The 54832-nt window shown below is 61.4% G+C and carries 56 protein-coding genes, 1 tRNA gene and 1 pseudogene (2 of these 58 running past the window's edge); 33 read left to right on the plus strand and 25 right to left on the minus strand.

The annotated features are described in order from the left end of the window. On the minus strand, nt 1-421 hold the 5' end (the start) of the coding sequence (locus IE095_RS07960) for a YcjX family GTP-binding protein (RefSeq protein ID WP_189411098.1). Its footprint begins 980 nt before the window's first position; 421 of the gene's 1401 nt are visible here — the first part of the coding sequence; the start codon lies at nt 419-421; the stop codon falls past the left edge of the window. 76 nt (nt 422-497) lie between these two features. Between IE095_RS07960 and truA the strand changes: the two genes are divergently transcribed. Together truA and IE095_RS07970 are read left to right on the plus strand one after the other, a co-directional pair. Then, entirely contained in the window at nt 498-1271 is a 774-nt protein-coding gene (gene truA / locus IE095_RS07965) for a tRNA pseudouridine(38-40) synthase TruA (RefSeq protein WP_189411099.1), read from the plus strand. Between the two features lie 127 nt (nt 1272-1398). Then, on the plus strand, nt 1399-1686 hold the full coding sequence (locus IE095_RS07970; RefSeq protein ID WP_189411100.1) for a hypothetical protein: 288 nt from the start codon (nt 1399-1401) through the stop codon (nt 1684-1686). A gap of 73 nt (nt 1687-1759) precedes the next feature. Here IE095_RS07970 and fsa read toward each other — a convergent pair whose 3' ends face one another. Then, nucleotides 1760-2413, minus strand: coding sequence for a fructose-6-phosphate aldolase (fsa, locus tag IE095_RS07975; protein WP_189411101.1), 654 nt, complete (start codon nt 2411-2413; stop codon nt 1760-1762). Nucleotides 2414-2494: 81 nt separating this feature from the next. On the opposite strand from fsa, the gene IE095_RS07980 reads away from it, so the two are divergent. Further along, nucleotides 2495-4696 carry a primosomal protein N' gene (locus tag IE095_RS07980; protein WP_373295404.1) on the plus strand — a complete coding sequence of 734 codons (2202 nt, stop codon included), beginning with the start codon at nt 2495-2497 and terminating at the stop codon, nt 4694-4696. Nucleotides 4697-4712: 16 nt separating this feature from the next. Here the strand turns inward: IE095_RS07980 and IE095_RS07985 are convergent, their stop codons facing one another. Further along, nucleotides 4713-5198, minus strand: coding sequence for an ABZJ_00895 family protein (locus tag IE095_RS07985; RefSeq protein WP_189411102.1), 486 nt, complete (start codon nt 5196-5198; stop codon nt 4713-4715). A 137-nt stretch (nt 5199-5335) separates the two neighbouring features. On the opposite strand from IE095_RS07985, the gene IE095_RS07990 reads away from it, so the two are divergent. Further along, complete coding sequence (locus IE095_RS07990) at nt 5336-6208, plus strand: 50S ribosomal protein L11 methyltransferase (RefSeq protein ID WP_189411103.1); 873 nt, start codon at nt 5336-5338, stop codon at nt 6206-6208. Nucleotides 6209-6283: 75 nt separating this feature from the next. Continuing rightward, entirely contained in the window at nt 6284-6613 is a 330-nt protein-coding gene (locus IE095_RS07995; protein WP_189411104.1) for a hypothetical protein, read from the plus strand. Between the two features lie 144 nt (nt 6614-6757). On the opposite strand, the gene IE095_RS08000 is transcribed toward IE095_RS07995, so the two are convergent. Then, nucleotides 6758-6970, minus strand: coding sequence for a DUF1127 domain-containing protein (locus tag IE095_RS08000; protein WP_189411105.1), 213 nt, complete (start codon nt 6968-6970; stop codon nt 6758-6760). 280 nt (nt 6971-7250) lie between these two features. Between IE095_RS08000 and ruvC the strand changes: the two genes are divergently transcribed. From ruvC to IE095_RS08035, 7 genes are all read left to right on the plus strand, one after another. Then, nucleotides 7251-7763: a crossover junction endodeoxyribonuclease RuvC gene (ruvC, locus tag IE095_RS08005; protein ID WP_189411106.1), complete on the plus strand. Its 513-nt coding sequence runs from the start codon at nt 7251-7253 to the stop codon at nt 7761-7763. Continuing rightward, on the plus strand, nt 7760-8422 hold the full coding sequence (ruvA, locus tag IE095_RS08010; RefSeq protein ID WP_189411107.1) for a Holliday junction branch migration protein RuvA: 663 nt from the start codon (nt 7760-7762) through the stop codon (nt 8420-8422). Before ruvC ends, ruvA begins: the two co-directional genes overlap by 4 nt. Before the next feature lies 1 nt (nt 8423). Then, entirely contained in the window at nt 8424-9440 is a 1017-nt protein-coding gene (gene ruvB / locus IE095_RS08015) for a Holliday junction branch migration DNA helicase RuvB (RefSeq protein ID WP_189411108.1), read from the plus strand. 49 nt (nt 9441-9489) lie between these two features. Next, nucleotides 9490-10185, plus strand: a complete 696-nt coding sequence (gene trmB / locus IE095_RS08020) for a tRNA (guanine(46)-N(7))-methyltransferase TrmB (RefSeq protein ID WP_189411109.1) — start codon at nt 9490-9492, stop codon at nt 10183-10185. Between the two features lie 67 nt (nt 10186-10252). Next, nucleotides 10253-11593 carry a 3-phosphoshikimate 1-carboxyvinyltransferase gene (aroA, locus tag IE095_RS08025; protein WP_189411110.1) on the plus strand — a complete coding sequence of 447 codons (1341 nt, stop codon included), beginning with the start codon at nt 10253-10255 and terminating at the stop codon, nt 11591-11593. Further along, nucleotides 11593-12495 (plus strand): ATP-grasp fold amidoligase family protein, encoded by a 903-nt coding sequence (locus IE095_RS08030; protein ID WP_189411111.1) that lies wholly within the window; start codon nt 11593-11595, stop codon nt 12493-12495. The genes aroA and IE095_RS08030 overlap by 1 nt, the downstream gene beginning before the upstream one ends. Nucleotides 12496-12571: 76 nt before the next feature. Further along, nucleotides 12572-13507 carry an ATP-grasp fold amidoligase family protein gene (locus IE095_RS08035; RefSeq protein ID WP_189411112.1) on the plus strand — a complete coding sequence of 312 codons (936 nt, stop codon included), beginning with the start codon at nt 12572-12574 and terminating at the stop codon, nt 13505-13507. On the opposite strand, the gene bchE is transcribed toward IE095_RS08035, so the two are convergent. Continuing rightward, nucleotides 13488-14990 carry a magnesium-protoporphyrin IX monomethyl ester anaerobic oxidative cyclase gene (gene bchE / locus IE095_RS08040; RefSeq protein WP_189411113.1) on the minus strand — a complete coding sequence of 501 codons (1503 nt, stop codon included), beginning with the start codon at nt 14988-14990 and terminating at the stop codon, nt 13488-13490. The two genes, IE095_RS08035 and bchE, sit on opposite strands and share 20 nt — an antisense overlap. Before the next feature lie 106 nt (nt 14991-15096). On the opposite strand from bchE, the gene IE095_RS08045 reads away from it, so the two are divergent. Both IE095_RS08045 and IE095_RS08050 read left to right on the plus strand, forming a co-directional pair. Further along, nucleotides 15097-15684, plus strand: a complete 588-nt coding sequence (locus IE095_RS08045; protein WP_189411114.1) for a (d)CMP kinase — start codon at nt 15097-15099, stop codon at nt 15682-15684. Beyond that, nucleotides 15681-16472, plus strand: coding sequence for an SDR family NAD(P)-dependent oxidoreductase (locus tag IE095_RS08050; RefSeq protein WP_189411115.1), 792 nt, complete (start codon nt 15681-15683; stop codon nt 16470-16472). Before IE095_RS08045 ends, IE095_RS08050 begins: the two co-directional genes overlap by 4 nt. Before the next feature lie 183 nt (nt 16473-16655). Here the strand turns inward: IE095_RS08050 and IE095_RS08055 are convergent, their stop codons facing one another. Further along, nucleotides 16656-17030: a winged helix-turn-helix transcriptional regulator gene (locus IE095_RS08055; RefSeq protein WP_229804632.1), complete on the minus strand. Its 375-nt coding sequence runs from the start codon at nt 17028-17030 to the stop codon at nt 16656-16658. A gap of 141 nt (nt 17031-17171) precedes the next feature. On the opposite strand from IE095_RS08055, the gene IE095_RS08060 reads away from it, so the two are divergent. Continuing rightward, a complete protein-coding gene (locus IE095_RS08060; RefSeq protein ID WP_189411117.1) occupies nt 17172-17804 on the plus strand; it encodes an NAD(P)H-dependent oxidoreductase in 633 nt (210 codons plus the stop codon). A gap of 38 nt (nt 17805-17842) precedes the next feature. On the opposite strand, the gene IE095_RS08065 is transcribed toward IE095_RS08060, so the two are convergent. Genes IE095_RS08065 through IE095_RS08075 form a run of 3 tightly spaced genes read right to left on the minus strand, consistent with a single transcriptional unit; the run spans nt 17843 to nt 19773 of the window. After that, complete coding sequence (locus IE095_RS08065; protein ID WP_189411118.1) at nt 17843-18313, minus strand: DUF2948 family protein; 471 nt, start codon at nt 18311-18313, stop codon at nt 17843-17845. Further along, nucleotides 18310-19581: a UDP-N-acetylglucosamine 1-carboxyvinyltransferase gene (gene murA / locus IE095_RS08070; RefSeq protein ID WP_189411119.1), complete on the minus strand. Its 1272-nt coding sequence runs from the start codon at nt 19579-19581 to the stop codon at nt 18310-18312. The genes IE095_RS08065 and murA overlap by 4 nt, the downstream gene beginning before the upstream one ends. A gap of 9 nt (nt 19582-19590) precedes the next feature. Then, nucleotides 19591-19773, minus strand: coding sequence for a hypothetical protein (locus IE095_RS08075; protein WP_189411264.1), 183 nt, complete (start codon nt 19771-19773; stop codon nt 19591-19593). A gap of 132 nt (nt 19774-19905) precedes the next feature. Here IE095_RS08075 and IE095_RS08080 point away from each other — a divergent pair. Then, nucleotides 19906-19980 (plus strand) — tRNA-Thr (locus IE095_RS08080). A gap of 844 nt (nt 19981-20824) precedes the next feature. Here the strand turns inward: IE095_RS08080 and IE095_RS08085 are convergent. From IE095_RS08085 to IE095_RS08100, 4 genes are all read right to left on the minus strand, one after another. Further along, entirely contained in the window at nt 20825-21367 is a 543-nt protein-coding gene (locus IE095_RS08085) for a hypothetical protein (RefSeq protein WP_189411120.1), read from the minus strand. Nucleotides 21368-21606: 239 nt separating this feature from the next. Beyond that, the gene (locus IE095_RS08090) at nt 21607-21948 is read right to left on the minus strand and encodes a hypothetical protein (RefSeq protein ID WP_189411121.1); all 342 of its coding nucleotides are present in this window, start codon (nt 21946-21948) and stop codon (nt 21607-21609) included. A 65-nt stretch (nt 21949-22013) separates the two neighbouring features. Next, nucleotides 22014-23144 (minus strand): SH3 domain-containing protein, encoded by a 1131-nt coding sequence (locus IE095_RS08095; RefSeq protein WP_189411122.1) that lies wholly within the window; start codon nt 23142-23144, stop codon nt 22014-22016. A gap of 68 nt (nt 23145-23212) precedes the next feature. Next, a complete protein-coding gene (locus IE095_RS08100; protein WP_189411123.1) occupies nt 23213-25501 on the minus strand; it encodes a calcium-binding protein in 2289 nt (762 codons plus the stop codon). A gap of 439 nt (nt 25502-25940) precedes the next feature. Between IE095_RS08100 and IE095_RS08105 the strand changes: the two genes are divergently transcribed. Further along, nucleotides 25941-26891 (plus strand): LysR family transcriptional regulator, encoded by a 951-nt coding sequence (locus IE095_RS08105; protein ID WP_268247715.1) that lies wholly within the window; start codon nt 25941-25943, stop codon nt 26889-26891. 554 nt (nt 26892-27445) lie between these two features. Here IE095_RS08105 and IE095_RS08110 read toward each other — a convergent pair. Beyond that, a pseudogene (locus tag IE095_RS08110) lies at nt 27446-27667 on the minus strand (integrase core domain-containing protein); the annotation flags it as partial. 90 nt (nt 27668-27757) lie between these two features. Here IE095_RS08110 and IE095_RS08115 point away from each other — a divergent pair. From IE095_RS08115 to IE095_RS08130, 4 genes are all read left to right on the plus strand, one after another. Next, entirely contained in the window at nt 27758-27904 is a 147-nt protein-coding gene (locus IE095_RS08115) for a hypothetical protein (protein WP_229804633.1), read from the plus strand. Nucleotides 27905-28192: 288 nt separating this feature from the next. Then, entirely contained in the window at nt 28193-31060 is a 2868-nt protein-coding gene (locus IE095_RS18590) for an SNF2-related protein (RefSeq protein WP_189411126.1), read from the plus strand. Between the two features lie 16 nt (nt 31061-31076). Continuing rightward, complete coding sequence (locus tag IE095_RS08125) at nt 31077-32750, plus strand: site-specific DNA-methyltransferase (protein WP_189411127.1); 1674 nt, start codon at nt 31077-31079, stop codon at nt 32748-32750. A 2-nt stretch (nt 32751-32752) separates the two neighbouring features. After that, the gene (locus tag IE095_RS08130) at nt 32753-35566 is read left to right on the plus strand and encodes a DEAD/DEAH box helicase family protein (RefSeq protein WP_189411128.1); all 2814 of its coding nucleotides are present in this window, start codon (nt 32753-32755) and stop codon (nt 35564-35566) included. A 359-nt stretch (nt 35567-35925) separates the two neighbouring features. Here the strand turns inward: IE095_RS08130 and IE095_RS08135 are convergent, their stop codons facing one another. From IE095_RS08135 to IE095_RS08145, 3 genes are read right to left on the minus strand one after another with little or no spacing between them, the layout of a single operon-like run. Then, nucleotides 35926-36723 carry a FadR/GntR family transcriptional regulator gene (locus IE095_RS08135; protein WP_189411129.1) on the minus strand — a complete coding sequence of 266 codons (798 nt, stop codon included), beginning with the start codon at nt 36721-36723 and terminating at the stop codon, nt 35926-35928. An 18-nt stretch (nt 36724-36741) separates the two neighbouring features. After that, a complete protein-coding gene (locus tag IE095_RS08140) occupies nt 36742-37758 on the minus strand; it encodes an ABC transporter permease (protein ID WP_189411130.1) in 1017 nt (338 codons plus the stop codon). Then, nucleotides 37751-38563: an ATP-binding cassette domain-containing protein gene (locus IE095_RS08145; protein ID WP_229804639.1), complete on the minus strand. Its 813-nt coding sequence runs from the start codon at nt 38561-38563 to the stop codon at nt 37751-37753. Before IE095_RS08145 ends, IE095_RS08140 begins: the two co-directional genes overlap by 8 nt. Nucleotides 38564-38649: 86 nt before the next feature. Here IE095_RS08145 and IE095_RS08150 point away from each other — a divergent pair, with 86 nt between their 5' ends. The 6 genes from IE095_RS08150 (at nt 38650) to trpA (ending at nt 45191) form a co-directional block, all read left to right on the plus strand. Beyond that, entirely contained in the window at nt 38650-39627 is a 978-nt protein-coding gene (locus tag IE095_RS08150; RefSeq protein WP_189411131.1) for an NAD-dependent epimerase/dehydratase family protein, read from the plus strand. Between the two features lie 50 nt (nt 39628-39677). Next, nucleotides 39678-40667, plus strand: coding sequence for a substrate-binding domain-containing protein (locus IE095_RS08155; RefSeq protein WP_189411132.1), 990 nt, complete (start codon nt 39678-39680; stop codon nt 40665-40667). Nucleotides 40668-40789: 122 nt separating this feature from the next. After that, nucleotides 40790-41740: a sugar-binding protein gene (locus tag IE095_RS08160; RefSeq protein WP_189411133.1), complete on the plus strand. Its 951-nt coding sequence runs from the start codon at nt 40790-40792 to the stop codon at nt 41738-41740. 66 nt (nt 41741-41806) lie between these two features. Continuing rightward, nucleotides 41807-43336, plus strand: a complete 1530-nt coding sequence (locus IE095_RS08165) for a sugar ABC transporter ATP-binding protein (RefSeq protein ID WP_189411134.1) — start codon at nt 41807-41809, stop codon at nt 43334-43336. Then, the gene (locus tag IE095_RS08170) at nt 43333-44283 is read left to right on the plus strand and encodes an ABC transporter permease (RefSeq protein WP_189411135.1); all 951 of its coding nucleotides are present in this window, start codon (nt 43333-43335) and stop codon (nt 44281-44283) included. The genes IE095_RS08165 and IE095_RS08170 overlap by 4 nt, the downstream gene beginning before the upstream one ends. Before the next feature lie 104 nt (nt 44284-44387). Beyond that, complete coding sequence (trpA, locus tag IE095_RS08175; protein WP_189411136.1) at nt 44388-45191, plus strand: tryptophan synthase subunit alpha; 804 nt, start codon at nt 44388-44390, stop codon at nt 45189-45191. A gap of 20 nt (nt 45192-45211) precedes the next feature. On the opposite strand, the gene IE095_RS08180 is transcribed toward trpA, so the two are convergent. From IE095_RS08180 to hisD, 5 genes are all read right to left on the minus strand, one after another. Then, nucleotides 45212-45670 carry an arsenate-mycothiol transferase ArsC gene (locus IE095_RS08180; RefSeq protein ID WP_189411137.1) on the minus strand — a complete coding sequence of 153 codons (459 nt, stop codon included), beginning with the start codon at nt 45668-45670 and terminating at the stop codon, nt 45212-45214. Next, complete coding sequence (locus IE095_RS08185; protein ID WP_189411255.1) at nt 45670-46134, minus strand: UPF0262 family protein; 465 nt, start codon at nt 46132-46134, stop codon at nt 45670-45672. The genes IE095_RS08180 and IE095_RS08185 overlap by 1 nt, the downstream gene beginning before the upstream one ends. Before the next feature lie 98 nt (nt 46135-46232). Then, nucleotides 46233-47303 (minus strand): Abi family protein, encoded by a 1071-nt coding sequence (locus IE095_RS08190; RefSeq protein ID WP_189411138.1) that lies wholly within the window; start codon nt 47301-47303, stop codon nt 46233-46235. A gap of 183 nt (nt 47304-47486) precedes the next feature. Further along, entirely contained in the window at nt 47487-47903 is a 417-nt protein-coding gene (locus tag IE095_RS08195; RefSeq protein ID WP_189411139.1) for a bleomycin resistance protein, read from the minus strand. Between the two features lie 228 nt (nt 47904-48131). Next, nucleotides 48132-49433, minus strand: a complete 1302-nt coding sequence (gene hisD / locus IE095_RS08200; protein WP_189411140.1) for a histidinol dehydrogenase — start codon at nt 49431-49433, stop codon at nt 48132-48134. Between the two features lie 224 nt (nt 49434-49657). Here hisD and rpsA point away from each other — a divergent pair, with 224 nt between their 5' ends. The 6 genes from rpsA (at nt 49658) to IE095_RS08230 (ending at nt 53887) form a co-directional block, all read left to right on the plus strand. After that, complete coding sequence (gene rpsA / locus IE095_RS08205) at nt 49658-51337, plus strand: 30S ribosomal protein S1 (protein WP_189411141.1); 1680 nt, start codon at nt 49658-49660, stop codon at nt 51335-51337. Nucleotides 51338-51535: 198 nt separating this feature from the next. Next, a complete protein-coding gene (gene ihfB, locus IE095_RS08210) occupies nt 51536-51817 on the plus strand; it encodes an integration host factor subunit beta (protein ID WP_189411142.1) in 282 nt (93 codons plus the stop codon). A gap of 45 nt (nt 51818-51862) precedes the next feature. Next, nucleotides 51863-52222: a lipopolysaccharide assembly protein LapA domain-containing protein gene (locus IE095_RS08215; protein WP_189411143.1), complete on the plus strand. Its 360-nt coding sequence runs from the start codon at nt 51863-51865 to the stop codon at nt 52220-52222. 3 nt (nt 52223-52225) lie between these two features. Then, complete coding sequence (locus IE095_RS08220) at nt 52226-52864, plus strand: phosphoribosylanthranilate isomerase (protein WP_189411144.1); 639 nt, start codon at nt 52226-52228, stop codon at nt 52862-52864. Beyond that, nucleotides 52864-53229, plus strand: coding sequence for a hypothetical protein (locus IE095_RS08225; RefSeq protein WP_189411145.1), 366 nt, complete (start codon nt 52864-52866; stop codon nt 53227-53229). Before IE095_RS08220 ends, IE095_RS08225 begins: the two co-directional genes overlap by 1 nt. Further along, a complete protein-coding gene (locus tag IE095_RS08230; protein WP_189411146.1) occupies nt 53222-53887 on the plus strand; it encodes a DedA family protein in 666 nt (221 codons plus the stop codon). Before IE095_RS08225 ends, IE095_RS08230 begins: the two co-directional genes overlap by 8 nt. Here the strand turns inward: IE095_RS08230 and IE095_RS08235 are convergent. The 3 genes in view from IE095_RS08235 to IE095_RS08245 are tightly spaced (at most 50 nt apart) and all read right to left on the minus strand, a layout consistent with a single transcriptional unit that may run on beyond the window. Continuing rightward, complete coding sequence (locus tag IE095_RS08235; RefSeq protein WP_189411147.1) at nt 53822-54208, minus strand: type II toxin-antitoxin system VapC family toxin; 387 nt, start codon at nt 54206-54208, stop codon at nt 53822-53824. The two genes, IE095_RS08230 and IE095_RS08235, sit on opposite strands and share 66 nt — an antisense overlap. Then, nucleotides 54205-54435 carry a type II toxin-antitoxin system Phd/YefM family antitoxin gene (locus IE095_RS08240; RefSeq protein ID WP_189411148.1) on the minus strand — a complete coding sequence of 77 codons (231 nt, stop codon included), beginning with the start codon at nt 54433-54435 and terminating at the stop codon, nt 54205-54207. The genes IE095_RS08235 and IE095_RS08240 overlap by 4 nt, the downstream gene beginning before the upstream one ends. Before the next feature lie 50 nt (nt 54436-54485). Further along, nucleotides 54486-54832: the 3' portion of a MarR family winged helix-turn-helix transcriptional regulator gene (locus IE095_RS08245; protein ID WP_189411149.1), read on the minus strand. 127 nt of this gene lie beyond the right edge of the window; 347 of the gene's 474 nt are visible here — the last part of the coding sequence; its start codon lies off the right edge, out of view; it ends in the stop codon at nt 54486-54488.

Consider the following 54832-nt stretch of genomic DNA (forward strand, 5'->3'; position numbering starts at 1 on the left):
GCAGCCATTCACCGGGATAGTCCACAATATCCAGATGCAGTTCCCCCGGCCCGCGCCAGCCCGCGAACCAGCCGCCCGGCTGCACCCGGAAGGACAGGCGCAATTCCGACACCGCCCGCGTCGAATCCGGCCAATGCGGGTTGTCGCCGGTCAGGGCCGCCAGATGCGTTTCATAGTCGAAACGTGGCAGGGTCAGGTCGGGCTGGGGTTGCAGGAAAACCGCGTCGATCCGGCCTTCGGCCTGCGCACGCAGTTGTGGCATTCGACCGCGTTCCAGCAGGTTGTTCACCAGCGAGGTGATGAACACGGTCTTGCCTGCCCGCGACAGGCCCGTGACGCCCAGACGCAGGGTGTTGTCCCCAAAGGGATTGGTCAGGGCCTCTGCCATGTCGCCGATGCTTTGGATGAAGCCGCCTGCCATTCGCCCCTCTTTTCCCAAGACATAGGATGCCAAGCGCCCGATTGAAAGCGGGGCGATGATCGGCTAACCGGCAAGGATGCCCAGATACGCCCTGATGATCGAATATGACGGAACGCCTTTCAACGGCTGGCAGTTCCAGAGCGAAGGCCAACCCTCGGTTCAGGCGGCCATCGAACGGGCTTTGGCGCGGCTGGAACCCGGCGTGCCGCGCATTGCGGCGGCGGGGCGGACGGATGCGGGGGTGCATGCGACGGGTCAGGTGGCGCATTGTGATCTGGTGAAGGATTGGGATGCGTTCCGGCTGATGGAGGCTTTGAACTGGCATCTGAAACCCGAACCTGTGGCGGTGGTCGCCTGCGCGCGGGTTTCTGAAGATTTCCATGCAAGGTTCAGTGCGATGGAACGGCGTTATCTGTTTCGCCTTGTCATGCGTCGTGCGCCGGTGACGCACGACCGGGGGCGGGTCTGGCAGGTGGGGCATGGGCTGGACGTGGCGGCGATGCGCGAGGGGGCGGGGCATCTGGTGGGCTTGCACGATTTCACCACGTTCCGGTCGGTGCATTGCCAGTCGAAAAGCCCGGTGAAGACGCTGGATGAAATTCGGATCGAGGAAGTGGCCTATCCGAACGGGCGCGAAGTGGTGTTCCGGCTGCGGGCGCGGTCGTTCCTGCACAATCAGGTGCGGTCGATCGTGGGCACGTTGGAGCGGGTGGGGGCCGGGGGCTGGACTCCGGGTGATGTGAAGGCGGCACTGGAGGCGAAGGATCGCCGGGCCTGCGGGCCGGTCTGCCCGCCGCAGGGGTTGTATCTGACCGGGGTGCGCTATCCGGATGATCCGTTCCGCGGGTGATGTTGCGCCCCCCCTCCCCATCCCTCCCCCACAGGGGGGAGGGGGCCGCGGTGAATGACCGTGGCGGGGCTTTCAGCACTTGACCTGTGGCGTGTTTCCGGGGCCAATCGTGGCAGGAGGAACGCGCATGACCACAGCCGAATTGATCACCCTGCAACTGTCTGACCTGTTTCGCATCGGTCTGATCGTGGCCCTGTTCGCCACGATGCTGCGGACGCGGGCGCAGACGGGAACCTGGATTCCCTTGGCGGCGGGGGTGATCTTTGTGGCGGTGATGCTGCCGATGACGATGCCGCAGACTTTGGGCGAACCGATGCTGCGGCAGGTTCTGGTGGGGCTGGTGTCGAACGGGATCATCCTGGGCTTGGTGCTGGGGGCCTGGACGGTTTACCGGCGGCTTTCGGTGGGAAAATAGTTTTGTGCTTTGGCGCATGAAAAAGGCCCCGGATGGGATCCGGGGCCTTTTGATTTTTGTGCCGTAAGGCGCGTTAGAGGATTTTCTGACCGGTTTTGGCCCAGTCTTTCATGAACTGATCCAGACCCTTGTCGGTCAGCACATGGCTGGCCAAGCCCTTGATCACCGACGGCGGTGCCGTCACCACATCGGCGCCGATCAGGGCGCAATCCTTGACATGGTTCGCCGAACGCACCGAGGCGGCAAGGATCTGGGTTTCAAAGTCATAGTTGTCATAGATCGTGCGGATGTCGCCGATCAGATCCAGCCCGTCGAGGTTGATGTCGTCCAGACGGCCGATGAAGGGCGAGATGAAGGTAGCACCTGCCTTGGCGGCCAGCAGAGCCTGGTTCGCGCTGAAGCAGAGGGTGACGTTGACCATGAAGCCCTCGCCCGACAGAACCTTGCAGGTTTTCAGCCCGTCCCAGGTCAGCGGAACCTTGACGGCGATGTTCGAGGCGATTTCGGCCAGTTTGCGGCCTTCGGCGATCATGTCGTCGGCCTTGAGTGCCACAACCTCGGCGGAAACCGGGCCCGAGACGATGCCACAGATTTCCTTGGTGACTTCCAGAATGTCGCGGCCCGATTTCAGGATCAGCGAGGGGTTGGTGGTCACGCCATCAACCATCCCCAGATCGTTCAATTCGGCAATGGCTTCGACATCGGCGGTATCGACAAAGAACTTCATGGGCGTCATCCTTGGAAAAGCGGTTCACGTTCGGGCCGGGTTTAGCGCAATCAGGGCGCAGTTGAAAGGCAAAGACGGGCTGTGCAAAGCGCTTTGGAGGCAGGTTTTTTCGCGGAAGGGGCGCGGATCGGGGTTCTGACGGTGGAACCCTTGGGGCGGGTGCTGGACTATAAGGCCCCGGAAGGGGGCTGCGCGCTGGGCGCGTTTCTGGAGGTGCCCTTGGGACCGCGCAAGGTTTTGGGCGTGGTCTGGGGGCCGGGGGAGGGGACGTTTGACGCGGCCAAGCTGCGGGCGGCGTTTCGGGTGCTGGAGGCGGCACCGATGCGGGATGAGCTGCGGGCTTTTCTGGCGCGGGCGGCGGATTACACGCTGACGCCCTTGCCCGCCATGCTGCGGCTGGCGACGCGGGCACCGGGTCTGGGCGAGCCGCCCGCCACGCGGCGGATTTATCGGCTGGGGCCGGTTTCAGGGCGGATGACGGAACAGCGGCAGCGGGTTGTCGATGTGCTGGAGTCGTTCGGCGGGGCGGCGGTCACGCTGGTGGAATTGGCGGCGGAGGCCGGGGTTTCGACTGGGGTGATCAAGGGGCTGGTCAAGGCGGGGGTGGTGCTGGAAGGCGATGCGCCGCGGGATCTGCCCTTTCCGCGGCTGAACCCGGCCGGGGCGGCGCGGCTGGCGGGCGATCAGGTGGCAGCGGGGGATGCTTTGGTGGCGATGGTGGCCCAAGGCGGCTATGCGACGACGCTGCTGAAAGGCGTGACGGGGTCGGGGAAGACGGAAGTTTATCTGGAGGCGGTGGCGGAATGTCTGCGGGCGGGGCGGCAGGCTTTGGTGCTATTGCCGGAAATCGCGCTGACATCGGAATTTCTGGCGCGGGTGGAGGCGCGGTTTGGGGCGCGGCCGGCGGAATGGCATTCGGGTGTGACGATGACGGAACGCCGAAGGGTCTGGCGGATGGTGGCCGAGGGGCAGGCGGATATGGTGGTGGGGGCGCGTTCGGCGCTGTTCCTGCCGTTTCGTGATCTGGGACTGGTCGTGGTGGATGAGGAGCATGACCCTTCCTACAAGCAAGAGGATGGGGTTCTGTATAACGCCCGCGACATGGCCGTTTTGCGGGCATCTTTGGTGGGTTGCCCGGTGGTTCTGGCCAGCGCGACTCCGTCTTTGGAAACCTGGGCCAATGCCGATGCGGGGAAGTATGGGCGGCTGGATCTGGGGGCGCGCTATGGCGCGGCAGAGCTGCCGGAAATGCGGGCGGTGGATATGCGGGCCGAGAGGCTGGCCGCGAACCGCTGGATTTCAGAGCCTTTGGCGGGGGCGGTGCGGGCGCGGATGGCTTTGGGCGAACAGTCGCTGCTGTTCTTGAACCGGCGGGGGTTTGCGCCGGTGACGATCTGTCGGGCCTGTGGGCATCAAGTGGGTTGTGACGACTGCGATGCGCGGATGGTGGAGCATCGGTTTCTGAAGCGGCTGGTCTGTCACCAATGCGGGGCGACGAAGCCCGTGCCAGTGGTCTGCCCCGCCTGTCAGGTGGAGGGGCGGATGGCCCCGGTGGGGCCGGGGGTGGAGCGGCTGGCCGAGGAGGTGGCGGAGCGGTTTCCCGAGGCGCGGGTGGCGATTTTGTCGTCGGACCAGTTCGGGTCGGCGCGGGCCTTGAAGGAGCAGATCGAGAAAATCGCGGCGGGTGAGGCGGATGTGGTGATCGGCACGCAGATCGTCGCAAAGGGCCACAATTTTCCGCTGCTGACGCTGGTGGGGGTGATTGATGCCGACCTCGGTTTGCAAGGGTCCGACCTGCGGGCGGCGGAACGGACCTTTCAATTGATCCGGCAGGTTTCGGGGCGGGCTGGGCGGACGGCGGAGCGGCGGGGGCTGGCGCTGATCCAGACGCATCAGCCGGAGCATGGGGTGATCCGGGCAATTCTGGGAGGGGATGAAGAGGCGTTCTGGCGGGCCGAGGCCGAGGAACGCCGGATGGCGGGGGCACCGCCCTATGGGCGGATGGCGGGGGTGATCCTGTCTTCGCCTGATGTGCAGCAGGTGTTTGATTTTGCAGGCGAATTGGCGCGGCGGGATGAGCCTTTGCGCCGTATTGGGGCGCAGGTCTGGGGGCCAGCGCCTGCGCCGATTGCGCGGATACGCGGGCGGCATCGGGTGCGGCTTTTGGTGAAAGCCCCGAAAGGCGTGGCGCTGCAAGGCGCTTTGGCGGAATGGGCAGCCCAACTGAAGCTGCCCAGCCCTCTTCGTCTGGCGATCGACATCGACCCGCAGAGTTTCTACTGATCGACGTTTCGATGGGTCAGCCGGCCATTTTGGCCTGCTGTTTCACGGTCTGCTTGGCCCCCATGCCGAGGAAGAAATAGCCCAAAAGCAGGTTAAGAACCGCGACAATACCCAGGACGATGGGCAGGATTTCCATCACGTCCTGCGCCTGATTCATATTGCCCCCTGCCAGCGCAAAAGCGATCATGTCCTTGTTGAAGGGCAAGCCATACCATTGAAACATCGCCCACAGCGCGACATAGGCCAGCACAAGGCTGCAAATCGTGGCCAGAAAGCCGAACTTGAACTTTTCGCCCCGGCTGGGCAGCCGCTTTGTATGTGCCGCAAAAACATTGCCCGCGGCCAGCGAGGCGGCCATGATGATGATCAGCCCCATCGCTGGATTATCAAAGTCGAAATAATAGGTGATCACGAAGACGAGCACCTGCGTGAAAACAAAGACCCCACAATAGGCCAGCAGGGCCCGTGCCAGCCCGTTTTTATGTTCTGCCAATTCTGTCATGATTTCCTCAAGTTAGCCGACCCCACACGCGGCGGCCCCGCAATGCCCAACTTTTGGGCATGACGCAAGCCCCGCTTTCCCGTTGACCGCGCCGCGCCCCGCGCTTAGGCGAAACCATCGAAAACCGGAGCCGCGCCATGACCACCTATTCCGCCCTGACCACCCTTCCCGGCGAGGATGAGGCCGAAGCCTTGGGCGCAGCGCTGGAAAAGATGAACCCCGCCCCCGTGGGCGTTGGCGTGTTCGAGATCGAGGATGACAGCGGCTTGTGGGAAGTGGGCGCTTATTTCATCGAGGCCCCCGATGCCGTCCTGCTGGATGTTCTGGCGCTGGCCTTTGGCGCGCAGCCCTTTGCCCTGTCAGAGCTGCCCGACATCGACTGGGTCGCCAAGGTCCGCCGCGAACTCGCCCCGGTCGAGGCCGGGCGCTTCTTTGTCTATGGCTCGCACGACGCCGATAAAGTGCCTGCCGACCGCGTCGCCTTGCAAATTGAGGCGACCGTGGCTTTCGGCACCGGTCACCACGGCACGACCCTTGGTTGTCTGCGCGCCTTTGACCGGCTGCTGGATCAAGGCATCCGCCCCGCCAATGTCGCCGACATTGGCTGCGGCACCGCTGTTCTGGCCCTGGCCGCCGCAGCGACCCTGCCCGATGCCGCCATCATCGCCAGCGATATTGACCGCGTGGCGGTGGACGTGGCCGAGGCGAATGTCGCCATCAACGCCCTGCAAGGCCGCCTGAAATGTGTCGAGGCGGCGGGCTTTGCCCACCCTGATCTGGCCGCCCGCGCGCCCTATGATCTGGTCTTTGCCAATATCTTGAAAGGCCCGTTGGTCGAGCTTTCCCCCGATATGGCGCGGAATACGGCAAAAGGCGGGCGGGTGATTTTGTCCGGTCTTTTGGTGGTGCAGGCCGAAAGCATCATCGCGGCCTATGTGGCGCAAGGCTTTTCGCTTGAGGCGCGCGAAGACCTTGGCGAATGGTCCGCATTGGTGATGCAACGGAATTGACACATTTCCCTTGATCGCGCCACATTTTGGCCATATGCAGAAGAGGCTGCTGCTTGTGGAATCAGGGGATTTCCAATGACCGATCCGAACATGGTGGATTTCTATTCGCGCGTTGCCCGTATTCAGCGTGATCACGCGCGCAGCTTTGGTGCAGAAGCGGTGGCTTCTGGGCAAGGCACGAGTGTCAAGTCGCGGATTCCGGTTCTGGCCCCTGTGCTTTTGGCGCTGATTTGCGGGTTTGCGATGAAAGCCATGCTTTTGGCCCGTATCGGCGACGAAACCTATGCGGCGCGCATTGACGATCTGCGCAGTGGCGAAGGTTTTGAGCGGATCGGGGCCACGCTGATGGCGGCCGATCCGATCACCGTGGCCTTGGCTGGGCAGTTTGAAAAGCTGGGCTTCTGATTTCGCCCGGAACTCTTTGGGATAAGCCGCGCTTTGCGCGGCTTTTTCATGCGCGCTGTCAGCCCGCACAAGCAACCCCCAGAAACGCCAAAAGCCGCATCGTTTGATGCGGCTTTCTACATCCGACCTACATGTCTGCGGCGTTCAGCGCGTGCGCTGTGCGATATCTTCGATATCGGCGCGGCAAAGCCCGATATCATCCAGCTCGCGATCCGACAGACGGGTCAGCGCGGCGCGGGTCACGCGGGCGTCGTTCCAGTCGCCGATCACGGCGAAAATATTGCTCACGCCTTGAATGGCGCGGTAGGTCGTGATGGCACCGAACGGCGCCGGACGGCTCGTTTCGATCGTGGCCATGACGGATTTCCTTTTCATAAACAGCATACATCTTAGGCATCATTGCCTATGCCCAGCCAAATAGATCCGCGCCGCGCAAACAACAAGCGGGGTTCCGGCATGGCCGACATGCGTTTGCTGCATGGCAGAATTCGCGAAATCTTTACGTTTCCACGGCGCAAAGCGCCGCGAACCCCACGGTTAGTGGCCTTCGATGCTGCAAACGCAAAAGGATGGAAAGCCAGTGGCGGATGTTCCCTTTTCGTGCTAGTTCTGCACCAAGAACAAAAGGATGGGCAGGATGCGCGTATTGGGGATCGACCCCGGGCTTCGGAACCTCGGCTGGGGCGTGATCGAGGTTGAGGGGTCCAAATTGCGGCACATCGCCAACGGCATCTGCCATTCCTCGGGCGGTGACGGCGATTTGGCCCAGCGCCTCGTCAGCCTTTACACCCAACTCTCCGCCGTGGTCCGCGATCATGCGCCCGACACCGCCGCCGTGGAACACACCTTTGTCAACAAGGATGCCGTCGCCACCCTGAAACTGGGTCAGGCGCGCGGCATTGCGCTGCTGGTTCCGGCCCAGGCCGGGCTGACGGTTGGGGAATATGCGCCGAATGCTGTGAAAAAGACCGTGGTGGGGGTGGGTCACGCGGCCAAGCAACAGGTGGACCACATGATCCGGCTGCATTTTCCGGGGGCCGTGATTGCCGGGCCGGATGCGGCGGATGCCTTGGCGATTGCGATCTGCCATGCCTACAATTGCCAATCGGCAGGCAAGTTGGAAGCCGCCTTGCAAAGGGCCAGCGCATGATCGGCAAAATCTCGGGGCGGGTGGATTATCGCGGGTCCGACCATGTTCTGCTGGATGTGCGGGGCGTGGGCTACATCGTGCATGTCAGCGACCGGACCATGGCCAGCCTGCCGCCGGTGGGCGAAGCGGCGGCGCTGTATACAGAACTGATCGTGCGCGAGGATCTGCTGCAACTGATCGGCTTTCCAACGCTTTACGAAAAGGAATGGCACCGTCTGCTGATGTCGGTGCAGGGCGTGGGGGCCAAGGCCGCCCTGTCGATTCTGGGTGCGCTGGGGGCCGAAGGCACGGCGCGGGCGATTGCCCTGGGCGATGCGCGGGCCATTCAGGCGGCGCAGGGGATCGGGCCAAAGATCGCGCAAAGGGTGGTGCTGGAACTGAAATCCAAAGCCCCCGCCGCCATCGCCATGGGCGGCGTGATGGAATCCGCCCCCGAACTGGATTCGGTGGTCGAGGTCGAAACCCCCAAACCCCGCCCCACACCCAAAGCCCCCTCCACCGCCGCGCTTTCGGCCGATGTGCTGTCGGCGCTGATCAACCTGGGCTACGGCCACAGCGACGCGGCCGAAGCGGTGGCCGTGGTGTCGGGCGAAAACCCGGGGGCGGATACCGGAACGCTGATCCGACTGGCGCTGAAGCGTCTGGCGCCGAAGGTGTAAGATGAACGACCCCCTCCTCCGCCCAGAACCCCTGCCCGAAGACGCTGACCGCGCCCTTCGTCCCCAGACTTTGGAAGAATTCGTAGGCCAGGCCGAAGCCCGCGCCAATCTGCGCATCTTTATCGAAAGCGCCAAAAAGCGCGGGCAGGCGATGGACCATACCCTGTTCCACGGCCCCCCCGGTCTGGGCAAAACCACCCTTGCTCAGATCATGGCCCGCGAACTGGGCGTCGGCTTCCGCATGACCTCTGGCCCCGTCCTTGCCCGTCCCGGCGATCTGGCGGCGATCCTGACCAATCTGGAACCGCGCGACGTGCTGTTCATCGACGAAATCCATCGCCTATCGCCTGTCGTCGAAGAGGTGCTTTATCCAGCCTTGGAAGACTTCGCCCTCGATCTAGTGATCGGCGAAGGCCCCGCGGCGCGGACCGTCCGCATCGACCTGCCCCAGTTCACTTTGGTCGGGGCCACCACCCGCATGGGCTTGCTCACCACACCCCTGCGCGACCGTTTTGGCATTCCAACGCGGCTCAACTTCTACACCGAATCCGAACTTGACCTCATCGTCACGCGCGGGGCGCGGATGATGGGCATCGCTTCCGACCCCGAAGGCACCCGCGAAATCGCCCGCCGTGCGCGCGGAACCCCCCGCGTCGCGGGCCGGCTTTTGCGCCGGGTCGTCGATTTCGTGCTGGTCGAAGGCGACGGCCGCCTGACCCGTGCCATTGCCGACATGGCCCTGACAAGGCTTGGCGTCGATCATCTGGGGCTGGATGCCGGCGACCGGCGCTATCTGCGGCTTTTGGCGGAAAACTACGGCGGCGGTCCGGTGGGCGTCGAAACCATCAGCGCGGCCCTGTCCGAGGCGCGGGATTCGATTGAAGAGGTGACGGAACCCTATCTGCTGCAACAGGGCCTGATCCAGCGCACCCCGCGCGGTCGGATGCTGGCGCAAAAGGCCTGGACGCATCTGGGGCTGGACGCGCCCCGGGGGCAGGCCGATCTGTTCGGGGCTTGATCCGCAAGCCCCACAGGCCTATGGGGCAGGCCGTCAAAGGATCGGGGCCATGGAAGACAAAACACAGTTTCGCAACTTCTATGGCCGCGTCCGGGGCAAAACCCTGCGCAACTCGCAAAAAACCTATTTGGCGGATGATCTGGGTGCCGTGCAATTGCGCGGCGTCTCGCGCGACGAAAACCCCGAAAGGGCCAAGATCGACCCCAAGGCGATCTTTGGCACGGGCAAGCCGCTTTGGCTTGAGGTCGGATTTGGCGGCGGCGAACATCTGGTGCATATGGCCGCCCGCTATCCGCAGATCGACATCATCGGCTGCGAGCCTTTCGTAAACGGCGTCGCCATGCTTTTGGGCAAGCTGCGCGCGGCCGGGGTGGAAAACCTTCGGCTTTATCCGGGTGACGTGCGCGATGTGTTTGATGTGCTGCCCGATCAAGTCTTTGCCAAAGCCTTCCTGAACTACCCCGACCCCTGGCCCAAAGCCCGCCACCACAAGCGCCGCTTTGTGAACCAAGGCTATCTGACCGAACTGGCCCGCACCATGCAGCCGGGGGCCGAATTCCGCATCGCCAGCGACATCCCCGACTATATCCGCCAATCGCGCGAAGAGGTGCCGCAGGCCGGATTTGACCGGATCAACGATAGCCCGACGGCCTGGGACGACTGGTTTTCGACCCGCTATGAGCAAAAGGCCCTGCGTGAGGGGCGCGTGCCGCATTACCTGACCTATCGCCGGGCCGCCGCCTAGCCAAAGGGGGAGTGGAAAAGCCGCCGTGGTTCCGCTATCAGGCGTGCGACCATCAAGGAGTGCCACCATGTCCGCCCATACCGAAGCCCAACCGATGCAGGCCAGCAAGTCTGGTCCCTTGAAGGGCGTGGCCGAAGTGCCGGGCGACAAGTCGATTTCCCACCGCGCGCTGATCTTTGGCGCGATGGCGGTGGGCGAGACGAAAATCACCGGATTGCTGGAAGGGCAGGACGTGCTGGACACGGCCCGCGCGATGCAGGCCTTTGGGGCCGAAGTGACGCAGCATGGGCCGGGGGCATGGTCTGTGCATGGCGTGGGCGTGGGCGGTTTCCGCGAGCCTGTGGATATGATTGATTGTGGCAATTCGGGAACCGGCGTCCGGCTGATCATGGGGACGATGGCCACGACAGCGATCACGGCGACGTTCACGGGCGATGCCTCTTTGCGCAAGCGGCCGATGGGGCGGGTGACGGAGCCCTTGGCGCTGTTCGGGGCGCGGGCCTATGGCCGTCAGGGTGGGCGTTTGCCGATGACTTTGGTGGGGGCCGCGAACCCGGTGCCGGTGCGTTATGCCCTGCCGGTGGCGAGCGCGCAGGTGAAATCGGCGGTTCTGCTGGCGGGGCTGAACGCGCCGGGGGAAACGATGGTCATCGAAAAGGAACCGACGCGGGACCATTCAGAACGGATGCTGCTGGGCTTTGGCGCGAAGCTTAATGTAGAGCGCACGGGCGAGGGCCATGTGATTACCTTGACCGGTCGGCCAGAGTTGCGGCCGCAAACCGTGGCCGTGCCGCGTGATCCGTCGAGCGCGGCGTTTCCGGTGTCTGCTGCGCTTTTGGTGGATGGGTCGGACATCACCGTGCCGGGTGTCAGCCAGAACCTGACGCGGAATGGGTTGTATCTGACGCTGGTCGAAATGGGCGCGTCGATTGAATTCATGAACCCGCGCGAAGAGGGTGGCGAGCCTGTGGCCGATCTGCGGGTGCGCTTCACAGGCGACCTGAAGGGGATCGAGGTGCCGCCAGAGCGTGCGCCGTCGATGATTGACGAATATCCGATCCTGTCGGTGATTGCGGCGAATGCGACGGGCAAGACGGTGATGCGGGGCGTCAAAGAATTGCGGGTCAAGGAAAGCGACCGGATCGACGCGATGGCGCGGGGGTTGGAAGCCTGCGGTGTGGTGATCGAGGAAGATGAGGACACGCTGATCGTGCATGGTCTGGGTGCGGGGAACGTGCCGGGGGGGGCGACAGCAAAGACCCATCTGGACCACCGGATTGCGATGTCTTTCCTGATCTTGGGGATGTGTGCGAAAAAGCCGGTGGCGGTGGATGATGCCTCGCCAATCGTGACGTCCTTCCCGATTTTCGTGCCCTTGATGAAGCGGCTGGGGGCGACGCTGGGGTGATGGGAAACCGGCTGCGCCAGCGAAAACTGCGGTTTTTGCGGCGGCTGGGGACGCTTTGGTGGAATCTTTCGCAGCGGGTGCGGGGGCATCCGGTGCTGCGGGCGAAATTCCTGCGGGGCAATGGGTATGCGCTGGATCTGCGCGATCCGAAGACCTTTAACGAAAAGATCCATTGGCGGAAATTGCATGACCGGAACGCGCTGTTTCCGGTCATTTCGGACAAGTTCGCGGTGCGGGCCTATGTGCAGGAACGGCTGGGGGATGAGGTTCCGCTGCCGGAGCTGGTGGGGGTGACGGGCAAGCCGACGGTCGCTTGGGTGCGGCGGATGGCGGTGGGGGGCGTGGCGCTGAAGGCGACGAATGCCTCGGGCCGGAATGTGTTTTTGCGGGCGGATGCAAAATTTGATGCCGGGAAGGTGGCGCGAAAGTGCCAGCGCTGGCTGGAAGAACCCTTTGGGGTCAGGCAGCAGGAATGGGCCTATCAGCCCATCAAGCCGCGGATTGTCGCGGAGCGGCTGTTGATCGGGGCGGATGGGCGGCTGGCGGATGACATCAAGTTTTTCATGTTCGGCGCGCGTTGCGGGATGATTGATCTGGAATGGGATCGCTTTGGGCAACATGGGCAGGTGTTTCTGGACGAGGATTGGAATCGGCTCGACTTGAGGATGAAACAAGACATCTGGGTCGAGACACCGCCACGCCCGGTGCAATTTGAACGGATGTTGCAGGTGGCAAGGCAGTTGGGGGCGGGGTTTGACCATCTGCGGGTGGATTTCCTTTACACGGGCGAAAGTTTCGCGCTGAACGAACTGACGCTTTACAACGGCAGCGGCACCAACCCGTTTCATCCTGCGGAATGGGACAGGCGGTTAGGGGATCTGTGGATTTTGCCGAAATTCTGACAGAAAGACTTTCTTGATCTGCGCGGACAGTCTAGATTTTGCGCGGTGGGGCGGTTTGGGACGAAAAGGGGTCTGCATGCCCAGTGCTGCGCGTTTGAAATGGCAAAGGCGGCGGGAGAAGGTTCTGGCGCGGTTGGACCGGATGCTGGGGTCGCCTTGGCTGCGTTGGCATTTTCGGCAGAAGGTGGGTTATTGGCCGCATTTGCGGCATCCGCGGAGCCATAACGAAAAGATTCAGGCGCGAAAGCTGTATGACCGGAACCCGCTGTTCCCGATGCTTTCGGACAAGATCGCGGTGCGGGATCATGTGCGGAATGTTCTTGGGGAGGAACGGGCGGAACAGGTGCTGCTGCCGTTGTTGGGGCAGACGGGGCGGCCGACCGAGGCTTGGCTGCGGGCTTTGGGGCGGGGGGTGGTGGTCAAGGCGAACCACGGCAGCGGCTGGAATGAATTGATCCGTGATGATGGCAGTGCGGTGAATTATTGGCTTTTGGCGCGCAAATTGCAGGGCTGGTGCCAACGCCGCTATGGGCAAAGGAATCAGGAATGGGCCTATTGGTCGATTAGGCCGCGGATTTTGGCGGAACCGATGCTGTGCTATCCGAATGGTCGGGCGGCGGATGATTTCAAGTTTAGCGTGAATGGCGGCCGGGCGACGACAGTGCAGGTGCAGCGCGACCGTTTTGGCAACCACGAACAGGCCTATTTCGACCGCGACTGGAACCGCCTGCCGATGCAGATGGAAAAGCTGCCCGCCATGCCCGACACGCCGCCCGCGCCCGCGCAACTGGCCGAGATGATCGTGGTGGCCGAGGCGGTGGCGGCGATGCTGGATTATGCGCGGGTGGATTTTCTGGTGACCGATACGCGCTTTGTGCTGAACGAGATCACGCTGTATCGGTCGAGCGGCTTTAACGCTTTTATACCCGAGGAATGGGATTTCATCTGGGGGGCGCAATGGCCGATGCAGATGGTGCGGCCTAAGGGCTGGTTCAGGCGTTGGTGGTCTTAGGCGGCAAGCGGGCCAGCAATTTTTCCGGCAGTTGATCCGTGCCCCACATCTGCGCCACCGTCTGCCCCGGCTTGGCCCTGTGTCGCCAAGCATCGCGGAATTCGTGGATCCAGACGCGGCGGCCCATGCGGGTGTACCAGCGCATGGCATGGCGGATTTCGGGGTCGGGGTGGAACCATGTGCGCCACAGCGCCTTGGGGCGCAGTTGCAGGCAAGCCTCGATCAGTTTGACCCAAAGAAAGACGCGCCAAGCGGGGACATGCGGGGTTTCCAGCACCTGATGTTTGTAATCCCAGAGCCTCAGGTCGGTCTGGATCACCCGCCGCCCGGCGGATTGGCCGTGAAAGGGTGTCCAGCGGTGGGGCGTGGCAAAGACCGACATGATCTGATCCGGGTCATAGGCCAGAAGATGGCGCAAAAGCCGGGCATAGTCGCGGTCGCGTTCTTCTTCAAAGCCCACGGCAAAGGTGCAAAGGCCGATCATGCCGTGTTGGCGCAGGAGTTGGATCGCCTGCCGATCCTTGGCGCGGCTGCCGCCCTTCTTGACGGTGGTCAGGGTGGCCTCATCCGTGCCCTCCAGCCCCAAAAGGAAACGCAGACAGCCTGCCTTTTTATAGAGAGGCAGGATGTCGGCATCGCGGACGATATCATCGGCGCGGGTGGATCCGATGATGGTCACCGGCACGTTTTCAGCGATCATGGCGTGCAGAAACGCTTCCCATGCCTTGGGTGACGATGTTGGGTTTTCATCGGCCAGATTGATCAGCGTGACGCCCTCCTCGCGGTAAAGCCGGGCGATTTCGGCGGCAAAGCGGGCGGGGTCGCGGTGTCGCCATTGCGTCCAGAAACCGCGCTGGCCGCAATAGGTGCAAAGATGCGGGCAGCCGCGTGAAAATTGCAGGATGACCGCCCGCCTGCCGCCCCAATAGCTGTAGTCGGCATGGCGGATCAGTTCCCAGCCGATGCGATGTTGATCCAGATCGCGGATCATCGGGGCGGGCGGCGTGGCATGGGGCTGGCCATCGCGGCGATAGGCGATGCCGGGAACCTTGGCCAGATCGCCCGTTTCCAGCGCCCGGATCAGGAGGGGTGTGGTCGCCTCACCCTCTCCGCGCACGATCACGTCAATCTCGGGATGGTCGCGCAGAATGTCGGCCCAGTGATAGCTGGGAAAGACCCCACCATAGAGGATCGTCACATCGGGCCGCAGCGCCTTTATCTGGCGGGCCAGATGGCAGGCGGTGGGATGGACCGAGGTGGAGCCGGAATGGCCAATCAGCACGGCCTGTGGATCGGATTGCAACACGCGGCGCAGGATCAGCCAATCGGGCATGGGGCCGATATCGGCGTTGATCAGTTGCACGGCATGGCCTGCGTCAATCAGGGGGCCGCCGATGGACAAAAGACCAAAGGGCGGCAGATGTTCGCGGGGAACGCGGGAACCGATGGCGGTATGGGGCGGATGCAGCAGGGTGAGGCGCATGGGGTTTCCTTTCGCTGACCCTTGATCGGCGGGCAGGGGCGCAGAGAAAGGCCAGCGCTTTCGCATTTCTGGCGCAGAGGCTAGAGTGGCGGAAAGTGAGGGATAAATGATCTTTACCGTGGCCATTGATGGGCCTGCTGCAGCGGGCAAGGGCACTATTGCGCGGGCCGTGGCCGCCCGTTTCGGCTTTGCCCATCTGGACACGGGGCTGCTTTACCGGGCCGTGGGCGCCTTGGGCGGCGATCCGGTGCTGGCGGCGCGGGGGCTGGTGCCAGACGATCTGGCGCGCGAGGATCTGCGATCCTTGGCGGCGGGGCAGGCGGCAAGCCGGGTGGCGGTGATCCCCGAGGTGCGGGCGGCGCTGACGGATTTCCAGCGGCGCTTTGCGCGGGCCGAGGGCGGGGCGGTGCTGGATGGGCGGGACATCGGCACGGTGATCTGCCCCGAGGCGGAGGTAAAGCTGTATGTGACGGCCAGCGCGCAGGTGCGTGCCCATCGGCGCTGGCTGGAGCTGGGGGGGGATGCCGCGCAGGTGCTGGCCGAGGTGGTGGAACGCGACAAGCGCGACAGCGAAAGGGCGACGGCGCCCTTGAAACCGGCGGCGGATGCGCTGGTTTTGGATACGTCGGACATGGGTATTGAACAGGCGGTGGCGCGGGCCATCGCGACAGTTGAGGAAAGGCTGAAAGCATGAGTGATCTGCGGATTCCCGATCTGGCGGGCAAGGCGGTGCTGATCACCGGGGCCTCGACCGGCATTGGTGCGGCCTTGGCGCGGGGTTTTGCGGCGCAGGGCGCGATGGTGGGGCTGCATTACAATTCCAGCCGGGTGGAGGCGGAGCATCTGGCCGAGGAAATCACGGCAGCGCATGGCAGGGTGCATCTGGTGCAGGCGGATGTGTCGAAGGGTGACGCAGTGCGTGCGATGGTGGCGGAAGTGTCGGCGCAGTTCGGGCGGCTGGACGGGTTGATCAACAACGCGGGCGGGATGGTGCGGCGGGTGCCCTACGAACAGGCCAGCGAGCAGGATTATGATGAGATCATGGATCTGAACGCGCGTTCGGTGATTGTGGCGTCACAGGCGGCGATTCCGCATCTGAAACAGACAGCGGCGGATTCGGGCTGGGGCGGGTTCATCATCAACACGACTTCGGTCGCCGCGCGCAATGGGGCCAGCGGCGGGGCGGGGCTGTATGGATCGTCCAAGGCCTTTGTCCACAATGTGACACGCGGCATGGCGAAAGAGCTGATCCCCTTTGGCATCCGGGTGAATGCGGTGGCCCCCGGCGTGATCACGACACCTTTTCACGAACGCTATTCGACCGAGGCACAATTGGCCGCGCAAAAGGCCGCCACTCCGGCAGGGCGGCTGGCGACAGCGCAGGAATGCGTGGGGGCGTATTTGTTTTTGGCGAGTGCTACGCTGTCGTCTTATGTCGTGGGGCAGTGTCTCGAGGTGAATGGTGGTATGCTGATGCCCTGAGGCAACGGCATGGCCTTTGGCCATATTCCTATGCGTTCGAGGGGGCGTTGCCCCCTGTTCGCTGACGCTCTTCCCCAGCCCGCGCAGGCTTGCGCGGGCGTTCGGCGCTGAAATCGGTCCTCTGGACCGATTTCCGGGCGCGCCTCACCCCCCAAGATAATTTCGAAGAAAAGATGAACGGGATCAGGCGGCGGCTTCCGCAGCCTGTTCGTCAAAGGCGGCGCGGGCGGTGTCGATGGCTTCGTGGTTGGCCAAGGCCCATTCGGTCATGACTTTGACGGGGCCGCGCAGGGATTGGCCCAGATCGGTCAGATCATATTCCACCTTGGGCGGGATCGTCGGGTGGTAATGGCGTGAAATCAGACCATCCCTTTCCAGATCGCGCAGGGTCAGCGACAGCATCCGCTGCGAAATGTTCAGCTCGCGCTTTAGTTCGTTAAAGCGCCGCTTGCCGTTGCGCAGGGAAAAGATGACCAGCACGCTCCACCGGTCGCCCACGCGGGCCAGCACCTCATTGATTTTTTTGCAATGGCCCATCGCCTCGGGGCAGGTGTGCATCGTGGTATCATCCTTGTGACTTGGACACATATATGTGCGCTCTTGCGGGATTTGTCCAGTGCCCTAAATACATCTGGTAACAAAAATATACCGAAGCGGAAATGGATACCGCCGAGGCCGGATAGGACAAGGACGACGACGATGTTGCAGGAAAAACTGAACTGGCGTTATGCGACGAAAAAAATGGATCCGTCGCGCAAAGTGCCCGAGGACAAACTGGCGCGCATTCTGGAGGCGATCCAACTGGCGCCGACCTCCAGCGGGTTGCAGCCGTTCGAGGTGATTGTGGTGACGAACCCGGAAGTGCGGGCACAGATCCGCGCGGCGGCCTGGGATCAGGCGCAGATCACGGATGGCTCGCATCTGCTGGTCTTTGCTGCCTGGGACAACTACACCGAAGACCGCATTGACGCGGTGGTGGGTGACATTGCCGCGCAGCGGGGTGGGGCATCCGAAAACCTGCTGAACTATTACAACAATCTGAAAGGCATGTATTTGCCCCGCCCGGCCGAGGAGAATTACCAGCACGCCGCACGGCAAGCCTATATCGCCTTTGGCCTGGGCGTCACGGCCGCGGCTTTTGAAGCGGTCGATGCCACACCGATGGAAGGGTTTGACCCTGCGAAAGTCGATGAAATCCTGGGCCTGCGGGAACGGGGCCTGCGGTCGGTGACGCTGTTGCCACTGGGCTATCGCGCGGCCGAAGGCGATTGGTTGCAAGGCCAAGCCAAGGTTCGCCGCGATCTGAACAAATTGGTTCGCGAAGTGGCCTAACCTAACAGGACGGGGCCGGGGAACCCCCCGGCCTCGCCCTAAATTTCGTGCTGCGGCGCTTTGCCCGATGGCGCCACATGGGGCCGTGTGACATCTTTCAAAGTGGCATCCAGCGCCTCGACGTCAAGCGCGATCCGGCCGCCGCCTGACAGCGTCAGCACGATGCGCCCCATACCATCCTTGGCCGCAACAAAGGTCATGCCCAAAAGCGCATGGGCCTGGTTGCGGTCAAAGCCCTGCACCTTGACGCCCAACACATCCTGAAAGGACAAGACCGCGCGCACCCTTTCAAAGGGTCGCCCCGCCCTTTCCGCCGCCACCCGGTCCTCCCAGCGGAAACGGTTCAGCAACAAGGCGAATTGACGCGGTTTGGCCTGCCAGGCCATGTCCTTGCCATCAAACACTGCATCCTGCACCAGCGCCGCCATCACATTCAGATCATCATGATCCTGCGCGATCAGCGCCAGCGGACCCTCGGCCCCATCGGCAAAGCCAGCGTCCCGCGTCATGCGCCCTTCACCCGTTCGATTTGCGCGCCACAAGCCCGCAGCTTTTCCTCCACATGCTCATAGCCCCGATCCAGATGATAGACCCGGCTGACCACGGTTTCGCCTTCGGCCGCCAGACCCGCCAGAATCAGGCTGACCGAAGCCCGCAGGTCGGTGGCCATCACCGGTGCACCGCGCAGTTTTTCAACGCCCGTCACGGTGGCATGACCACCATGCACCTCGATCTTGGCCCCCATACGCAGCAGTTCTGGCGCGTGCATAAACCGGTTTTCAAAGATCTTCTCTTCCAGAACCGAGGTGCCATCCGCCGTGCAAAGCAGCGCCATCATCTGCGCCTGCAAATCGGTCGGGAAGCCGGGGAAGGGTTCGGTCACGACATCCACCGCCTTGACCCGCCCATTCTTGCGGCTGACCTTCAGCCCCCGCGCGGTTTCCGTCACAGAAACCCCCGCCGCATCCAGCTTTTCGCAAAAAGCCCCCACAAGGTCGATCCGCCCACCCAAACATTCCACCTCACCCCCGCAGATGGCCGGGGCCAGCATGTAGGTGCCCAGTTCAATCCGGTCGGCCACCACCGGATGCGTCGCCCCGCCCAAGGCCTGAACGCCCTGAATGGTGATGGTGCTGGTGCCTTCGCCCTCGATCTGCGCACCCATCCGCCGCAGGCATTGCGCCAGATCGACGATTTCGGGTTCCCGCGCTGCATTGTTGATGACCGTCGTGCCCTTGGCCAAGGTCGCGGCCAACAATGCGTTCTCGGTCGCGCCGACGGAAACAAACGGGAAGTTGATCACCGCGCCCTTGAGCCGCCCGCCCGGTGCTTTCGCGTGAACATAGCCATCCCGCAGGTCCAGTTCCGCCCCCATCGCCTCCAGTGCCTTCAGGTGCAGATCCACCGGCCGCGCCCCAATGGCACAGCCGCCAGGCAAGGACACCACCGCGTGACCATCCCGCGCCAGCATCGGCCCCAAGACCAGAATCGAGGCCCGCATCTTGCGCACGATGTCGTAATCGGCAGTGTGGTTGCTGATCTGGGCCGACGACAGCGCCAGAACCTTGCCGCCTTGCAAGCTGGCCACTTCCGAACCCAAGGACTGCAAAAGCTGGGTCATCGTGGCAATATCCGACAGGCGCGGCGCATTGGTCAGCGTCAGCGGCGCATCGGTCAAAAGCGTCGCCGGCATCAAAGTGAGGCAGGCGTTCTTGGCCCCCGCAATCGGAATTTCGCCGTTCAAGGGGCCATTGCCCCGCACAATGATCTGGTCCATCTGGCCTGCCTATTCGGTTTCTTGTTCTATGTCGTCTTGTGCGGTTTCAAGCCGCGCCCGGGCCTGTGCCTTGCGCTTGGCCATATTCGCCTTCAGGGCCGCTTTCAGCCGATCATCCCGGCTGTTCCCAGCCTTGGCGGTCTTGGCCGCCTTGGGCTTTTCCATAGGGTTATGATCGGGATTGTGGCTCATGCGCCTCTGCATAGCGGGAAGCGCTGGCAGGGTCCAGATTTCCCGCACAAGATCGGCGAAAGAGGGCTTGCGCGGCCCCGGCTTTGAGTCTAACACGCGGCCCATCGCGGAAGCCCAACCTTCCCGCCCGGCGCTGCAGTAGCTCAGTGGTAGAGCACTCCCTTGGTAAGGGAGAGGTCGAGAGTTCAATCCTCTCTTGCAGCACCACCCTAACCCATTGATCTCAAAGAAACCCCTTGCATTCAAGGCGCTGGTGCCATTTTTGGTTCCAAAATCGGTGCCAAAATTGGGTTCGGAAATGGCTGCGAAGCGACGTCATTGGAAGGAAAAAGGCGGCCGCTTCTGGGCTCGGATCGGTATTCCGGCGCGCCAACCCCGCGGTTGGAGCAGGGTTTGAGGCGTTGTTTTCTCGGATGGTCATCCCTTCACAATAGTCAAGAAGGCCGAAATCTGGCGCGGGTCAGTAATCGTCAGCCTGACCAAATCGGCATTCGCCAGATCCCGCATCGATTTCAGCGCAGCGTGGCGGCCGTCGGTGTGTTACCGAGCGGGAAGATAACCACCAGCGCCCTGTTCGGTCAAAGGAAGTGTTCCCGAGGGGGAATATTTGGACGACCCGCAACGAAGGAACACAGCATTGTTCCCGACCGGGAACATTTGCTGACTCATTGTGCCGCCGATTCTGCCTGATTTCGACAGAGGCAGCCCAAGCCTGAAACAGGCATCTGCGCGGCACCCGAAGGAGCAGGTAAAGGTGTTGTTTCCGAGCCGGGATCTTCATTTAAGGCGGAATAGGGCGGAAAGCGGACCTTCGCCGCGGCGATGACGAATGCCCGGTTCGGGGCCGCCCGGCGCTCATACATCCCAGCGGTAAAGATCGGAGTTCGATGCTTTCCTAGAGGGTAAGAGAGGCGTCTAGGTTGCGTCAGGCAGCACAGATGGCACGGTCCGGCCGAAGCTATCAAACAGTTTCACCCGGCCTCGGCAAGCTGCCAAGGCCGGGCAACGAGCCGCCCGATGTGCGTGACGAAAAGGACCTCACCAAAGACCGTCAGAGCCGCCCGTAACGGGTGTCGAAGATCTCGCCCTTGGCATTGACGGAACAGACCAGATGCTTATGCCCGGATGCGAGCTCGATGTAGTAGTTGTCCGCCCCCTCCTGGCCCGCCTTGACGACATGAATCTGGTGGCGGCCGACACTCATCGCGGATGCGGCGTCATTCACGCAGGAATTCATGGCCGCCTGGGGAACCTTGACCCCCTTCACGTTGCTGGTCTTGTAGGAAAGACTGTTGGCCCGCTCCTTTTGCCCGGCGTCATAGCCCTGCGCAAATGCCGTGCTGCTGTTGGCCGGGTCAAAAGCCACATTGTGCAGCCCGTCGCGATAGCCCCGTTCAAAGTCCGCAGTTTCGGCCGCATCCTTGGGGCGATAGCCGTCGCGATAGTGCGTTTCCTTGTGTGAAACGGCTGCGATGCCCAGAATTGCAGCGGCTGCAAGCGCGAATTCGTCGCTCTTCTTGTCCGCTAGCGCGGCACCGCTCCACATCTGCAACACAAGTGCCGCCGCCGCCGCTGTAGCTAGAACCTTCTTCATTGGTGATCTCCTTTCATTGTCGTTTCTGTCGTGGCTGATCGGCGTGTTAAGTGGGCCGAAACTTTCCAAGAACGCTACCCGCAGCCCGTCACCGGGACGGAAGACCATAGAGTGCCACAGATTGGCATGATCCCCGGCAGTCGTCGGAAGATCCGAAGCCCGGGTCTTCCGCGCATCTATTAGGCAAACCCCATGTGGCACCCTGCCTGCCACAGCCCGCGGGCCGCGCCATTCATCACCTATTCGCAGGCGGGGTAGAGGTAGCGATCAGCCTCGGAGACATCCACCGGGCAGCTTGTCGGTGCCGTATGCGTCCAGTGAACAACATGCCTGCCGGCGGGGTTGAACGAGCATTGGAACGTTTGGCCGTTCGAGGCGCTGCCATTGACCGCATGGGTGCCGTCCGACCTTGTTCCCTCGTAGGTCAGGCTGACGATATCGCTGGGCGAGACATGAAGATGATGGGCGGCGTAGGTGTTGCAGATGGTCATCATCTGCGACTCGTCCGCGGCCGATGCCGCCGAGGCTGCCCCCAGCGCAGCAGAGGCGACGGCAAGAAAACCCAAAACTATTCTGTTCATGTTGTTGGTCCTTCGGTTGATTGTTGCAATCGTTTCGTCGTCTGGGCGAGAGTTCCGCCGCCGTATCAGCCCCCCCAGATGACCGCGTCGGGGATGACAAAGCGTTCCTGTCCGATAGTGACAATGCTGTCAGAGCCGTCGCGAACCGCTGACATCGCGGTGTCCTTTTCTGCTTCGGACTGGTCATAGGCGACCGCCTCGCCCGACGCGAAGACGATCACGCGGCTTCTGCCGTCCGGCCATTCGATGGTCACGACGCCATTGCCATTGCCCTGTCGTGTGACCCCGAACGCGCAGCTTTCCGTCAGAGCCCCGGCGGTCCGTGCGCAATCAACCGTGCCGGTGGCGTTGAAATCCGTGCCCGGCACAAGCGCATCCTCGCCATCCGCAGGCACTGGAAGCATGTCGGGAAGCTGGGTTGCCACGCCGTCGCCGCTTCCCTCGACCAGAAACTCTCCTGCTGCCCAGCCTTCAAGGCCCGGGTCCGACAGAGTCGCGACATTGCACCACCGGCGCCCCTCGGCCATGCGGCATCCCAGGTTCCGCAGCGGCGTGCCAGTGGCAAGACGCGCAACAACACCAGCGCCAGTCGAGGCTTCTGCCCGAAGCGTCAGGGGGCCACCACTGGTCTGAACGGCCCAGAAATCGGGGCCGCCCTGCAGACCATCCGCAAAATCGCCCTCCGCCACCTCGCCGGTGTCGCCCGAAACCGAAAGCTTGATCCGATAGGTTGAGGTTTCACCCCGCCGGGCGGCGCTGCGATACAGAAAGACCGATAGCCCGTATTCGCCAGACGTCGGCAGAAGACCCGCATAGCTGTTTGCCGTGGCCAACTGTTCGCCAATGACCAGCGCCTCATCGCCGGGGCCGTTGCCGGGGGCATAAAGGTTGAAATAGGTCGCGGTATTGTCGGCTCTAAGGTCGATGGCGATCTGCTGCCCAGCCTCGGCACCGATTTTGTAAACGACGAATTCGTTCCCTGTTATCCGTCCATTGATCGTGGCACCCGTAGCGCCGGGCGGGAAATGCACCTGTTCTAGGCGCATGTCATTCTGTGCCCATAGCGGAGCGGTAGTGCCCGGCAGCGTGGCAGTGATCACAAGCAGGCCAAGCAGTGCCCGGGTCAGATTGATGCCCTTGCGCCCGCCGAACGGTGCGCGCGGCATTGCATGGGTCTTGGGGATGAAATTTGTCATCATTACCTCGCTTCGCAGGCTGGATCGGGATGGCTGCGGTTAGCTTGTAAGGCCACCGCCGGGCGGCATCAGGCTTCGAAGATGAAATCACTGACCCCCAAGTTCACGACGCTGCTGGCTCCCGTCGTAAAGACAAGGTCCAGATCCGACGCGTGGACCGTCTCAGTGCCGTTGCCCACAAACCTGAAGACTGCGACCGCGTTGCTGCTATTGCGCACACAGAGCAACTGCGCCGTCCCAGCCGTCGTGGTGCCGGCATATTGCGAAACCATCTGCGCTACGCTTGCCAGGTCAAACGAAGTCGCCTTCATGAACTGAACGACTTCGTTGCTGCTGTCCCAAAGGCCCGATGCGGGGACCACATCCACAGCAACCGCATTATCGACGGTGGTATTGCCATTGCCGATGTCAAAAGCCGACATGTCGAAGGCGAGCTTGTCGGCCGCGCCAAAAGTCTCGGCAATTCTGTCTGTGCCGTTCAGGGAATCGAACACGAAGACATCGGCACCGTCCCCACCCTGCAACGTATCATCGCCCCCACCACCGATCAGGCGGTCATCGCCCGCGTGGCCAAAAAGAACGTCATTACCTGCGCTTCCAGCCAGTGTGTCGTTACCGCCATCAGACCCGCCCTCAAGCGAGTCAGCGCCGTCACCTCCTACGAGTGAATCGTTGCCCCGGTTACCATAGATCGTGTCGTTCCCATCGTCCCCGGACAGCGTATCGTTACCGCTGCCGCCGCCGATGAAATTGTTCAGGCGGTTGCCAGTCCCGGTAAAGTCGCCCGTCCCGGCAAAGACCAGCCGTTCGATCTGGCTACCCAAGGTGTAGCTGTTGATCTTGGCTTGCACAGTATCCGCCGTGCCTTCGTGCGCGACTTCCTGAATCACGTCATTGGCGCTGTCGACGATGTAGAAGTCATCCCCCGCATCGCCGGACATGAAATCGGCGCCCGTGCCGCCATCCAACCTGTCATGCCCGGCACCGCCGAACAGCTGGTCACTTCCCGCTTTGCCGAACAGCTGGTCACCACTGTCGCCGCCGACAATCTGGTTGGTCAGCTCATTGCCGTATCCGGTAAACTCGCCGCTCCCGACGAAAGTCAGGTTTTCGACATTGTCGTCCAGCGTGAAGCGCAGCAGGGTTGTGCGAACTTCATCTTCACCCGCCATAGCGACCTCAATGATCGATGCCTTGGCATCATTGACGATGTAGAGAACATCGCCGCCACCACCGACCAGCTTATCGGCCCCACCTTGCCCGTTCAGCGTATCAGCACCGCTGCCCCCGGCGATGCGATTCGCCCGTTCATTGCCGATGCCCTTGAACTTGCCGGTTCCGGTGAAGGTCAGATTTTCAAGATTTTCACCCAGCGTATAGACCGCCAGCGAGGTCAACACGGTATCGGTGCCATTGCCCGCCAGTTCGGCGACTGTATCGCCAGCGTCCGAAACGACATACGAATCGTTGCCATCACCCCCGGCAAGGCTGTCGTCGCCCGCCTCTCCGTCAAGCGTATCGTCCCCGGCACCGCCCGCCAGCGTGTCGCTTCCGGCTTTTCCGTAAAGCGTGTTGTTGCCCGAATTTCCGATCAAGCGATTTGCCAGACCATTTCCCGTGCCGGTCAGGTCAGCGGTTCCGGTAAGGTCCAGTTCCTCGACATTGTCGCCAAGGGTGAAGTCCACATCGGTAATGACGATATCCCGGCCTTCATTCTCGTCCTCGACAACAAGATCATTTGTCGAACCGACAAGGTAGGTATCTGCGCCATCGCCGCCGACAAGGCGGTTGACCCCAAGAACACCGCCCAGCGTATCGTCCCCGTCGCCCCCCAGCACCGTATCGTCACCACCGCCACCCATGACTGCGTCATCGCCGCCGCCGCCTTGGATCGTGTCGTTCCCGGCGTAGCCTTCAACCCGGTCGTCGCCAGCCGCCCCATCGAGCTGATTGCCGATTCCGTTGCCGAAGACCATATTGTCGAGCCGGTTCCCGGATCCAGAAATTGCCGTCGTTCCGACGAGGCGGAGATACTCGATATTGTCGCCAAGCACAAAATCGACTGATGAAGTCACAAGATCTATCCCAGCACCGGACACTTCCGTCACCCGATCACCAGCGGTATTCACGTAATATTCGTCATTTCCGCCGCCGCCGAACATCCGGTCTGACCCGTCGCCACCGCGGATCGTATCATTTCCCTGATCGGCATAAACGATATCGTTGCCCGCGCCCGCCTGAATGAGGTCATTGCCAGTCGTGACGCCAACGATCTTGTTCGATGCCGGGGGCGCGATCAGCCCGTCGCCAGAACGGTGGATGAAATCCTTGTTGCTCGTACCTTTGATCTTGGCCATTTTTCACCCCAAATCCAAACTGTTGTCCCACCCACCAGGCACGCCAAGCCACTGTCCCCGAAACACAACAGGCAGATGGGACGTGGTCCTGTGGCGACGTGGCATCCCTTGAGTTCATCGGCGGGATAGGCATCTCGGTCAATTGAGATGTTCCCGGCATTGTTGAGTGAAGATCAACCAATGGTGGTGATCTCGCGACTGCCCTGATCCAGCCCCGGCCTTGCCCATGCGGCGGCTTGGGCGATCCCGAACACCGCCTTCACAATCGGCTATTCTAGACCAATCACCGCCCAGTGGTGTTGATTGATTGCTGCTTGACGCTGAGCCGTTTGATCGGCCTAGTGGAAGGTGGAACTGGTGTGTTCCCGGGCTATCCGCCTGAACGAACCCGATAGTTATCAACCAAGCAGACCCCGTTCCGGCGGGTAGCCACGGACATCTGGCGCGACAAAATGCAAGAGATTCACCCCCGCAATTCCAACGTCATTCAGCGTGCCCCGCGCTTCTCAGAAGTCTTCAATACCTGGATGCGCTGGCGCGGACGGGGTCGCTGTCCAGTGCGGCAGAGGAACTTGGCGTGACGGTAAGTGCCGTCAGCCACCAGTTGAAGGATCTGTCAGACTTCCTCGGGGAACGCCTCTATATCAAGTCGGGCCGCGGCGTTCTGCTGACGGCAAAGGGAAAGGAACTGGCGCATTCCACGGCACAGTCTTTTCGCGCACTGGACGCCGGGCTGCTTGAAGCGATCGGCAGTCCGCGATCGACCCTGCGTGTCGCTGTCTGTTCGTGTTTCGGTCCTCACTGGCTTTCGCCCCGTTTGCCACAGTTCCGAAGCGCCAATCCCGAGATCGATCTGGATCTGCGTCTGTATGCAAACGACCCCGATCCGCTGGACGGCGTCGCCGACGCAGTCATAAGCGCTCTGCCACTCAGGGCGGGCTACAATTCAGTTGATCTGTTCGACGAGCAACTGGTGCCAGTGATTTGCCCGTCTGCCTCTCATAACATCGCAAAAAATGGCTTGCAGCTGATTACCACCGAGACCGAGCCGTGCAAGATCGGCGACGACTGGCTTAGCTTTGACAGGGAGACGGGTGCAGGTTTTGCTGCGCGCCGGATCGGCGACTGGGTTGTTTGCTCGCACTACATTCTGGCCATCGAACTGGCGAGAGCGGGTCTTGGTGCCGCGCTCATCCCGGACTTTCATGCCGAACGCTCGCTTCGGGACGGCACATTGGTCAAGCTTCACCCGGCGACTATTCCTGCAGGCCGAACCTACAGCCTCTATTACAAGACGACACGCGCAAACGAAACAGCGATCGCAGCCTTCGTGCGCTGGTTCAGGACGGAGGTGCGCAAGTCGCGGATCGCCACGCGGATCGCAAGTTAGCGGGCCAACGGCGCCGGTCGAACTGGATAGGGACGCATGTCGATCCGGGCATCGACCACGTTGCAAAGCACCGACTTCACTTCCCGGAGGACGGCAACCAAACCTCTCTCGCGGCAAAGGCAACTTGGCCGACCCAAGCCTCCACCCCTTCGTTTCGCGTCTGACCAGATGACGGTCGCGCGACACCCGACACTCAGACGCACCGCGCCCTCGCAGACTCGATAGGGTGACCGCTGACAGACATCCGTGTGATTTCTGGTGTCGGTGTGGTGCGGCCGCAGGCCAGGCGCGCTCTAAGACGCTCTTTCGTGGGTCGGCGCAATCCGCATACGCCCGGAAAGGTCTTGACCAGAACCATGACCTTCGGTCTTCAGCCGGAAGAGGGTTCTTCATACCGGGATGAGCCTCTCTTACGACCGGGAACGGTGCTCATCCTCGTCCGTCTCTGCAATAGTATATGTTCTTAAGTAAGTAGCATTACATATATACTAAGATAGGAGAGACGGACGAGGATGTGAACCGCCCCGGGTTTGCCGGAGGCTGATGTGGGTTAGTTACGCGGCCATGGCTTCAGTTTCCAGAGCAGCACAGAAGTTTGCTTCTGCCTCGGCGGGCGGAATGTTCCCGATCGGCTCGAGCGGGCGGCGGTTGTTGAACCAGTCGACCCATTCCAGCGTTGCGTATTCGACGGCCTCGAAGCTGCGCCACGGACCACGACGGTGGATGACCTCGGCCTTGAAGAGCCCGTTGATCGTCTCGGCCAGCGCATTGTCATGCCCGTGATGACCGGCGGGAACCTGTCGTCGGTTGCCGCACATGCCTGTCGCGCAGCGATTGCCAAACAGACCGGTCGACCGACTTCGGATGTGGCCGTGTTTGACGTCGCCGAGTCCGAGGCCGGTGTCGGTGTGATGGCAACCGTCGCCGGGGCCGATGCGGCATGGGCCTGCCAATCCAGCCCCGATGGCCGGGTCGCGGGTGTCACCTACACAGGTAGCGAAGGATCGCTTTAGTCTGCATCATGCCGTTTGCTCCTTCGCCGATGGTCACGACGATTTAGGCAAAACCCCATCCGACCTCAGTATCGCAGCGCGCTATCGTCAATCGTCAGCAACACCCGAAAGGTCGATGATGTCCCATTCCTTCGCGACCAGCCCGGCCGTCCTGTTCCTCACCGTCCACGACCTCCCTGTCGCAAGAGCCAGCAGGAGATCGCCGCCGAGGCGGGTTTCCCCAAAGCTACCGGCGGTCTTTAGGAAACTTCAACTGGACCTCGTTTCCACCCCTGCTAGAAACGATCCATGGGCACATCATCTTACTCAGTATATCAGTCAAAGTATTTTGCACATTTCCTGACACGCGAGGGGATTGGTGAAGACGAGGCCCTGACACAGTCGCTCTCCTCGGCGCGTGTCGATCTCAACCCGCATCAGGTTGACGCCGCCATGTTCGCCCTGCGCTCGCCGCTTTCGAAAGGCGTTCTGTTGGCCGACGAAGTGGGGCTAGGCAAGACCATCGAGGCTGCCCTCGTTTTAAGCCAAAGGTGGTGGGAGCAACGGCGCAACCTCCTCCTCATTGTTCCCGCTTCGCTGCGCAAACAATGGGCGACAGAGCTTCGCGAGAAATTTTCCCTGCCATCGACCATCCTCGACGCCAAGACACTCAAGGATCTCGTTGCCGCCGGTCAGCCCAGCCCAATCGGGCGTCGCGAAGGCATTGTCATCCTGTCCTATGAATATGCCGCCCGCATCGCCGACACGCTGCGAACCGTGCCTTGGGATCTCGTTGTCTTCGACGAAGCCCACAAACTGCGCAACGTCTACAAGGCGACCGAGAGCCAGCGGTCTGCCGTGCTGCGCCGTGCCCTTGCCGACCGCCAGAAGCTGCTTTTGACAGCCACACCTCTTCAGAACAACCTCATGGAACTCTACGGCCTCGTCACCATCATCGACGAGACCTATTTCGGGTCCGAACAGGCCTTCAAGGCCGAGTTTGGTGGGCGCGAGGAAGCCGCCTCACGCCTCTTGTTGGCGCGGCGGCTGGAACCGATTTGCAAGCGGACGCTGCGGCGGCAGGTTCAAAAAGCGGGCCTGATCAACTACACCAACCGCCTGCCCAAAACCTTCGACTTCACCCCGCACCGGCTGGAGGTCGATCTTTACGACTCGGTTTCCACCTATCTGCAAAATCCCGATACCATCGCCTTGGGTCAGAACGGGCGGCACCTTGTTACCCTCATGCTGCGCAAGATTCTTGGCTCGTCGTCGTTCGCCATCGCCCAGACGCTGGACAAGATGCTGCACCGGCTTGAGGCCAAGCGGATCGTTGATGATGCAACCCTGGATGACATCGACGGGTTCGCCGAAGAGGCCGAGGAATGGCGCGAGGCGGGATCAGCGGCCGAGGCGGATGCCGTCGAAGATCATTCCGACGATGCTATCGACAAGATCGACCCCAAGAAACTAAAGGCCGAGATCAAAGAACTGACGCATTTCCGCGATCTCGCCCGGTCGATCACCGCCAATGCCAAGGGCAAGGCCCTGCTGGATTGCCTGCCCGGCGTCATGGCCGAGATCGCCAGCAAGGGCGGGCAGCGCAAGGCGGTGATCTTCACGGAATCGGTCCGAACCCAGGCCTATCTGCGCGACCTGTTGGAAAGTAACGGCTTTGCCGGGCAGACCGTCATCCTGAATGGCGCGAATTCTGACAAGGACAGCGCAGCACTTTACAAGGCCTGGGTCGCGAAACACCGGGGGACCGAGGCCGTCTCGGGCTCCAAAACCGCCGATATGAAGGCCGCCATTGTCGATGCGTTCCGCCATGACCGCAGCATCCTGATCGCCACCGAATCCGGGGCCGAAGGCATCAACCTTCAGTTCTGCTCGCTCTTGATCAACTATGACTTGCCCTGGAACCCCCAGCGTGTTGAACAAAGGATCGGCCGCTGCCACCGCTATGGCCAAAAGATCGATGTCACCGTCATCAACTTTCTGAACCGCAAGAACCAGGCCGAGGAACGCATTCACCAGTTGCTGGAACAGAAATTCAAGCTGTTCGAGGGGGTCTTCGGGTCTTCGGACGAAGTCCTGGGCGCCATTGAATCCGGTGTCGATATCGAACGCCGCATTCTGGAAATCGTGCAATCCAGCCGCAGCGACACCGAAATCAACGCGGCTTTCGACCAGCTTCAACAAGAATTCAGTGTCGAGATTGACGAGGCCAAAAAGGATGCCCGCAACAAGCTGCTGGCCCAGATGGACGATAAGGTCATCGAACGGCTTCTGGACCGCAAAGAGACGGTCAATGCGGCCTTAGGAGAGTTCAAGCGCGCGCTGCTGGGCCTTGCGCGTGCCGAACTGCCCGAGGCGCGGTTTCATCCCGATCATGCCCAGCGCTTTGATCATCAGGGCGTCACATGGTCCACCGAATGGCCCGAGGCCGATGCCCGCGGCTGGAACTTCTTTCGGCTGGCCGACGGGGGGCTGGCGGATCAGCTTGTCACCCGCGCCAAGGGCCGCCGTCTGCCGCCCGCAGCGCTGACCTTCGACTATGACGCCTATGACGGCAATCTGGGCGATGTCGCCCCCCTGCGTGGCCGGGCGGGCTGGATGCGGGTGGCACGTCTGACGCTGGCCACCCCGGCGCGGACATGGGATGAGATGATCTGTGCCGCCCTGACCGATGACGGTTTGCCGCTCGATGCCAGCACGGCGGCGCGGATGTTGCAGGTCCCGGCGCGCGCGGCGGGCGCGGTGGGGGCCGCCCTGCCCGAAGCCGATCTGGCGGCGATTGTCGCCGACCGGCAGGGGGCCTTGGTCGGGCAGGCGCAGGCGCGGCTGGGCGAATTCCTGAACGCCGAGGATGAACGTCTGGACGCCTGGCGCAATGATGCCCGCGTCGCCTATGACCAGCAGATCAAGGCGCTGACCAAAGAGGCGAATGACCGGAACAAGCTGGCCCGCGCCACGGCGAACCTGCAAGCCAAGGTCGAATTGCAGCGTGAGGGCAAGGCCCTGAAACGGCAGGTCGATGACCTGCAACACCAGCTTTACACCCGCCTGCGCGAAATTGATGCCGAGCGTGAAGCCATGCTGGACGCCGTGGCCGAACAACTGAACTTGACACCACAGGTCGAAGACCTGTTCACGATACGATGGATGCTGACCTGAGAAGGAGCCTGATCTGATGGCCGCAAAGACCAAGCTGGAGCTGACCTGGATCGGCAAGGACATCCGCCCCCGGCTGGAACCGCGCATCCTGATCGAAGACCCGGAGTATTCGCATCACGCCGAGGCGCGGCGCGAGGGGGATATTTTCGACAACGTCCTGATCCACGGCGACAACCTGCTGGCGCTGAAGGCACTGGAGACCGACCCGAACGTGCGGGGCAAGGTTAAATGCGTGTTCATTGATCCGCCGTATAATACGGGGTCGGCGTTTGAACATTATGATGACGGGTTGGAGCATTCCCTTTGGCTGGGGATGATGCGGGATCGGCTGGAGATATTGCGGAATCTGCTGACGGATGATGGGTCGCTGTGGATTACGATTGACGACAATGAGGGCCACTATCTCAAAGTTCTGTGTGATGAAGTATTCGGAAGGCGCAATTTCGTTTCGAATATTGTTTGGCAGAAGAGATATGCTAGAGACAACAATGCCGCGATAGGCAGCGCTCACGACCACATCCTAGTATATGCGATGTCTTTCGACAAGTTCCGAGCCTCAAGAAACAAGATTGAGTTGGACGATAAAACTCGATCTCCGTATAAGAATCCAAACAATGACCCGTTAGGTCCGTGGCAGTCTATTTCTTTCACGGGCGCTGGATTTCGTTCGAATATGATGTATCCGATATTTGGCCCTGATGGCAGAGAGCATCGACCACCAGAAGGGCGACACTGGGCTGCATTGGAACCAGAGTATAAACGTCTTCTTGATGAAGGAAGAATATGGTTTGGTTCAGACGGAAAAGGTGTTCCCCGTGTCATCAGATACCTCTCAGAAGTTGAGGGTCTTATACCTTCATCGTGGTGGCCCCACGATGAAGTTGGACATAACGATGAAGCAAAGAAAGACGCATACGCATTACTCGGCAAGGAGGCAGCATTCGCCACTCCAAAACCGGAGCGCTTGCTGTCAAGAATTGTGAGAGTCGCCACCAACCCCGGCGATCTCGTGCTCGACTCCTTCGCAGGCTCCGGCACAACAGGCGCTGTAGCCCACAAAATGGGTCGTCGCTGGATCATGGTGGAATTGGGCGATCATGCCAAAACCCATATCGTGCCCCGGATGAAGAAAGTCATCGACGGCCAAGACAAGGGCGGCGTGACCGAGGCCGCCAGCTGGAAGGGCGGCGGCGGCTATCGTTTCTTCCGGCTCGCGCCCTCACTGCTGGAAAAGGACCAATGGGGCAACTGGGTGATCAGCAAGGGCTATAACCCCGAAATGCTGGCCGAGGCGATGTGCAAGCATTTCAACTATGCCTATGCCCCCTCGACCGAACATTACTGGATGCACGGCCAATCCTCCGAAGGCGCGTTCATCTATGTGACGACAAACAGCCTGACCTTTGACCAGCTGCGCGCGATTTCCGACGAGGTGGGCGAAAACCGCAGCCTGCTGATCTGCTGCACGGCCTATGAGGCTGGGGCGGACAGGCTGGCGAACCTGACGGTGCAGAAAATCCCGCAGGCGGTGCTGACGGCCTGCGAATGGGGCAAGGATGACTATTCGCTGAAAATCGAATCCCTGCCGATGATGGCCGAGGACGAGGAGGAGGAGCCCCTGACGGTCAAGGCGGTCGGCAAGCGCGGGGACGGGACACGCGACCTTTTCGCCGATGATCAGGAGGCGTGAGAATGAAAGAGATCGACCCGAAACGCGCCGTCACGCAGATCATCCAGCGCCTGTCTCTGCGCAAACCACAGGCCGAGGCGCTGCGGCGGCTGGACGATATTGTCGATCTGATCGCGCCCAGCAAGGAAACCGATGTGGCGGTGGCGCGTGACGCCGTGCGCGCGGCCTATGGCCAACTGCCTGATGCAGCGTTTGAGGATTTTGAGCGGGACTTTCCGTCGATCTGTTTTGCGTTGGCGACGGGGGTGGGCAAGACGCGGCTGATGGGGGCCTTTATCAGCTATCTTTATATGATCGGGAAAAGCCGGAACTTCTTTGTTCTGGCGCCGAACCTGACGATCTATGAAAAGCTGCTGGCGGATTTCCAGCCAACCAGCGCGAAATATGTGTTCCGGGGGATCGAGGCCTTTGCGCATGACGCGCCGCTGATCGTGAACGCGGAAAACTATGAAGAAGGGCGCGGGGTTCGGGGGACGGATTTCTTTGGGCGTGAAGGCGCGATCATCAACATCTTCAACATCTCCAAGATCAACTCCGAAGTGCGGGGCGGCAATGCGCCCCGGATCAAGCGGTTGCAGGAATATATCGGGGAAAGCTATTTCGCCTATCTGTCGGGGCTGGATGATCTGGTGCTGCTGATGGACGAGGCGCACCGCTATCGCGGGTCGGCCGGGGCGCGGGCGATTGCGGAACTAAAGCCGATCCTGGGGCTGGAGGTGACAGCGACGCCGATGTCGGTGGGGGCCAGACCGCAGGCGTTCAAGAACGTGGTCTATCGCTATGACCTGCCGGACGCGATGGAAGACGGCTATGTCAAGGAACCGGCGGTCGGCACGCGGGCGAACTTTGACCCGAAATCGGTGGACGAGGCCGCGCTGGAGCGGATCAAGCTGGAAGATGGGATCAATTACCACGAGCATGTGAAAGTGGCGCTGGAAAGCCATGCGCGGCAGCATGGGGTGCGGGTGGTGCGGCCCTTCGTGCTGGTGGTGACAAAGGACACGGCCCATGCGCGGCAGGTGCGGGACTTCATCGAATCGGACCAGTTCTTTGAAGGGCGGTATCGGGGACGGGTGATCGAGATTCATTCGAAACTGTCCGGCGAGGAAACGGACGAAAACGCGCAGCGGCTGTTGAACATCGAAAAGGGCGGCGACACGGATATCGTGATCCATGTGAACAAGCTGAAGGAAGGGTGGGATGTCTCGAACCTGTTCACAATTGTGCCGCTGCGGGCGTCGGCCTCGGAAATCCTGACCGAGCAGACTTTGGGGCGGGGGCTGCGGTTGCCCTATGGCAAGCGGACGGGCGTGGCGGTGGTCGATCAGTTGACGGTGATCGCGCATGAGCGGTTCAACGACCTGATCGAGCGGGCGAAAGAGGACAATGGGGTCACGCGAAGGCTGAAGACGGTCACGATCGGCGAGGGGGGGGATGTGCCGGCATCAAAGCCAGTGTTGGTGACGGCCCCCTGTGTCGTCGATCAGATGCTGCAAGAGGCCGAGGCGCAGGCGGCGGCCGCTGCGGCGGCGGGTGGCCCGCCGGGCCCCTATGATCCGCCACCGCAGGCATCGACCCCCGGCCTTGCAGAAGCCGCGTCATCGTTCGGGTGTCAGCGGCCCGAAGAGTTTGCGCTGGCAAGGACGGTGCTCAACGTTGTGCTGCCCAATGTGAGCAAACAGGTGTCGTCGATGCGGGATCTCCAGGATCCGAAGGTGATTCAGCTGATCACCGAAACGGCTTTGGCAACCCAGAAGGTCGATGAGGGGCAGTTTGTCTTTGTGACGCCGGAACGGGCCGCAACTGTGGTGGAAGCGGTCTGCAAACAGCTGATCGAGCGGACGATCGCCATCCCGACCTTGACGATCACGCCGAAGGATCAGGTCTCGTTCGGGTTCCGGGCCTTCCAACTGGACTTGAAAAGCTGGAACTATCAGCCGCTGTCGCGAGAGTTGCTGATCCAGGTCCTGCGGACGGAACAGCGGGCGATCATTTCCGGTGAAGCGGGGGGCGAACTGCCAGAGCGGCTTGAGGATTACATCGTCGCCAAACTGATGGACTTTGCCGAGGTAGATTATGACGCGCACGCGGCGATCCTTTACGATCTGGCGGGGCAGGTGGTGGCGCATTTCCGGCGGAAATACGCTGAAGAAGAAAAGCTGCGCACGGTGTTGCAAGGCCATGCGCGGGCGATGTCCGAGGCCATTTTCGTGCAGATGAAACAGAACATGTGGCGGGGGCAGACGCGCTATCGTGTGACCTTGAACACGGCCTTTGACCAACTGCGACCGCAGACCTTCGACGGCAGCGGAACGGGCGTGATGCGCGACTTTCGCAATCCACCAGAGCAATTGAACCAAATCAAGCGCTTCATTTTCACGGGGTTCACGAAGGGCTGCTACAAGATGGCCAAGTTCGACTCGGATACCGAGCGGAAGATGGCCGTCCTTCTGGAGCGCGACCCTGACGTGCGCTTGTGGATGAAACCAGGTCCGAACCAGTTCAAGATTTTCGATTCTGACGGTGTCCCCTACCAGCCGGATTTCGTGGTCGAGACGGACAAAGAGAAGCTGATCATCGAAACAAAGCGCAGCAGCGAGTTGACGGACGCCGGGGTGTTGCGAAAGGCCGAGACGGCTGCATTGTGGGCCTTCATTGCGACGCAGGCGCAAGCGGCGCTACCCGGCGAGAAGTCATGGTCGTATCTGTTGGTGCCTGACACAGCAGTTCTTGAAAATGCGACGGTCGGCGGATTGATTTCGGCGCATGTGCGGTTAGCGGATACCGATCTTCGCGCCCGATATGACCTTCACTAAGAACAGATTGGTCGTGCCATATGGGACCGCGCGACCGGTGGGTGGGACCGGCCACCGCCGATCCCAAATCTTCCGGTTCAGGTCACGGAATGCACCTGAACTTGTTCCGGATTCAGATTGTCGAGCGGTGGGCGGTCCGGCATGCTGCGTGGCGAGGCGTTCAATGATCGGCTGAACGCACTCGATAGGGCCGCACATTCATTGCACAGGCCACCCTCCGGTCCATCCTGCGCAGTTCATCGTCGCGCCGACATATTCGCCGTTTCAGCGCACGGTGTTCCTTCGATCCGGTCGGCCGACTTTCGATCGCGTCCCAAAGGGTTCTGCCATTCCCGGCTCGCCGGCCTCCGCCCGCCCCATCACCCAGACGGCTTTCCCTTCTGCACGAACAAATCCGTGTTCCCTAACAACCGCTTCACAGCCTTGCGCGCCGCTTCCGGCTTTTGCAGCCGGATCTGCTTTTCGATGTCTTCATGCATATCCTGCGCATGGCGCAGGTCATTGGCCTCACGGGTCACATGCACGAAAAGGTTTTCCAGCGCCGAGCTGATCAGCACCCCCAAAGGCAGCAGCAGGTCGTTCCCCGCCGCCCGCAGGATTGCCACATGAAACCGCATATCGGCCTTGGACCGCAGGGCAAGACTTGCCGCCGTTCCCATATCGGCGCAGGCCTGACTAATTTCCCGCATCTGATCGTCGTTCCGCCGCGCCGCCGCCAGGGCTGCCGCTTCCGGCTCGATGATATGCCGGAACTCTTGCACCGAACGCAGATAATCGGCCCGATGCGGGCTTTCCGCATACCAACCCAGCACATCCCGGTCGAATAGGTTCCAATTCTCGCGTTGTTCTACCCGGCTGCCGATCTTTGGGCGCGAGGACAAAAGCCCTTTCGCCATCAGCATCTTGATCGCTTCACGCACAGCGGTGCGGCTTACGCCAAAATTCTCGCCCCACTGCGCCTCGTTCGGCAGGATCGAACCTTCCGGAAACTCGCCCTGCACGATCCGCCGACCGATATCATCCGCGATCTGCGCGTGAACCATGGCCCCCGCAATCAGCCGCTGACTGCCTGCGGCCCGTCCTTGCGCCTGGCCCGCAGCCCTTGGCGCCCTTTGCCCAGCGGATCCCTGCGTTCCGCTGTCCGGTTTACCTGCCATTCAAACACCCACTTGCCCCTAACTATTGCGATAGGCACGGATGCGGTCAAAGGCAACCGCCAGAACGATGAAAGTGCCGACGAAAGCCCCTTGCCAGAAGGTGCTTACACCCAGAAGGATGAGGCTGTTGCGAATGATTTCAATCAGCGCGGCACCGACCACCGCCCCAAACACCGTCCCCGCCCCACCCATCAGATTGGCCCCGCCGATCACAGCGGCGGCAATCACCGTCAATTCCAGCGACTGCCCCAGATTGGTCGTAACCCCCCCCAACCAACCCGCCATCAAGACGCCCGCAACCCCCGCCATCAGCGACGAAAACATAAAGACGCTGATCTTGGTCAAGGGAACCCGGATTCCGGTCATTGTCGCCGCCCGTTCATTGGCCCCAATGGCAAACACATGCACCCCCCAGCGCGTCCAGTTCAGCAAAAAGCCGGTCAGCAGCGCCAGCAGGGTCAGCGCCACCACCGGATGGGGAAGCCCGAACGTCGACCCCCCGCCGACCCAGAACAGCAGGGTTTCATCCGGCCCGAACTGAAAGATCATCTTGTTGTCCGACAAAACCATCGCCAGCGACCGTGCCACCGACAGCATCCCCAGTGTCACCACAAACGATGGCATGCCCACCACCGCGATCAGAATGCCGTTGATCAGCCCCACCAGCAGCGCTGCCGCCAAGGCCATCGCTGACGCCACCCAAAACGATTGCCCCGCATTCATCTGAATCGCCAGAATCATTGCGGAAAGGCAAAGCACCGACCCAACTGACAGGTCGATCCCCCCCGAAATGATCACCACCGTCATGCCCAAGGCCACAATCGCCACAAAGGCAAAGTTGCGTGTCACATTGAACAGGTTCTGCGGCGTCGCAAAACTGTCGGTCACAAGGCCCAGCGTCAGCGCCGCCAGTGCCGCTGCCAGAAAGACCCAAAAGGCCTGCTGCCCAATAAAGGTCGCCAGACCGGTCTGCGTCTGCCGCGTCATCACCGCATCCAGATCGGCGGTGCTGGAGGTTTGGTTGGCGTCAAGCATGTTCAATCGCTCCGGTGATCAGACCTGTCACTTCTTCGGGTGAAGTCTGGGAAATGGGCTTGTCGGCCACCACACTGCCCCGCCGCAGCACCACCACCCGGTCGGCCACCGAAAAGACGTCTGGCATCCGGTGGCTGATCAGCACCACCGCCACACCCTGATCTTGCAACATGCGGATCAGGTTCAAGACTTCCGCCACCTGCCGCACCGAAATGGCGGCGGTCGGTTCATCCATCAGCACCAGCCGCGCATTCGACAGCCGTGTTCGCGCGATGGCCACCGCCTGACGTTGACCGCCCGACATCGAACGCACCAGATCGCGCGGGCGGGTTTCGGATTTCAGCTCTTTGAACAAGGCCGCCGCTTGCCTGTTCATGGCCGCATAATCAACGATCCGCAGCGGCCCGATCTGCCGCGTCAATTCGCGCCCCAGAAAGACATTGACCGCCGCCGTCAGGTTGTCGCACAGGGCAAGATCTTGATAAACAATCTCAATCCCATTTTTCCGCGCATCCAGGGGCCCGTGAAAGCTCACCTCATGATCGCCGATCTGCATCTGACCGTGGCTGGGGCGAAAGTTGCCCGCGATGATTTTGACCAAGGTCGATTTCCCCGCGCCATTGTCACCCATCAGGCCAATGACCTGCCCCGGCTCGATGGTCAGCGACACGTTTTTCAAGGCCTGAATCGCCCCGAAATTCTTTGAAACACCGGTCAATCGCAGCACGGACATCCAGCCCACTCCCCTGTTGTTCGCCCCCAGTTCGGTGGTTAGGCCAAAGCCCGCCGTCCCGTCAATGGGCATATTTATATGTCTCGTATCATTTATCATACAAAACAATTGACGACCCGCCAAACCCTTGTCTATGAGGTGTCCGTGGAGAGGTGGCGATGAAGATTCTGGTGACAGGGGCGGCGGGCAAGGTCGGGCAGGCGTTCATCGCGGGCGTCAGGCAATCACGGCCGGGCACCCCCATCGTGGCGTTATGCCACAATCGGCTTTTGCCCAAGGCCGACGACCTGACCCTTGTGCGGGGCTCGTTGGCCGATGCCGCAACGGCACAAGCGGCACTGGCCCAAGGTGTGACGCATGTCGTCCATCTGGCGACGTGCAAAGAAACACCCGACGAAGTGATGGATGTGACGGTGAAAGGCCTGTTCCGGCTGCTGGAAGCCTTTCGCACCAGCCCGACGGCGCAGCGTTTCCTGCTGATCGGCGGCGATGCGGCGGTGGGGCATTTCTTTCATCGGCATCCGGGGCCGGTGACCGAAGAGACGCCGCACAAGGCCTATCCGGGCTGCTATGCGCTGTCGAAGGTGCTGGAAGAGGTGATGGTCCAGCAATATGGCATCCAATACGGGCTGGACTGGTGCTGCCTGCGCGCCCCTTGGATCATGGAAAAGGACGACTTCCGGGCCAGCCTGTCCTTTGGACCGGACCTTTTCGGCGGGCCGGACTGGCGGGCGATGGTGGGCGATGTTGTGGCTGACAAGGCGATGGCCAAGGGGGCCATTCCCCTGCTGCTCGACCCCGAAGGAAACCCCGTCAAACGCAACTTCGTGCATGTGCAGGATCTGGTCGCCGCGATCCTGATCGCGCTGGACCATCCCGCTGCCCGACAGCGGCTTTATAACATCGCGATGGATGAACCCGTCGACTATGGCGCACTGGCCGCCTATCTGCACCGCACGCGCGGCTTGGGCCATGTGCCGGTGCAAGGCCCCTATCACAGCACTTGGCTTTCCAACACGCGGGCCAAGGCAGAACTGGGTTGGCGGCCGCAATACAACCTTGAAAAACTTGTGGAATCTGCGTGGTCCCACATCCGGGCGGCCGATGATCCGCGCCGGATCTGGTATCCCGGCTGATCGGGCCTTGGCCTGCAAAGAACAACAAAAGCAACAGTGGAGGATGGAAGATGAAAGGTGCGAATATTCTGATGGCCAGCGTCTCATTGGCCATGCTGGCGGGGGGCGCTTGGGCCGAAGACAAGGTTCTGGCCATCGTCGTCAAAGGGCTGGACAATCCCTTCTTTGAACAGATCAATCTGGGCTGCCAAAAGTGGAACGCGGAAAACGCCGGAAAAGGCTATACCTGCTTCTACACCGGCCCTGCCTCGTCCGCCGATGAGGTGGGCGAAGTGCAGATCGTCGAAGACCTGCTGAACCGCTCGGACGTGGCTGCCATTGCCATTTCACCGTCGAACGCCCCCTTGATGGCCAAGATGCTGCGCGAAAAAGCCCCCTCGATTCCGGTGATGACGGTCGATGCGGATCTGTCAGCCGAGGATGCCGATCTGCGGGCGACTTACCTTGGGACCGACAACTATCTGATGGGCGTAAAATTCGCCGAACATCTGAAAGGGTTGAAGCCCGAAGGCGGCACGGTCTGCCTTCAGCTGGGCAATGTCGCCGCGGCCAACATCAACGCCCGCGCAGCGGGCACGCGCGACACGCTGGCCGGTGAAAAGGGCATCGAGCGGCTGGAAGGACAGGGCGGCTGGACCGAAATCGCGGGTTGCCCAGTGTTCACCAACGATCAGGCGGATCTCGCGAACCAGCAGATGGCCGATACCTTCACCGCCAATCCTGATCTGACGGCCTTTATGCTGATCGGCGGCTGGGCCCAGTTCGCGCCGCAGGCTTATGCGCAGGTGACCGATCAGGTGATGGCGAAACTGACCGACAAGTCGATGGTCATCGTGGCGGGCGACACCCTGCCGCCGCAGATGGAGGCGCTGAAAGCCGGGCGCAGCCATGTGCAGGTGGGGCAGCGTCCGTTCGAAATGGGCTATCGCGCACCATCGGTGATGATCGACCTGATCGAGGGCAAAACGGTGGAGCCGATCATCTTTACCGGCCTTGATGAATGCACCCAGGAAACCGCCGACAGCTGCATCGGCGGCTGACAGCGAGCGCCCGGTCGGGCCGTTCCTCGACCTGACCGGGCCGAATTTTGAAACAGCAACAACACCGGAAACGGGGCGACTTTGTCCCGCAGAGGGGTGTTGCCCAAATTTTGGAGACAACAATGAAACGGAACCGGACATCCCCCTTGGCGATTGTGGCCCTTTTGGCCAGCACTCTGGCTGCGCCGGCGCAGGACAAAAAGGCGCTGGTCTTTGTGGTCAACGGCGCATCGGACTTTTGGAAACTGGCCGAGGCCGGGGTCAAGAAGGCACAAGAAGAACTGCCAAACTACGATCTGCAATTCAAATACCCCGAACAGGCGGCCGCCGCCGTGCAGCAGCGCCTGATGGACGATCTTGTGGCGGCGGGTGTCGCGGCCATCATGGTCAGCGCCGTCGATCCGAAATCCTCGACCGAGGCTTTGAACCGGATCGGGGGGCAGGTGCCCCTGTTCACCACCGACAGCGACGCGCCCGACACGAATCGTGTGGCCTATATCGGATCGTCCAACACCGACGCCGGAATGCAGGCCGGGGAAATCGCGTTGAAAGCGATGCCGGATGGCGGCAAATGTATCGGCTTTGTCGGCCTGCCGGGGGCGGACAATGCCCGCGAGCGGATCGACGGGATGAAGGCCAAGATTGCCGGATCGAATGTCGAACTGATCGACGTGCGGGGCGATGACATCGACATGACCCGCGCCAAGCGAAATGTCGAGGATGCCTTGGCCGCCAACCCCGACATCAACTGCATGGTGGGCTTTTATTCCTATAACCCGCCTCGGATTTACGAGGTGCTGAAAGAGGCCGGCAAGCTGGGCCAGATCACCGTCATCGCCTTTGACGAAGACCCGATCACCTTGGGCGGCGTGCGCGAAGGCTCGATTGCCGGGACCGTGGTCCAGCAACCCTATGAATGGGGCTATCAGGGGATGAAGCTGATGGCGGCGGTGCTGGAAGGCGACATGTCGATGATCCCGGAAAACAAGCTGGTGATCGTCCCGACGGCGATCATCGACCAATCCAACGTGGACGCATTCGAGGCAGAGCTGAAACAGCGCATCGGCGGCTGACCCTTGAAGCGTGGGCAGGCGGGCGCACCTCCCTTGGCCCGTCTGCCCCTTTTTGCTGGATAGAAGATGTTTCTGAAATTTGAATCCGTGTCGAAAGCCTATCACGGCATTCCGGCCCTCCAGGGCATCGATCTGGATGTGGCACGGGCCGAGGTTCTGGGTCTCGTTGGGGAAAACGGCGCGGGCAAATCGACGCTGATGAAAATCCTGGGTGGCGTGATCCAGCCCGACAGTGGCCATGTCACGCTGGAAGGGGTCTCAAGCAACGGCCTTACGATCCGCCAGTCGCAGGCCGCGGGCATTGCCTTTGTGCATCAGGAACTCAACCTGTTCGACAATCTGACCGTCGCCGCCAATATCTTACTGCACCGCGAACCCTTGCGCGGCGGGTTTTTGCGGCTGGTCGATGAACCGGCCATGGCCCGCTTGGCCGCACCCTTGCTGGCGCGGCTGGGGGCGGAGTTTCCGGCAGATCGCTCCCTGTCCAGCCTATCGCTCGCGGAACGGCAATTGGTCGAAATTGCCAAGGCCTTGTCGATGCAGGCCCGGCTGATCATCCTTGATGAACCGACCTCCAGCCTGACCGCAACAGAAACCGAACGATTGTTAGGTATCGTGCGCGCGCTTAGGCAAGATGGCGTTGCGGTGATCCTCATCACCCACAGGCTGGCCGAGGTTCAGGCCGTGGCTGATCGCGTGGCGGTGCTGCGCGACGGGCGCAAAATCACGGAACTGACGGGGCCGCAGATCCGGCCCGACGTGATGACGCGCCACATGGTCGGTCGCGATCTGGCCCAGATATACCGGCGTCCCGCCCGCCCACCCGCCGACACGCTGCTAGAGGTCGATCAGGTTCGCACCTTTCGCTATCCGACCCAGCCGATAACCCTGACGGTGCGCGCGGGCGAGATTGTGGGGCTGGCGGGGCTGATTGGTTCGGGCCGCAGCGAATTGGCAGGTACGATCTTCGGTCTGGACCGCCCTCTTTCCGGCCAGATCCGCGTGGCGGGTGACCCAGTCCCGCCCGGCGATCCTCGGGCCGCCATGACAGCTGGGGTCTGTCTGGTGCCCGAGGATCGTAAGGCTTGCGGTCTGATCGTTGATTTTTCCATCACCGACAACTTCGCCCTGCCCAATCTGCCCGCCCTTTGCCGTCTTGGTCTGGTCCAACGCGCCAAAACAACGACTCTGGCGCAGGAACAGGGAAGCGCGCTGGACTTACGGGCAGCGGGGATGGGCCAACCTGTGCGCAGCTTGTCGGGCGGAAATCAGCAAAAGGTGGTGATCGGCAAATGGCTGGCCCGTGCCCCGCGCGTGCTGATCTTTGACGAACCCACGCGCGGGGTGGATGTCGGGGCCAAGGGCGAAATCTATGGCCATATGCGCCGTCTGGCCGATGCTGGTGCGGCGGTGCTGATGGTGTCCTCGGATATGGAGGAAGTCATCGGCGTCTCGGACCGGGTGCTGGTCATGCACGAAGGCCGCATCGCGGGGGAACTGACGCGGGACGACCTTTCGGAACAATCCATCCTCTCCTTGGCCGTCGGGCGCGGTCAAGACGATTTGCACAAAGAAAAGAAACGACACATCGCATGACAAACCGTAAAAACCTTGGCCTTTTGCTTCTGATCCTTGCCGTCGGGGCCACCGTCGCCCTGATCAATCCCCGTTTTCTGGCCCCGGTGAACCTTTCGAACACCGCCAATCTGGTGGGCCTCTTCGGCATCTTTGCCGTGGCCCAGGCTTTCGTCATCATTTCCGGCGGGATCGAGCTTTCGGCGGGTTCGGTCATCGCCCTGCTGGGCGTGCTGTTCGTCGATCTGATCGCCACCGAGACGCTTTCGCCGCTGGTCTGCTTTCTGGCGATGCTGGCGATGGGGGCGGTGATCGGATTCATCCACGGCTGGCTGGTGGCGCGCCTAGGGTTGCAACCCTTTGTCGTCACCCTTTGCGGCCTGCTGATCTATCGCGGCTTGGCGCGCTACTACACCGAAGACGCCACCGCCGGCTTTCCCTTTGGCGCCAGCTTTCCCACGCTGGAATGGATCACCACGGGCCGCATCCTTGGCGTGCCCAACAGCCTGACGGCCTTTGTCGTTCTGGCCCTGATCATGGGCGTCGTCCTGCACCGTTCCGCCTATGGCCGCTATCTTTTCGCGACCGGACGGAACGAGGAGGCCGCCCGCTACAGCGGTGTGCCCACCGCCCGCATCCTCATCGCCGCCTATGTGATTTCCGGCGTGCTGACCGCCATCGCCGCTGTTTATTTCGCGATGTACACGCGCTCCATTTCCCCCTCTTCCCACGGCAATTTCTATGAACTTTATGCCATTGCCGCCGCAGTTCTGGGCGGCTGTTCCCTGCGCGGCGGCGAGGGCTCGATTGTCGGCGTAGCACTTGGCGTCGTGCTTTTGCAGGTCTTGCAGAATCTGGTCAACCTGCTCGGCATCCCCTCATCCCTCAACTTTGCCGTCATGGGCTCGGTCATTCTCGCGGGCGTACTGGCCGACAACCATTTCCTGCGCCGCCGTGATCGCCCCTGAAACCAACGCATTCTGCCCAACGGGGCCGCTTCCACCGCCCCCTTCGCCCATTGCTTTCCGCCCACCGTTGCGGCACAGCTTCGCCAACAGCGAAAGGATGCCCCATGCCCGCCCTTCAAACCCGGATTGACCGTTGCTTTGCCCGCCTGCGGGCCGAGGGCAGCAAGGCTTTCGTCGCCTATATCATGGGCGGTGACCCTGATCCGGCGACCAGCCTTGCTGTCATGAAAGGCCTTCCGGACGCAGGCGTTGACATCATCGAACTCGGCATGCCCTTCACCGACCCGATGGCCGACGGCCCCACCATCCAACTTGCCGGCCAGCGCGCCCTTGATGCCGGCATGACCATGGACAAGGTTCTGGATATGGTCCGCGCCTTTCGCCAAAGCGACGACCGCACCCCCATTGTCCTTATGGGCTATTACAACCCCATCTACGCCCGCGGTGTCGACCGTTTTCTCGCCGATGCCAAGGCCGCTGGCATCGACGGCCTGATCGTTGTCGACCTGCCCCCCGAAGAGGATGAGGAACTCTGCCTTCCCGCCCAGGCGGCGGGCCTGAACTTCATCCGTCTTGCCACCCCCACCACCGATGCCAAACGCCTTCCCCGCGTTCTGCAAAACACCTCGGGTTTTGTCTATTATGTCTCCATCACTGGCATCACCGGGGCTGCCACCGCCCAGGCCGCCAATGTCGCCCCCGAGGTCGCCCGCATCAAAGCCGCCACCGATCTGCCCGTCATTGTCGGCTTCGGCATCAACACCCCGAATGCCGCCCATGACATTGCCGCCATCGCCGATGGCTGTGTCGTAGGCTCCGCCATCGTCAAGGATATCGGTGCTGGCAAGCCTGTCGCCGATGTTCTGGCCAATGTCAGCGCCTTGGCCGCTGGGGCGCACCGCGCCTGAAACGCCTCGGCACTGCGCGCCTAGCCGGTTTTCACCGGAGGCCCAAACCGCGCCAGCATCCGGTCCCGGATCTGGTCCCGCGCCTGCCGATAGGCCGACAGCTTCGCCTCCCGCGTTTCCCCCAGACCCGTCGGGTCCAGAATCGGCCAGTATTCCACATTCAGATGCGCAAACCGCGTCAATTCCAACGCCTTATGCTGGCTGGCGGGTGACAGGGCGATCACCAGATCGAACTGCCCCAGATCATCCCCCCCCTCTTGCATTTCCGCAAAAGACCGCGACCGGTGCCGCGAAAGCTCGATCCCCAATTCCTGACAGACGGCAATCGAAAAGCCGTCAATCTCCATATCATTCACCACACCCGCCGACTGCACATAGGCCTTCTGCCCGTAGAACTTCTTCATCAAGGCCTCGGCCATCGGCGAACGCACCGCATTGTGGTCACAGCAGAACAGCACCGCCTGCGGAAAATCCCCCATCAGCGCCCTCCCCAATTCAAAGCGCAAATCAAGGTGAACAGCCGCCGCGCCGTCGCCGTATCGACCACAGCCTTCCCCTCCAGCCGTTCCTGCAAGACCCGCGCCCCTTCGTTGTGGATCCCCCGCCGCGCCATATCAATCGCCTCGATCTGGCTGGGCGGCAGCCGCTTCACCGCATCGAAATAGCTTTCGCAAATCTGGAAATAATCCTTCGCCACCTGCCGGAACGGCCCCAAAGACAGATGGAACTCCACCAGCTTCGCTCCACTTTCCGTCGTCAGATCAAAGACCAGCCGCCCCTCGCGGATCCCCAGGGCCAGCGCAAACGGCCCCTCTTGCCCCGCCAGATCAAAGCGGTTCTCCTCCAGCAGATCAAACACCGCCACCCGCCGATCCTGCTCGATCTCGGGCGTCGGAGGCGCAAGGCCACGGTCATCAATCTCGATCCGGCAAAGGCGTGTCATCATCTGGCTTTCGGCTGTTGCTGTGACATTGGCCGGATCAGGGCGCTTCCGCAAGGGGGGCGTCGTCATGGGCAGGCAGCACCAAAATCAGCCAAATTTCAGTATCTTCTGTGCGCCCGCAACACGACGCCTACAGGAGAACCATCGAACGAATTGATGGCGACAACAATCCGCGTCTTCGGTGACTGAAGTACCTTGATGGCATCGAAAAAGGATGACTCCGCTGGCATTAGTCGAAGGCCATCCGCAACTGTAGGTCTGTTCAAAAGATCGGCAACAGTGTAGTCATTCAGGTCGATCAGCCCCGCCTGATCACGGGCTTTCCCCGCCATGTAAAGCGCCAATTGCTGATGCGTGATGGCCCCGACAACCTGCCCATTCTCCATGCAGACGAATGCTGCAAGGGAGTGTGTTTCTTCCTGGTTCAATTTGAGGAGCGATGTTGCTCGTTCCACAATCGCGAATCTTTCATCTGCCTTGCTGGCCAAAGTGACGGGCGCGGACCCGTCGGCCTTAGGTCGGGAACGCAGGACAGTGCTTATGGTTGAATGATGTCGCACCCAATCGGCGGTGAGGTGGCATCGAAGATCCACCAGCTTGATGATTCTCGAATGCAGTTCGGGCACGTTCATATCCAGAATTGGTTCATGATGCGCGACCCTGTTTCTGATGCCGTTGATTGCCCTCGCCAGCAACTGAATTTCGTGGCGCCCTTCGCCGTGAGAAAGATGCGGAAATGCAATATTGGCCTTGGTTCGCCACAGATCAGCGTATTCAACGCGAAACAGATTGGACCAGAAATCAAAGGTAAGCTCAGCGATCACCTTCCCGCGACTGTCAGACTTGGCTCGCGCGACGGCTTTATCCAAGGCGGCTGCGCTTTCCGGTGTCAGAACATCGCTGCGAAAGCGCATGTCTTTGTGCCATGCCGCGCCAAACTGCTGCATAAGGACACTATCAACCGCGTTGCGAAGCGTCACCTCCGCCACGCTGAGTGGAAAGAGCAATGACTTTGCCAGTCTCGCGTTATAAAGATACAGTGCGAAGGCAAAGACCTCGTCGCCGCTAGCTTTCGTGATGTATTTTGCAAACCTTGGTTCGGAAAGCGACACCTTGACTGCGGTGATCGTTGCCGCATCGTACTGGTAGGGAACTTGACTCTCTGCCATTGCGGAAGTATGTATCTTTCATAGCAGTCGAACTGGCCCCACTGGCTTTGCTACGCGCCATCGACATCAAACTAAGACACCAGGTCGGGCGAGCCCCCACCTGGTGTTGCTACTTTGGAGGGTTTGTTGCGCTTTTGCAATCACTCCCGCGAATGTTGCCTTCCTGAGGGGCGTCTCTAACTGCTAAATGATCTTTCTTTCCCCCAACCCCTCAAACAACCGCAACAAATACCCATCCGGGTCGGCCACGGCGATCTGCCTTTGGCCCAATTCCTGATCGCCCCGGCGATACCATTTCTCCTCCGGCCCGATCAAAAGCGGAAAGCCCCCTGCGGCCAGCCGCGCCAAAATCGGGGTCAGCGCCGACACCTCGATCTGAAAATTCACGCCCCGGCCAAAGGGATATTCCTTGGGCAAGTGCCCGCCGTCGAAATCGCGGCCCAGCCCGATCTGGTCGATCATCAGCGCCGCGCCGTCGCGTTCCAGAAAGCAAAAGCCTTCCTCGGGGCGTTCATAGGCAACGGCAAAGCCCAGGACATCCCGATAAAACGCCCGGCTGACCCGCCAGTCACGGACAGAAAGTTCGGGGGTCAGGGGCATGGTCAATCCTTATCCTTCACCGCGCCGGTCATGGCGTTTGGTCGATCACAATCCTAACCACCCGTTCAGCGCGCTCCCCCTCGTGGGGAGGGGTCAGGGGTGGGGGGCGTCACAAGCGGTGGTTTTGCCCCTTATCGGTAGGGTGCCGGCTTGCACGCGCCAGAATATTCAAATATTCGCATAAATAATAAGAACCAAAGACTTGCCAGCGATTTCACGCGTGAAAACCTACCCGTTCAGCCGATCCAGCCTTGCCCGCACGCTCAACCCGTGGGCCTGCAAACTTTCAGAAATGGCCAGCCTTTCCGCCGCCGGTCCAATCGCCGCCAGGGCCTCGGGGGTCATCCTCGCCAGAGTGGTCCGCTTCATGAAATCCAGCACCGAAAGCCCACTGGAAAACCGGGCGGAACGGGCCGTCGGCAAGACATGGTTCGGCCCGCCGACATAGTCTCCGATGGCCTCAGGGGTCCAGGAACCCAGAAAGATCGCCCCCGCCTCGGTCGTCTTTTCGGCCAGCTTTTCCGGCTCGGCCACACACAATTCCAGATGCTCGGGCGCGATCCGGTTCGATAGAACCGCCGCCTCATCCAAATCCCGGACGACAATCACCGCCCCATGCGCCGCCCAGCTGGCCCCCGCAATCGCCCGCCGTTCCAGCGTTTCCAACCGCCGCTCCACCGCCGCCGCGACCGCCCGCCCAAAGGCGGCATCATCCGTGATCAGGATCGACTGCGCGCTCTCATCGTGCTCGGCCTGCGACAGCAGGTCGAGCGCGATCCAATCCGGGTCATTGTCCCGGTCCGCGATCACCAGAATTTCCGAAGGGCCCGCGATCATATCAATCCCCACCCGCCCGAAAACCCGCCGCTTCGCCGCCGCCACATAGGCATTCCCCGGCCCGGTGATCTTGTCCACCGCCTGCACCGTTTCCGTCCCATACGCCAGCGCCGCAATCGCCTGCGCGCCCCCCATCCGATAGACCGTCACAACCCCGGCCAATTCAGCGGCCAGCAGAACCAAAGGATTGACGACCCCGCCCGGCGTCGGACAGGCGATGACCAGCCGCTTGACCCCTGCCACCTGCGCCGGAATGGCGTTCATTAGGACAGAGGAAGGATAGGTCGCCAAGCCCCCCGGCACATACAGCCCTGCCGCCGGAATCGGCGTGAAACGCCAACCCAGCGTCGCCCCGGTTTCATCGGTCCAAAGCAAGTCCGAAGGCCGCTGCCTTTCGTGATAGGCCCGGATTCGCGCCGCAGCCAGTTCCAGCGCCGCACGGTCTTCGGGCGTCACCTTGGCAATCTCGGCGGCAATCTCGGCTTTGGAAAAAGCCAATTTGTCTGCCGTCAGAGCCAGCCGATCAAACCGAGCGGTCAGTTCCAGAACCGCCCCATCACCCCGCGCGCGCACATCGGCGATAATCGTCGCCACGGCCTGATCGACATCCTCGGCCTCTTCCCGCTTCATGCCCAGAAGTGCCGCGAAATCCGCCTCAAAACCGGCATCTTGGGTCGACAGGAACAGTGGCATCGCAGGTGTCCTTTCAAAGAATGCCCCCCCATAGCCCCGGAAAGGCGCCCGCTCAACCGGAGTCACAGTGATTTCTCGCGGTTTCGCTTGCCAGCGCGAGGCATTTCCCCTATGGCACCGCCCATCCAAACCCTGCGCCAGTGGCGTGGGGCTTGGTTTCATTGAGCAAGACCGGCGGAGACAACCGCAAGGCCCGTGAAAAGACGTGAAAGGACAAACTGCACATGTGCGCTAAAGCAACTATGGACGAATTCGAAGCCCTTTTGAAGGAAAGCTTTGAAATTGACACCCCCGAAGAGGGCACGGTTGTCAAAGGCAAGGTCATCGCCATCGAGGCGGGCCAGGCCATCATCGACGTCGGCTACAAGATGGAAGGCCGCATCGATCTGAAAGAATTCGCAAACCCCGGCGAAGCCCCGAATATCAACGTGGGCGATACCGTTGAGGTTTATCTGGACCGCGTGGAAAACAGCCGCGGCGAAGCCCAGATCAGCCGTGAAAAGGCCCGCCGCGAGGAAGCCTGGGATCGTCTGGAAAAAGCCTATGCGTCGGAAACCCGCGTCGATGGCGCGATCTTTGGCCGGGTCAAAGGTGGTTTCACCGTCGATCTGGGGGGCGCTGTGGCGTTCCTGCCGGGCAGCCAAGTGGACGTGCGTCCGGTGCGCGATGCTGGCCCGCTGATGGGCATGAAGCAGCCGTTCCAGATTCTGAAAATGGACCGTCGCCGGGGCAACATCGTTGTGTCGCGTCGTGCGATCCTGGAAGAAAGCCGTGCCGAACAGCGCGCCGAAGTCATTGGCAACCTGACCGAAGGTCAGACGGTCGATGGCGTGGTCAAGAACATCACCGAATACGGTGCGTTCGTGGATCTGGGTGGCGTCGATGGTCTGCTGCACGTGACCGACATGGCTTGGCGCCGTGTGAACCATCCTTCGGAAATCCTGTCGATCGGCGAGACCGTCAAGGTTCAGGTCATCAAGATCAACAAGGACACGCACCGCATTTCCTTGGGCATGAAGCAACTGCAATCCGATCCGTGGGATGCTGTTGAAAAAGCCTATCCGCTGGAATCGGTCCACAAGGGCCGCGTGACCAACATCACCGACTACGGCGCCTTTGTGGAGCTGGAAGCGGGTGTGGAAGGTCTGGTTCACGTCTCGGAAATGTCCTGGACGAAAAAGAACGTGCATCCCGGCAAGATCGTTTCGACCTCGCAAGAAGTCGACGTCATGGTTCTGGAAATCGACAGCGCAAAACGTCGCGTGTCGCTGGGCCTGAAGCAGACGCAGCGCAACCCGTGGGAAGTGTTTGCGGAATCGCACCCCGTTGGCAGCGTGATCGAAGGCGAAGTGAAGAACATCACCGAATTCGGTCTGTTCGTCGGCCTGGAGAACGACATCGACGGGATGGTTCACCTTTCGGACCTGAGCTGGGATCAGCGCGGGGAAGAGGCGATCCAAAACTACCGCAAGGGCGACATGGTGAAAGCCGCTGTCACCGAAGTGGATATCGAGAAAGAGCGGATCAGCCTTTCGGTCAAGGCGCTGGGCGAAGACACGTTCAGTGACGCGATTGATGGGGTGAAGCGTGGGTCGATCATCACCTGCACCGTTTCGGCCATCGAAGAAGGCGGGATCGAGGTGGAATACAACGGCATGAAGTCGTTCATCCGCCGTTCGGATCTGGCCCGCGACCGTGGCGACCAGCGTCCGGAGCGTTTCCAGGTGGGCGACAAGATCGATGCCCGCGTGACGAACGTTGATTCCAAAGCCCGCAAGCTGGGCCTTTCGATCAAGGCACGTGAGATCGCCGAAGAGAAAGAGGCCGTCGAACAGTATGGCTCGTCCGATTCGGGCGCGTCGCTGGGCGACATCTTGGGTGCTGCGCTGAAGGGCGGCAACTAAGCCTTAGGGCTGTATCGATTTCGGGTGTTTTCACCCGATTGGAGGCCCCGCTGGCAACGGCGGGGCCTTTCCGTTGCGGGGATAGGGGCAATCGACACGGGTTTCCTGTTTGTCAGGCGGAATTTTCCGCCTATAGTCCGGATATAAAACAACAACGGGGTTTGGAACCTCGAAGCCCGCCACAGGGGGATGTTACGGATGATCCGTTCGGAATTGATCCAGAAGATTGCGGATGAAAATCCGCACCTGACGCAGCGCCATGTTGAGCGTATTGTGAACACGGTTTTTGAAGAAATCATCGAAGCGCTGGCCAAGGGGGACCGTGTGGAACTTCGTGGTTTCGGGGCGTTCTCGGTCAAGTCGCGCGAGGCGCGTGTGGGCCGAAACCCGCGCACGGGTGAATCCGTGCAGGTCGATGACAAGAAAGTGCCGTTTTTCAAGACGGGCAAGTTGTTGCGCGACCGGCTGAACACCAAGTAAGACGGATCAGCGCCTGCTGTCGGGCGTGGCAAGGGTGGGGCTGCCATGATCCGTTGGCTTCGTTATCTGTTTCTGGGCACCTTGGCGATTGCGCTGGTGACATTGGCCTTGGCCAACCGTTCGGTTGTTCGGGTGCAAGCCCTGCCGGATGATATGGCGGCCTTTTTGGGGCTAGACCTGTCCGCGGAACTGCCGCTGTTTCTGGTGATTTTTGGGGCGATTGTGGTGGGGCTGATGATCGGCTTTGCCTGGGAATGGCTGCGGGAACACCGCTATCGGGCCGATGCGCGGGCCAAGGGGCGGGATGTGAGCCGTCTGGAGCGGGAATTGGCCGTGATGCGCGATGCGGGGCAGGTGCCGCCACAGGATGATGTGCTGGCGATTCTGGATCAGGGCAGGCGCTAGGCGATGGATCTGATTCGGGTCAAGATCTGCGGTCTGCGGACTGTGGGGGATGTGCAGGCGGTGGCAGAGGCTGGCGCTGCCTATATGGGGCTGGTGTTCTTTGCCAAAAGCCCGCGGAACCTGACGCTGGAACAGGGTCGGGAACTGGCCTTGGCCGCACCGGTGGGGCTGGCGAAAGTGGCCTTGGTGGTGAACCCGGATGATCCCACATTGGATTCGATTGTCGAGGCGATGCCCTTGGACATGATCCAGTTGCACGGGGCCGAAACGCCGGAACGGGTGGCCCAAGTGCGGGCGCGCTATGGTCTGCCGGTGATGAAGGCGATGGGTGTGGCCAGTGAAGACGATCTGGCGGGGCTGATGGAGATGAGCCTTGCCGCCGACCAGCTGCTGATCGACGCGAAACCGGCAAAGGGGGAATTGCCGGGGGGCAATGGGCTGACGTTTGACTGGCGTTTGCTGGTGGGGCGGAAGTGGCTGAAGCCTTGGATGCTGGCAGGGGGCTTGCACGCGGGCAATGTGGCGGATGCGGTGCGGCTGACCGGGGCGCGGCAGGTGGATCTGTCGAGCGGCGTGGAAAGCGCGCCGGGGGTGAAGGATCATGCGAAGATCCGGGAATTCATGGCCGCGGTGCGGGGCTGATGGGCTTTTTGCGCTATCTTTGGGCGAAACAGCGGGTTCTGGCGCTGGTCTTATTGGTGGCGCTGGCGGGGCTTGGCTGGTTCGGTTGGGGGGCGGCGCGGGACGCCTTGTATTTCGCCGATCCGGCGCATCAGCGGCAGGATCTGGCGAACTGGATGTCGCCGCGCTATGTCGCCAAAAGCTGGGATTTGCCTCCGGACGTGATCATCCGGGTGATGGATCTGGAGCCGGATCACAAACAGAAGACACTGAAAGATGTGACCGAACATCTGGGCATCACCTTGGCCGAATTGCAGGTGCGGGTGGAACAGGCGCGGGCGCAGATGGACGCGCGGCGAATGCTGGATCACCTGATCCATGACTGAAACGCTGCTGGCCCTTGTGCCGACCTATGGGGTCTGGCTGATCCTGTTTGGGGTGATGCTGTCGACACTGGCCATTCCGGTGCCAGTCTCGATGCTGGTGATGACGGCGGGGGGCTTTGCCAGCACGGGGGATATGGTGCTGTGGCAGGTGCAGGCGGCGGCTTTGGGCGGCTGTATGCTGGGCGATCAACTGGCCTATAACATCGCGCGCAAGGGGGGCACGCGGTTGATCGGCGGGTTGAAAGCGCGGCCAAGGCTAGGGCCTGCGGTGATCCGGGCCGAGGCGATGCTGGAACGCAAGGGGGCGGTGGCGGTGTTTTTGTCACGGACGGTGCTGTCGCCGCTGGGGCCCTATATGGGCTATCTGTCGGGGGCGTTGCGGTTCAACTGGTGGGCCTTTACGGCGGCGGCGGGGGTGGGGGCGGCGTGTTGGGCTGTGGCCTATTCCTATCTGGGCTATACCTTTGCCACCCGGATTGCAGAAATCGCCAGCCTGATCAGCAATGCCTTGGGTTTCATTCTGGCAGGCTGTGTGGTTGTCGGGCTGGGGGTCTATCTATGGCGCAGCTACCTTGCGGACCGGGGCGAACAGTCACCAGACCCGGCGGATAGGCAGGGCATCAAAGACGGTGTCGGCAGAGATGAGGGTGAGGTCTAAGGAGAGGGCGGTGGCCGCGATGATCCGATCGAAAGGGTCGCGGTGGGGCCAGTCGAGAAGGCCTGCCAAAGCGCATATTTGTGTTCCCGGTGCAATCGGCGTGCCACCGCGGGCCACCAACACGCTTTCAATGTCGTCCAGATGGCCGTTCATTTCCGGCCATTTGCCCAAACGAACTTTTTGACCGATCTCGTATACACTCACCGTTGACAGGCATACGGTGTCTGCTTGGTCCAGAAACAACTGGACTCGACTGCTGATTTTGCCGGGCATGGTCACGATCCACGCCCAAGCATGGGTGTCCAGCAAAAGTTGGGTCAATCACGCCCCTCCCACGCCCGAAGATCTTCTTCTGACATGGGTTCCAGAAAATCGGGCACGGTGCCAGCCAAATGCTCTAGCCCGCCCATGCGGAACTTGCCCTTGTGGATCGGCACCAGCCGCACCATGGGTTCGTTGTCGCGCGCAATGATCACCTCTTCGCCTTTTTTGGCGGCCTCGATCAATTGCGAAAGCCGACTTTTCGCTTCATGCATGTTCACTTGCATCGCGGGCTCCTGTGTCTGCTTAGCTAACTTAGCTAACCTCGCCCCAAAATTCAACCATCGCGCCTTTCGTCCAGCAGTTTGCGCAGTTCGGTCAGGCCGGGCAGCAGGGCGGCGGCCTTTTCAGGGGGGAAGGCTGCGGCCAGTTCCATAATGTCGGGGGCCATCGCGGCCAGCGCCTGTTCTCGGAAGGCGCGGCCTGCATCGGTCAGCCAGACCTGTTTGGAACGGCCATCCTCGGGGTTCGGGCGCACCGCGATATGGCCCCGCTTTTCCAGCAGGGCAATGGTGTGAGTCATCGTCGTCTTTGGCACCTGAAAGGCCCGCGCCAGTTCCAAGGGTGTCCGCCCGTCGCGCACCCGGATCAGGTGGTTCAGAAGCGCGAATTGCGAGGTCAGGT

This window comes from Neogemmobacter tilapiae (assembly GCF_014652215.1).
GTDB lineage: Bacteria > Pseudomonadota > Alphaproteobacteria > Rhodobacterales > Rhodobacteraceae > Neogemmobacter > Neogemmobacter tilapiae.

What these genes read in the sequence shown, in the direction of transcription:
- murA (WP_189411119.1), bottom strand. Translation starts at nt 19,581, where the DNA reads ATGGACCAGATCATTGTGCGGGGCAATGGCCCCTTGAACGGCGAAATT.
- aroA (WP_189411110.1), top strand. Translation starts at nt 10,253, where the DNA reads ATGTCCGCCCATACCGAAGCCCAACCGATGCAGGCCAGCAAGTCTGGT.
- IE095_RS08065 (WP_189411118.1), bottom strand. Translation starts at nt 18,313, where the DNA reads ATGACGCGGGACGCTGGCTTTGCCGATGGGGCCGAGGGTCCGCTGGCG.
- IE095_RS08030 (WP_189411111.1), top strand. Translation starts at nt 11,593, where the DNA reads ATGGGAAACCGGCTGCGCCAGCGAAAACTGCGGTTTTTGCGGCGGCTG.
- IE095_RS08180 (WP_189411137.1), bottom strand. Translation starts at nt 45,670, where the DNA reads ATGGGGGATTTTCCGCAGGCGGTGCTGTTCTGCTGTGACCACAATGCG.
- IE095_RS08150 (WP_189411131.1), top strand. Translation starts at nt 38,650, where the DNA reads ATGAAGATTCTGGTGACAGGGGCGGCGGGCAAGGTCGGGCAGGCGTTC.
- IE095_RS07985 (WP_189411102.1), bottom strand. Translation starts at nt 5,198, where the DNA reads ATGACAGAATTGGCAGAACATAAAAACGGGCTGGCACGGGCCCTGCTG.
- IE095_RS08160 (WP_189411133.1), top strand. Translation starts at nt 40,790, where the DNA reads ATGAAACGGAACCGGACATCCCCCTTGGCGATTGTGGCCCTTTTGGCC.
- IE095_RS08095 (WP_189411122.1), bottom strand. Translation starts at nt 23,144, where the DNA reads ATGACAAATTTCATCCCCAAGACCCATGCAATGCCGCGCGCACCGTTC.
- IE095_RS18590 (WP_189411126.1), top strand. Translation starts at nt 28,193, where the DNA reads ATGGGCACATCATCTTACTCAGTATATCAGTCAAAGTATTTTGCACAT.
- IE095_RS08100 (WP_189411123.1), bottom strand. Translation starts at nt 25,501, where the DNA reads ATGGCCAAGATCAAAGGTACGAGCAACAAGGATTTCATCCACCGTTCT.
- IE095_RS07995 (WP_189411104.1), top strand. Translation starts at nt 6,284, where the DNA reads ATGACCGATCCGAACATGGTGGATTTCTATTCGCGCGTTGCCCGTATT.
- IE095_RS08220 (WP_189411144.1), top strand. Translation starts at nt 52,226, where the DNA reads ATGGATCTGATTCGGGTCAAGATCTGCGGTCTGCGGACTGTGGGGGAT.
- IE095_RS08085 (WP_189411120.1), bottom strand. Translation starts at nt 21,367, where the DNA reads ATGAAGAAGGTTCTAGCTACAGCGGCGGCGGCGGCACTTGTGTTGCAG.
- IE095_RS08225 (WP_189411145.1), top strand. Translation starts at nt 52,864, where the DNA reads ATGGGCTTTTTGCGCTATCTTTGGGCGAAACAGCGGGTTCTGGCGCTG.
- IE095_RS08050 (WP_189411115.1), top strand. Translation starts at nt 15,681, where the DNA reads ATGAGTGATCTGCGGATTCCCGATCTGGCGGGCAAGGCGGTGCTGATC.
- ruvC (WP_189411106.1), top strand. Translation starts at nt 7,251, where the DNA reads ATGCGCGTATTGGGGATCGACCCCGGGCTTCGGAACCTCGGCTGGGGC.
- ihfB (WP_189411142.1), top strand. Translation starts at nt 51,536, where the DNA reads ATGATCCGTTCGGAATTGATCCAGAAGATTGCGGATGAAAATCCGCAC.
- IE095_RS08155 (WP_189411132.1), top strand. Translation starts at nt 39,678, where the DNA reads ATGAAAGGTGCGAATATTCTGATGGCCAGCGTCTCATTGGCCATGCTG.
- IE095_RS08170 (WP_189411135.1), top strand. Translation starts at nt 43,333, where the DNA reads ATGACAAACCGTAAAAACCTTGGCCTTTTGCTTCTGATCCTTGCCGTC.
- truA (WP_189411099.1), top strand. Translation starts at nt 498, where the DNA reads ATGCCCAGATACGCCCTGATGATCGAATATGACGGAACGCCTTTCAAC.
- IE095_RS08090 (WP_189411121.1), bottom strand. Translation starts at nt 21,948, where the DNA reads ATGAACAGAATAGTTTTGGGTTTTCTTGCCGTCGCCTCTGCTGCGCTG.
- IE095_RS08195 (WP_189411139.1), bottom strand. Translation starts at nt 47,903, where the DNA reads ATGCCCCTGACCCCCGAACTTTCTGTCCGTGACTGGCGGGTCAGCCGG.
- IE095_RS08140 (WP_189411130.1), bottom strand. Translation starts at nt 37,758, where the DNA reads ATGCTTGACGCCAACCAAACCTCCAGCACCGCCGATCTGGATGCGGTG.
- IE095_RS08230 (WP_189411146.1), top strand. Translation starts at nt 53,222, where the DNA reads ATGACTGAAACGCTGCTGGCCCTTGTGCCGACCTATGGGGTCTGGCTG.
- fsa (WP_189411101.1), bottom strand. Translation starts at nt 2,413, where the DNA reads ATGAAGTTCTTTGTCGATACCGCCGATGTCGAAGCCATTGCCGAATTG.
- IE095_RS08240 (WP_189411148.1), bottom strand. Translation starts at nt 54,435, where the DNA reads ATGCAAGTGAACATGCATGAAGCGAAAAGTCGGCTTTCGCAATTGATC.
- IE095_RS08130 (WP_189411128.1), top strand. Translation starts at nt 32,753, where the DNA reads ATGAAAGAGATCGACCCGAAACGCGCCGTCACGCAGATCATCCAGCGC.
- trmB (WP_189411109.1), top strand. Translation starts at nt 9,490, where the DNA reads ATGGAAGACAAAACACAGTTTCGCAACTTCTATGGCCGCGTCCGGGGC.
- IE095_RS08185 (WP_189411255.1), bottom strand. Translation starts at nt 46,134, where the DNA reads ATGACACGCCTTTGCCGGATCGAGATTGATGACCGTGGCCTTGCGCCT.
- ruvA (WP_189411107.1), top strand. Translation starts at nt 7,760, where the DNA reads ATGATCGGCAAAATCTCGGGGCGGGTGGATTATCGCGGGTCCGACCAT.
- IE095_RS08125 (WP_189411127.1), top strand. Translation starts at nt 31,077, where the DNA reads ATGGCCGCAAAGACCAAGCTGGAGCTGACCTGGATCGGCAAGGACATC.
- IE095_RS07970 (WP_189411100.1), top strand. Translation starts at nt 1,399, where the DNA reads ATGACCACAGCCGAATTGATCACCCTGCAACTGTCTGACCTGTTTCGC.
- IE095_RS08055 (WP_229804632.1), bottom strand. Translation starts at nt 17,030, where the DNA reads ATGCACACCTGCCCCGAGGCGATGGGCCATTGCAAAAAAATCAATGAG.
- IE095_RS08075 (WP_189411264.1), bottom strand. Translation starts at nt 19,773, where the DNA reads ATGAGCCACAATCCCGATCATAACCCTATGGAAAAGCCCAAGGCGGCC.
- IE095_RS08190 (WP_189411138.1), bottom strand. Translation starts at nt 47,303, where the DNA reads ATGGCAGAGAGTCAAGTTCCCTACCAGTACGATGCGGCAACGATCACC.
- IE095_RS08135 (WP_189411129.1), bottom strand. Translation starts at nt 36,723, where the DNA reads ATGGCAGGTAAACCGGACAGCGGAACGCAGGGATCCGCTGGGCAAAGG.
- IE095_RS08035 (WP_189411112.1), top strand. Translation starts at nt 12,572, where the DNA reads ATGCCCAGTGCTGCGCGTTTGAAATGGCAAAGGCGGCGGGAGAAGGTT.
- rpsA (WP_189411141.1), top strand. Translation starts at nt 49,658, where the DNA reads ATGTGCGCTAAAGCAACTATGGACGAATTCGAAGCCCTTTTGAAGGAA.
- ruvB (WP_189411108.1), top strand. Translation starts at nt 8,424, where the DNA reads ATGAACGACCCCCTCCTCCGCCCAGAACCCCTGCCCGAAGACGCTGAC.
- IE095_RS07990 (WP_189411103.1), top strand. Translation starts at nt 5,336, where the DNA reads ATGACCACCTATTCCGCCCTGACCACCCTTCCCGGCGAGGATGAGGCC.
- IE095_RS08060 (WP_189411117.1), top strand. Translation starts at nt 17,172, where the DNA reads ATGTTGCAGGAAAAACTGAACTGGCGTTATGCGACGAAAAAAATGGAT.
- IE095_RS08000 (WP_189411105.1), bottom strand. Translation starts at nt 6,970, where the DNA reads ATGGCCACGATCGAAACGAGCCGTCCGGCGCCGTTCGGTGCCATCACG.
- IE095_RS08045 (WP_189411114.1), top strand. Translation starts at nt 15,097, where the DNA reads ATGATCTTTACCGTGGCCATTGATGGGCCTGCTGCAGCGGGCAAGGGC.
- IE095_RS08145 (WP_229804639.1), bottom strand. Translation starts at nt 38,563, where the DNA reads ATGCCCATTGACGGGACGGCGGGCTTTGGCCTAACCACCGAACTGGGG.
- IE095_RS08165 (WP_189411134.1), top strand. Translation starts at nt 41,807, where the DNA reads ATGTTTCTGAAATTTGAATCCGTGTCGAAAGCCTATCACGGCATTCCG.
- hisD (WP_189411140.1), bottom strand. Translation starts at nt 49,433, where the DNA reads ATGCCACTGTTCCTGTCGACCCAAGATGCCGGTTTTGAGGCGGATTTC.
- trpA (WP_189411136.1), top strand. Translation starts at nt 44,388, where the DNA reads ATGCCCGCCCTTCAAACCCGGATTGACCGTTGCTTTGCCCGCCTGCGG.
- IE095_RS08215 (WP_189411143.1), top strand. Translation starts at nt 51,863, where the DNA reads ATGATCCGTTGGCTTCGTTATCTGTTTCTGGGCACCTTGGCGATTGCG.
- bchE (WP_189411113.1), bottom strand. Translation starts at nt 14,990, where the DNA reads ATGCGCCTCACCCTGCTGCATCCGCCCCATACCGCCATCGGTTCCCGC.